General features: G+C 69.8%; 57 protein-coding genes, 1 pseudogene and 1 riboswitch (2 of these 59 cut by a window edge). Of the genes and pseudogenes, 34 read left to right on the forward strand and 24 right to left on the reverse strand.

The features are described from left to right. Window positions 1-286 carry the end of an MFS transporter gene (locus OHB23_RS20020; RefSeq protein ID WP_328810243.1) on the forward strand. 575 nt of this gene lie to the left of the window's left edge, so 286 of the gene's 861 nt are visible here — the last part of the coding sequence; its start codon lies beyond the left edge, outside the window; the stop codon is at window positions 284-286. Next, a complete protein-coding gene (locus OHB23_RS20025; RefSeq protein WP_328810244.1) occupies window positions 283-789 on the forward strand; it encodes an MFS transporter in 507 nt (168 codons plus the stop codon). Before OHB23_RS20020 ends, OHB23_RS20025 begins: the two co-directional genes overlap by 4 nt. On the opposite strand, the gene OHB23_RS20030 is transcribed toward OHB23_RS20025, so the two are convergent. Beyond that, on the reverse strand, window positions 786-1,427 hold the full coding sequence (locus OHB23_RS20030) for a GntR family transcriptional regulator (protein WP_027504209.1): 642 nt from the start codon (window positions 1,425-1,427) through the stop codon (window positions 786-788). The genes OHB23_RS20025 and OHB23_RS20030 overlap by 4 nt on opposite strands. A gap of 59 nt (window positions 1,428-1,486) precedes the next feature. Here OHB23_RS20030 and OHB23_RS20035 point away from each other — a divergent pair, with 59 nt between their 5' ends. Continuing rightward, window positions 1,487-2,284 (forward strand): carbon-nitrogen hydrolase family protein, encoded by a 798-nt coding sequence (locus OHB23_RS20035; protein ID WP_027504210.1) that lies wholly within the window; start codon window positions 1,487-1,489, stop codon window positions 2,282-2,284. Window positions 2,285-2,320: 36 nt separating this feature from the next. Here OHB23_RS20035 and OHB23_RS20040 read toward each other — a convergent pair whose 3' ends face one another. The 3 genes from OHB23_RS20040 to OHB23_RS20050 are packed head-to-tail and all read right to left on the reverse strand — an operon-like array spanning window position 2,321 to window position 5,578. Then, window positions 2,321-3,628, reverse strand: coding sequence for a citrate synthase (locus OHB23_RS20040; protein ID WP_037183979.1), 1,308 nt, complete (start codon window positions 3,626-3,628; stop codon window positions 2,321-2,323). 52 nt (window positions 3,629-3,680) lie between these two features. Then, on the reverse strand, window positions 3,681-4,607 hold the full coding sequence (locus OHB23_RS20045) for a carbohydrate kinase family protein (RefSeq protein WP_328810245.1): 927 nt from the start codon (window positions 4,605-4,607) through the stop codon (window positions 3,681-3,683). After that, on the reverse strand, window positions 4,604-5,578 hold the full coding sequence (locus OHB23_RS20050; RefSeq protein ID WP_056446870.1) for an aldose 1-epimerase family protein: 975 nt from the start codon (window positions 5,576-5,578) through the stop codon (window positions 4,604-4,606). Before OHB23_RS20050 ends, OHB23_RS20045 begins: the two co-directional genes overlap by 4 nt. Window positions 5,579-5,631: 53 nt before the next feature. Between OHB23_RS20050 and OHB23_RS20055 the strand changes: the two genes are divergently transcribed. Continuing rightward, window positions 5,632-6,378, forward strand: coding sequence for a CPBP family intramembrane glutamic endopeptidase (locus OHB23_RS20055; RefSeq protein WP_285187886.1), 747 nt, complete (start codon window positions 5,632-5,634; stop codon window positions 6,376-6,378). Here OHB23_RS20055 and OHB23_RS20060 read toward each other — a convergent pair. Then, window positions 6,365-7,063, reverse strand: coding sequence for a TetR/AcrR family transcriptional regulator (locus tag OHB23_RS20060; RefSeq protein WP_328810246.1), 699 nt, complete (start codon window positions 7,061-7,063; stop codon window positions 6,365-6,367). The genes OHB23_RS20055 and OHB23_RS20060 overlap by 14 nt on opposite strands. Before the next feature lie 98 nt (window positions 7,064-7,161). Between OHB23_RS20060 and OHB23_RS20065 the strand changes: the two genes are divergently transcribed. Beyond that, window positions 7,162-8,079, forward strand: a complete 918-nt coding sequence (locus OHB23_RS20065; protein WP_328810247.1) for an NAD-dependent epimerase/dehydratase family protein — start codon at window positions 7,162-7,164, stop codon at window positions 8,077-8,079. Here the strand turns inward: OHB23_RS20065 and OHB23_RS20070 are convergent. Beyond that, window positions 8,070-9,325, reverse strand: a pseudogene (locus OHB23_RS20070) (MFS transporter). The gene OHB23_RS20065 and the pseudogene OHB23_RS20070 sit on opposite strands and share 10 nt — an antisense overlap. Continuing rightward, window positions 9,322-9,933 carry a pyridoxamine 5'-phosphate oxidase gene (gene pdxH / locus OHB23_RS20075; RefSeq protein WP_328811679.1) on the reverse strand — a complete coding sequence of 204 codons (612 nt, stop codon included), beginning with the start codon at window positions 9,931-9,933 and terminating at the stop codon, window positions 9,322-9,324. Before pdxH ends, OHB23_RS20070 begins: the two are co-directional and overlap by 4 nt. Window positions 9,934-10,076: 143 nt before the next feature. Here pdxH and OHB23_RS20080 point away from each other — a divergent pair, with 143 nt between their 5' ends. The 5 genes from OHB23_RS20080 (at window position 10,077) to OHB23_RS20100 (ending at window position 15,450) form a co-directional block, all read left to right on the forward strand. Then, the gene (locus tag OHB23_RS20080) at window positions 10,077-11,198 is read left to right on the forward strand and encodes a citrate synthase 2 (protein WP_027504219.1); all 1,122 of its coding nucleotides are present in this window, start codon (window positions 10,077-10,079) and stop codon (window positions 11,196-11,198) included. A gap of 194 nt (window positions 11,199-11,392) precedes the next feature. Beyond that, on the forward strand, window positions 11,393-12,343 hold the full coding sequence (locus tag OHB23_RS20085) for a hypothetical protein (RefSeq protein ID WP_328810248.1): 951 nt from the start codon (window positions 11,393-11,395) through the stop codon (window positions 12,341-12,343). Window positions 12,344-12,541: 198 nt separating this feature from the next. Then, window positions 12,542-13,663, forward strand: coding sequence for a phosphoserine transaminase (gene serC, locus OHB23_RS20090; RefSeq protein ID WP_328810249.1), 1,122 nt, complete (start codon window positions 12,542-12,544; stop codon window positions 13,661-13,663). A gap of 127 nt (window positions 13,664-13,790) precedes the next feature. Beyond that, the gene (gene sepH, locus OHB23_RS20095; RefSeq protein ID WP_222640911.1) at window positions 13,791-14,651 is read left to right on the forward strand and encodes a septation protein SepH; all 861 of its coding nucleotides are present in this window, start codon (window positions 13,791-13,793) and stop codon (window positions 14,649-14,651) included. A gap of 82 nt (window positions 14,652-14,733) precedes the next feature. Next, window positions 14,734-15,450 (forward strand): DUF6928 family protein, encoded by a 717-nt coding sequence (locus OHB23_RS20100; RefSeq protein WP_056446855.1) that lies wholly within the window; start codon window positions 14,734-14,736, stop codon window positions 15,448-15,450. Here OHB23_RS20100 and OHB23_RS20105 read toward each other — a convergent pair. Together OHB23_RS20105 and OHB23_RS20110 are read right to left on the reverse strand one after the other, a co-directional pair. After that, entirely contained in the window at window positions 15,447-15,722 is a 276-nt protein-coding gene (locus OHB23_RS20105; protein ID WP_328810250.1) for a DUF2537 domain-containing protein, read from the reverse strand. The genes OHB23_RS20100 and OHB23_RS20105 overlap by 4 nt on opposite strands. Beyond that, window positions 15,719-16,522: a TrmH family RNA methyltransferase gene (locus OHB23_RS20110; RefSeq protein WP_027504223.1), complete on the reverse strand. Its 804-nt coding sequence runs from the start codon at window positions 16,520-16,522 to the stop codon at window positions 15,719-15,721. Before OHB23_RS20110 ends, OHB23_RS20105 begins: the two co-directional genes overlap by 4 nt. A gap of 62 nt (window positions 16,523-16,584) precedes the next feature. On the opposite strand from OHB23_RS20110, the gene OHB23_RS20115 reads away from it, so the two are divergent. Beyond that, window positions 16,585-17,799, forward strand: coding sequence for a GNAT family N-acetyltransferase (locus tag OHB23_RS20115; RefSeq protein WP_328810251.1), 1,215 nt, complete (start codon window positions 16,585-16,587; stop codon window positions 17,797-17,799). Here the strand turns inward: OHB23_RS20115 and OHB23_RS20120 are convergent. From OHB23_RS20120 to OHB23_RS20130, 3 genes are all read right to left on the reverse strand, one after another. Beyond that, window positions 17,796-19,037, reverse strand: a complete 1,242-nt coding sequence (locus OHB23_RS20120; RefSeq protein WP_222629158.1) for an MFS transporter — start codon at window positions 19,035-19,037, stop codon at window positions 17,796-17,798. The two genes, OHB23_RS20115 and OHB23_RS20120, sit on opposite strands and share 4 nt — an antisense overlap. 104 nt (window positions 19,038-19,141) lie before the next feature. Beyond that, window positions 19,142-19,570, reverse strand: a complete 429-nt coding sequence (locus OHB23_RS20125; RefSeq protein ID WP_056447507.1) for a MarR family winged helix-turn-helix transcriptional regulator — start codon at window positions 19,568-19,570, stop codon at window positions 19,142-19,144. A 62-nt stretch (window positions 19,571-19,632) separates the two neighbouring features. Further along, the gene (locus tag OHB23_RS20130) at window positions 19,633-21,087 is read right to left on the reverse strand and encodes an NCS2 family permease (RefSeq protein ID WP_027504226.1); all 1,455 of its coding nucleotides are present in this window, start codon (window positions 21,085-21,087) and stop codon (window positions 19,633-19,635) included. Window positions 21,088-21,139: 52 nt separating this feature from the next. On the opposite strand from OHB23_RS20130, the gene OHB23_RS20135 reads away from it, so the two are divergent. Both OHB23_RS20135 and OHB23_RS20140 read left to right on the forward strand, forming a co-directional pair. After that, entirely contained in the window at window positions 21,140-21,403 is a 264-nt protein-coding gene (locus OHB23_RS20135; protein ID WP_051612979.1) for a DUF2530 domain-containing protein, read from the forward strand. A 139-nt stretch (window positions 21,404-21,542) separates the two neighbouring features. Continuing rightward, window positions 21,543-21,677 carry a hypothetical protein gene (locus OHB23_RS20140; RefSeq protein WP_261769702.1) on the forward strand — a complete coding sequence of 45 codons (135 nt, stop codon included), beginning with the start codon at window positions 21,543-21,545 and terminating at the stop codon, window positions 21,675-21,677. Here the strand turns inward: OHB23_RS20140 and OHB23_RS20145 are convergent. The 3 genes from OHB23_RS20145 to OHB23_RS20155 all read right to left on the reverse strand — a co-directional run bounded on the left by OHB23_RS20145 (window position 21,655) and on the right by OHB23_RS20155 (window position 25,747). Then, entirely contained in the window at window positions 21,655-22,206 is a 552-nt protein-coding gene (locus OHB23_RS20145; protein WP_328810252.1) for a phosphatase PAP2 family protein, read from the reverse strand. The genes OHB23_RS20140 and OHB23_RS20145 overlap by 23 nt on opposite strands. Then, complete coding sequence (locus tag OHB23_RS20150) at window positions 22,203-24,794, reverse strand: sacsin N-terminal ATP-binding-like domain-containing protein (protein WP_328810253.1); 2,592 nt, start codon at window positions 24,792-24,794, stop codon at window positions 22,203-22,205. Before OHB23_RS20150 ends, OHB23_RS20145 begins: the two co-directional genes overlap by 4 nt. 125 nt (window positions 24,795-24,919) lie before the next feature. Continuing rightward, window positions 24,920-25,747: a DUF3027 domain-containing protein gene (locus tag OHB23_RS20155; protein ID WP_056447505.1), complete on the reverse strand. Its 828-nt coding sequence runs from the start codon at window positions 25,745-25,747 to the stop codon at window positions 24,920-24,922. Window positions 25,748-25,799: 52 nt separating this feature from the next. On the opposite strand from OHB23_RS20155, the gene OHB23_RS20160 reads away from it, so the two are divergent. From OHB23_RS20160 to OHB23_RS20170, 3 genes are all read left to right on the forward strand, one after another. Further along, complete coding sequence (locus tag OHB23_RS20160; protein ID WP_328810254.1) at window positions 25,800-26,633, forward strand: glutaminyl-peptide cyclotransferase; 834 nt, start codon at window positions 25,800-25,802, stop codon at window positions 26,631-26,633. 68 nt (window positions 26,634-26,701) lie between these two features. Continuing rightward, complete coding sequence (locus tag OHB23_RS20165) at window positions 26,702-28,381, forward strand: MFS transporter (RefSeq protein WP_285187861.1); 1,680 nt, start codon at window positions 26,702-26,704, stop codon at window positions 28,379-28,381. Beyond that, a complete protein-coding gene (locus tag OHB23_RS20170) occupies window positions 28,378-28,887 on the forward strand; it encodes a DUF2771 domain-containing protein (protein WP_027504232.1) in 510 nt (169 codons plus the stop codon). The genes OHB23_RS20165 and OHB23_RS20170 overlap by 4 nt, the downstream gene beginning before the upstream one ends. A 79-nt stretch (window positions 28,888-28,966) precedes the next feature. Here OHB23_RS20170 and OHB23_RS20175 read toward each other — a convergent pair whose 3' ends face one another. Then, a complete protein-coding gene (locus OHB23_RS20175; protein ID WP_027504234.1) occupies window positions 28,967-29,386 on the reverse strand; it encodes a cold-shock protein in 420 nt (139 codons plus the stop codon). Between the two features lie 248 nt (window positions 29,387-29,634). Between OHB23_RS20175 and OHB23_RS20180 the strand changes: the two genes are divergently transcribed. The 4 genes from OHB23_RS20180 to OHB23_RS20195 all read left to right on the forward strand — a co-directional run bounded on the left by OHB23_RS20180 (window position 29,635) and on the right by OHB23_RS20195 (window position 32,624). Next, window positions 29,635-29,853 carry a hypothetical protein gene (locus OHB23_RS20180; RefSeq protein WP_027504235.1) on the forward strand — a complete coding sequence of 73 codons (219 nt, stop codon included), beginning with the start codon at window positions 29,635-29,637 and terminating at the stop codon, window positions 29,851-29,853. A 27-nt stretch (window positions 29,854-29,880) separates the two neighbouring features. After that, window positions 29,881-30,279, forward strand: a complete 399-nt coding sequence (locus OHB23_RS20185) for a YccF domain-containing protein (protein WP_328810255.1) — start codon at window positions 29,881-29,883, stop codon at window positions 30,277-30,279. Window positions 30,280-30,368: 89 nt separating this feature from the next. After that, entirely contained in the window at window positions 30,369-31,655 is a 1,287-nt protein-coding gene (locus tag OHB23_RS20190) for a glycosyltransferase 87 family protein (protein WP_328810256.1), read from the forward strand. A 166-nt stretch (window positions 31,656-31,821) separates the two neighbouring features. After that, window positions 31,822-32,028, forward strand: a riboswitch (cyclic di-AMP (ydaO/yuaA leader). A gap of 8 nt (window positions 32,029-32,036) precedes the next feature. Next, entirely contained in the window at window positions 32,037-32,624 is a 588-nt protein-coding gene (locus tag OHB23_RS20195) for a transglycosylase family protein (protein WP_027504237.1), read from the forward strand. Window positions 32,625-32,682: 58 nt separating this feature from the next. On the opposite strand, the gene OHB23_RS20200 is transcribed toward OHB23_RS20195, so the two are convergent. After that, entirely contained in the window at window positions 32,683-32,874 is a 192-nt protein-coding gene (locus tag OHB23_RS20200) for a hypothetical protein (RefSeq protein WP_027504238.1), read from the reverse strand. A gap of 72 nt (window positions 32,875-32,946) precedes the next feature. Between OHB23_RS20200 and OHB23_RS20205 the strand changes: the two genes are divergently transcribed. The 5 genes from OHB23_RS20205 (at window position 32,947) to OHB23_RS20225 (ending at window position 39,987) form a co-directional block, all read left to right on the forward strand. After that, a complete protein-coding gene (locus OHB23_RS20205; protein ID WP_328810257.1) occupies window positions 32,947-35,232 on the forward strand; it encodes a helicase-associated domain-containing protein in 2,286 nt (761 codons plus the stop codon). A gap of 76 nt (window positions 35,233-35,308) precedes the next feature. After that, the gene (locus OHB23_RS20210; RefSeq protein ID WP_027504240.1) at window positions 35,309-36,964 is read left to right on the forward strand and encodes a DNA repair helicase XPB; all 1,656 of its coding nucleotides are present in this window, start codon (window positions 35,309-35,311) and stop codon (window positions 36,962-36,964) included. Between the two features lies 1 nt (window position 36,965). After that, a complete protein-coding gene (locus tag OHB23_RS20215; protein ID WP_222640926.1) occupies window positions 36,966-37,649 on the forward strand; it encodes a DUF3239 domain-containing protein in 684 nt (227 codons plus the stop codon). A 41-nt stretch (window positions 37,650-37,690) separates the two neighbouring features. After that, complete coding sequence (locus tag OHB23_RS20220; RefSeq protein WP_222650986.1) at window positions 37,691-38,941, forward strand: pyridoxal phosphate-dependent aminotransferase; 1,251 nt, start codon at window positions 37,691-37,693, stop codon at window positions 38,939-38,941. Continuing rightward, window positions 38,938-39,987, forward strand: coding sequence for an AraC family transcriptional regulator (locus tag OHB23_RS20225; RefSeq protein WP_056446817.1), 1,050 nt, complete (start codon window positions 38,938-38,940; stop codon window positions 39,985-39,987). Before OHB23_RS20220 ends, OHB23_RS20225 begins: the two co-directional genes overlap by 4 nt. Here OHB23_RS20225 and OHB23_RS20230 read toward each other — a convergent pair. Together OHB23_RS20230 and OHB23_RS20235 are read right to left on the reverse strand one after the other, a co-directional pair. Continuing rightward, a complete protein-coding gene (locus OHB23_RS20230; RefSeq protein ID WP_027504243.1) occupies window positions 39,976-41,565 on the reverse strand; it encodes a GMC family oxidoreductase in 1,590 nt (529 codons plus the stop codon). The two genes, OHB23_RS20225 and OHB23_RS20230, sit on opposite strands and share 12 nt — an antisense overlap. 1 nt (window position 41,566) lies before the next feature. Next, window positions 41,567-43,303: an aldehyde dehydrogenase family protein gene (locus tag OHB23_RS20235; RefSeq protein WP_328810258.1), complete on the reverse strand. Its 1,737-nt coding sequence runs from the start codon at window positions 43,301-43,303 to the stop codon at window positions 41,567-41,569. A gap of 126 nt (window positions 43,304-43,429) precedes the next feature. Here OHB23_RS20235 and OHB23_RS20240 point away from each other — a divergent pair, with 126 nt between their 5' ends. After that, window positions 43,430-44,647, forward strand: a complete 1,218-nt coding sequence (locus OHB23_RS20240; RefSeq protein ID WP_328810259.1) for a PucR family transcriptional regulator — start codon at window positions 43,430-43,432, stop codon at window positions 44,645-44,647. 50 nt (window positions 44,648-44,697) lie between these two features. Then, window positions 44,698-45,327, forward strand: a complete 630-nt coding sequence (locus OHB23_RS20245; RefSeq protein WP_222640933.1) for an alpha-ketoglutarate-dependent dioxygenase AlkB — start codon at window positions 44,698-44,700, stop codon at window positions 45,325-45,327. Here OHB23_RS20245 and OHB23_RS20250 read toward each other — a convergent pair. Continuing rightward, window positions 45,293-46,369 (reverse strand): 3-deoxy-7-phosphoheptulonate synthase, encoded by a 1,077-nt coding sequence (locus tag OHB23_RS20250; protein ID WP_328810260.1) that lies wholly within the window; start codon window positions 46,367-46,369, stop codon window positions 45,293-45,295. The genes OHB23_RS20245 and OHB23_RS20250 overlap by 35 nt on opposite strands. Window positions 46,370-46,613: 244 nt before the next feature. On the opposite strand from OHB23_RS20250, the gene OHB23_RS20255 reads away from it, so the two are divergent. The 3 genes from OHB23_RS20255 (at window position 46,614) to OHB23_RS20265 (ending at window position 48,513) form a co-directional block, all read left to right on the forward strand. Continuing rightward, entirely contained in the window at window positions 46,614-47,408 is a 795-nt protein-coding gene (locus OHB23_RS20255) for a DUF1206 domain-containing protein (protein WP_056446809.1), read from the forward strand. Window positions 47,409-47,627: 219 nt separating this feature from the next. After that, window positions 47,628-48,059, forward strand: coding sequence for a MarR family winged helix-turn-helix transcriptional regulator (locus tag OHB23_RS20260; RefSeq protein ID WP_056446805.1), 432 nt, complete (start codon window positions 47,628-47,630; stop codon window positions 48,057-48,059). 31 nt (window positions 48,060-48,090) lie between these two features. Continuing rightward, window positions 48,091-48,513, forward strand: a complete 423-nt coding sequence (locus OHB23_RS20265) for an organic hydroperoxide resistance protein (protein ID WP_027504250.1) — start codon at window positions 48,091-48,093, stop codon at window positions 48,511-48,513. A 4-nt stretch (window positions 48,514-48,517) separates the two neighbouring features. On the opposite strand, the gene OHB23_RS20270 is transcribed toward OHB23_RS20265, so the two are convergent. Further along, window positions 48,518-49,405 (reverse strand): oxidoreductase, encoded by an 888-nt coding sequence (locus OHB23_RS20270; protein ID WP_056446802.1) that lies wholly within the window; start codon window positions 49,403-49,405, stop codon window positions 48,518-48,520. 132 nt (window positions 49,406-49,537) lie between these two features. Here OHB23_RS20270 and OHB23_RS20275 point away from each other — a divergent pair, with 132 nt between their 5' ends. Further along, on the forward strand, window positions 49,538-50,386 hold the full coding sequence (locus OHB23_RS20275) for a pseudouridine synthase (protein ID WP_442973050.1): 849 nt from the start codon (window positions 49,538-49,540) through the stop codon (window positions 50,384-50,386). Here the strand turns inward: OHB23_RS20275 and OHB23_RS20280 are convergent. Next, the gene (locus OHB23_RS20280) at window positions 50,328-51,413 is read right to left on the reverse strand and encodes a hypothetical protein (protein WP_222640937.1); all 1,086 of its coding nucleotides are present in this window, start codon (window positions 51,411-51,413) and stop codon (window positions 50,328-50,330) included. The genes OHB23_RS20275 and OHB23_RS20280 overlap by 59 nt on opposite strands. A 79-nt stretch (window positions 51,414-51,492) precedes the next feature. Here OHB23_RS20280 and OHB23_RS20285 point away from each other — a divergent pair, with 79 nt between their 5' ends. The 3 genes from OHB23_RS20285 to OHB23_RS20295 all read left to right on the forward strand — a co-directional run bounded on the left by OHB23_RS20285 (window position 51,493) and on the right by OHB23_RS20295 (window position 53,461). Beyond that, entirely contained in the window at window positions 51,493-51,954 is a 462-nt protein-coding gene (locus OHB23_RS20285; RefSeq protein ID WP_222627818.1) for a hypothetical protein, read from the forward strand. 81 nt (window positions 51,955-52,035) lie between these two features. Then, entirely contained in the window at window positions 52,036-53,175 is a 1,140-nt protein-coding gene (locus tag OHB23_RS20290; RefSeq protein WP_307109246.1) for a M4 family metallopeptidase, read from the forward strand. Between the two features lies 1 nt (window position 53,176). Further along, window positions 53,177-53,461 (forward strand): protealysin inhibitor emfourin, encoded by a 285-nt coding sequence (locus OHB23_RS20295; protein WP_027504254.1) that lies wholly within the window; start codon window positions 53,177-53,179, stop codon window positions 53,459-53,461. On the opposite strand, the gene OHB23_RS20300 is transcribed toward OHB23_RS20295, so the two are convergent. Then, window positions 53,400-54,848, reverse strand: coding sequence for a DUF4153 domain-containing protein (locus tag OHB23_RS20300; protein WP_328810262.1), 1,449 nt, complete (start codon window positions 54,846-54,848; stop codon window positions 53,400-53,402). The two genes, OHB23_RS20295 and OHB23_RS20300, sit on opposite strands and share 62 nt — an antisense overlap. A gap of 77 nt (window positions 54,849-54,925) precedes the next feature. Then, window positions 54,926-55,562, reverse strand: the 3' portion of a protein-coding gene (locus OHB23_RS20305; RefSeq protein WP_328810263.1) for a HAMP domain-containing sensor histidine kinase. The gene runs 326 nt beyond the window's last position; 637 of the gene's 963 nt are visible here — the last part of the coding sequence; its start codon lies off the right edge, out of view — the gene reads right to left on this strand; its stop codon occupies window positions 54,926-54,928.

The raw sequence follows: 55,562 nt of genomic DNA on the forward strand, positions 1-55,562 counted from the left end.
CGAGTCGTGGGGCTGGCGCGTGGCGTTCCTGCTGTCGGCCGTGCTGGTCGGCTTCGGGCTGTGGATCCGCCTCGAGCTGGAGGACACCCCGGTGTTCAAGGCGCTGCAGGAGAGCGGCGACCGACCCGAGGCACCGATCGCCGAGGTCTTCCGCGAGCAGAGCCGCCCCCTGATCGCCGCGATCCTCTCGCGCATCGCACCCGACGTCATCTACGCCCTCTTCACCGTCTTCTCCATCACCTACGGCGTGCAGAAGCTCGGCTTCGTGCGCAGCGAGGTGCTGTGACGGCCATCCTCATCGGCTCGGCGTTCCAGCTGGCCACCATTCCACTGGCGGGCGCACTGTCCGACATCGTGAACCGGCGACTGCTCTACGCCGTCGCCGCCGTGGGCGGCGTCGTGTGGGTGGCCGTCTTCTTCCTCCTCATCGGCGGCAGCTCGTTCGGCATGCTCGTCCTGGGCGCCGTCGTCGGACTGACGTTCCACTCGTTCATGTACGGGCCGCAGGCCGCGTTCGTGACGGAGCAGTTCTCGCTGCGCCTGCGCTCCACCGGTGCCTCGCTGGCGTACACGATCGCCGGCGTCTTCGGCGGCGCGATCGCTCCGCTCATGTTCACGTTCCTGCTCGACCGCACCGACAGCTGGGTGCCCGTCTTCGTCTACATCATGGCGATGGGTGTGCTCACCGTCCTCGGCCTGGCACTCGGCCGTGGTCCCGATCCTGCGGAGGAGGAGAGCTACGTCGCGCAGAACCTCGGCGCCGAGCAGCTCTCGGCGCGGGAGAGCTAGCCGCGCAGCAGGATTCGCATGGTGACGTCCAGGTGTGCATCGATCTGCGCGGACGCCGCGGCCAGATCCCCCGAGGCCAACGCGTCGACGATCGCGCGATGCTCGGTGCACACCTGGCGCTTGCGGTCGGGAGCGCCGAACAGCGCGGACAACCCGGCACGCAACTGCCGCGCCCGCAGCCCGGCGTACGTCCGGGACAGCAACTCGCTGCCTGCGGAGTCGATCAGTTCCTGGTGGAACGTCCCGTCGAGGTCGATGAAGGTTCGAGCGTGATCCTCGGCGGCACCGGCAGCCAGTGCCTCCTGCGACTCCAGAGTGGCCGTCATCGCCGCGATGGGTACGTTCCCAGCGTCGATCGCCTTCTCCGCGGCGTGCCGTTCGAGCACGCCGCGCAGGTCCATCAGTTCACCGATCTGGCGCCCGGACATCGGCGGCACGTACGCGCCCCGGCCGCGCACCATCTCAATGAGACCCTCGGACACCAACAGCAGCAACGCTTCTCGGACCGGGGTGCGCGACACCCCGATCTGCGACGCCAGCTCGCCCTCGTTCAGGAACGTGCCCGTGAACGCCGGTTCGGACAGCACGCGGTCGCGGAGATAGACATAGGCACGCTCGCGACCGGACTGTTCTTGCATACTGTGTGTATACCAGTCACGACCCTCGACACCCCGCACGCCGACGTCAGGAGCACCGCATGAGAATCAGCCTCGCCCAGATCACCGCGTCCCGCGATCCGAACGAGAACCTCGACCTGGTGCGCTCGTCGGTCCGTGACGCCGTGGACGCGGGCGCCCGGCTGTGCGTCCTTCCCGAGGCAACGATGCGCCGATTCGGCGGATCGATCGCCGACGTCGCCGAGCCGCTCGACGGCCCCTGGGCCACCGCGGTGCGCGAGATCGCCGACGACGCGGGCATCACCGTCGCGGCCGGCATGTTCACCCCGGCCGTCGGCGGTGACGAGCGGGTGCGCAACACCCTGCTGATCACCGGCGGGGGCGTCGAGGCGTCGTACGACAAGATCCACCTGTTCGACGCGTTCGGTTTCGCCGAGTCCGACACCGTCGCACCGGGAACCGAGCCGGTGGTCGTCGACATCGACGGCGTGGGTGTCGGCTTCGCGACGTGCTACGACATTCGCTTCCCCGGCCTCTTCCAGACCCTCGCGGACCGCGGCGCCCTGCTCACCGTCGTCGCCGCGTCGTGGGGCCGCGGCCCCGGCAAGGTGGATCAGTGGACACTGCTCGCCCGCGCCCGCGCACTGGACTCGACGACGTTCCTCGCGGCCTGCGGGCAGGCGGACCCCGCCGAGTCGGGTATCGAGATCTCCGGCTCGGCACCCGTGGGCGTCGGCAACTCGATGGTGGTGTCCCCCACCGGCCACGTGCTCGACCAGCTCGGCGCGGCGCCCGGTCTGCTCACGCTCGACATCGACCCGAACGAGATCGACGCGGTGCGCCAGAACTTGCCGGTGTTGGCCAACCGGAAGTTCTGACGCACCGCGTCGGGGGTGTCGCGAGGGGCGGGCCGATCAGCGGCCGTCGATGCCCTCGTAGCCGCGCTCGGTGTAGCCCGTGTAGATCTGACGGGGGCGGCCGATCTTGGCGTTCGGGTCCTGGTGCATCTCCTGCCAGTGCGCGATCCACCCGGGCAGGCGGCCGAGCGCGAACAGCACCGTGAACATGCGCTCGGGGAAGCCCATGGCGCGGTAGATGAGACCCGTGTAGAAGTCGACGTTCGGGTACAGCTTGCGCTCGACGAAGTAGTCGTCGGACAGGGCGACCTCTTCGAGTTTCATCGCGATGTCGAGCAGCTCGTCGTTGGTGCCGAGCTTCTCGAGGATCGAGTGCGCCGTCTTGCGCACGATGGCCGCGCGCGGGTCGTAGTTCTTGTAGACACGGTGTCCGAAGCCCATGAGCTTGACACCGTCCTCCTTGTTCTTGACCCGCTTCAGGAAGTCGGCGCTGTCGCCGCCCTCGCTCTGGATGCGGTAGAGCATCTCGAGGACGGCCTGGTTGGCGCCGCCGTGCAGCGGACCCCACAGTGCGTTGATGCCGCCGGAGATGGACGTGAAGAGGTTGGCGTCGGACGAGCCGACCAGGCGCACCGTCGACGTCGAGCAGTTCTGCTCGTGATCGGCATGCAGGATGAGCAGCATGTCGAGCGCCTTGACCATCTCGGGATCGGCCTCGTAGGGCTCGGCCGGGAAACCGAAGGTCATGCGCAGGAAGTTCTCGACGTAGCTCTTCGAGTTGTCCGGGTACAGGAACGGCTGGCCCACCGACTTCTTGTACGCGTACGCGGCGATGGTCGGCAGCTTGGCCAGCAGACGGATCGTCGAGAGCTCGACCTGCTCGGGATCGTTCGGGTCGAGCGAGTCCTGGTAGTACGCGGACAGCGCGTTGACCGCGGACGAGACGACGGGCATCGGGTGCGCATTGCGCGGGAAGCCGTCGAAGAAGCGCTTGAGGTCCTCGTGCAGCAGGGTGTGCCGACGGATGCGGTCGGTGAAGTTCTCCAACTCGACGGTGGTGGGCAGCTCCCCGTAGATCAGCAGGTAGCTGACCTCGAGGAACGACGACTTCTCGGCGAGCTGGTCGATCGGGTATCCGCGGTAGCGCAGGATGCCCTCGGCACCGTCGATGTACGTGATGGCGGACTTGGTGGAGGCCGTGTTGACGAACCCACCGTCCAGCGTCGTGTACCCGGTGTTCGCGAGCAGTTTGCCCAGCTCGATACCGTCGTTGCCTTCGGTCGCTCTCGCAATGGTCATCTCGTGTTCGCCGCCGGGATAGATCAGCTTGGCGGTGGCGGCGTTGTCGGCATTCTCAGCGGGCACGAAGGGTCCCTCTCGAGCTCGGTGTAACGGAACTTGTGGTGTCTCGATAAAACTAGTCGTCGCCGACCTCGTCCGCCCAGGGAGGGTCCGCCCCCGGTCGTGACACGGTGATGGCGGCTGCCTTCGCGGCGAACGTGAGAGCCGCCGTCCAGGCGTGTGAATCGAGTCGCAGAAGGTCCGCCGACGAGCGCACGCCGTGCTCCGTCAGGTGGTGGAGCATCGCTCCGTGGACGGTGTCGCCCGCACCGATGGTGTCCGCGACCTGCACCGACACACCGGGAACGGCTGTCTCGCCGGCCGTGGTGACCACCGACAGTCCGTCCCCGCCGCGCGTGACGACGACGGCCGTCACGCCCGCGTCCAACCAGTCTCGGACGGTGGTGCCCTGCGGCCCCTCCCCCAGCCATCCCGCGTCCTCGACCGACACCTTGAGGATGTCGATCGACGGAAGCCAGGTACGGAACCGGGCGCGGTAACCGTCGCCGTCCGTCATCGCGGCCGGGCGGATGTTCGGATCGAGCATCGTCAGGACCCCGGCGTCGTGCACCCTCGCGAGCAGCGCCGCGTACACGCTCGCGCCCGGCTCGTAGAGCAGCGACAACGTGCCGAACGACGCCGCGGTCACCGACTCGGGGATGGTCGCGGGCGCCTCGACGAGTCGGTCCGCGGTGCCGTCGGCATAGAACGAGTACTCGGCGGCGCCGTGCGCGTCGAGCACGGTCAGGGCGAGCGTGGTCAGCTCCGGCCCACGCTGCAGCAGGTCGAGTCCCACCTTCGACGCCTCCAGCCACGCCACCAGGTCGCGGCCGAACGGGTCGCGGGAGATGCGGGAGAGGAACTGCACGTCCGCACCGAGGCGGCCGAGCGCGACGGCGACGTTGAACGGGCCGCCGCCCAGCTTCGGCGTCAACGCGGGACCACCGCCCCGGCGATCCGGCACCAGATCGACCAGCGCCTCGCCGCACACGAGGATCGTCACGAGGCGCTCCCGTCGTCCGCCCGGATGCCCCAGCTCCCGGTCCAGGTCTCCCCCGGCTCCAGCACGATCAGCCCCACCCCTGAGTTCAGCGCGTCCGGTGGGCACGTCATCGGTTCGATCGCCAGGGCGCGGCCGCGGTCCGGGTAGGCCTGATCGTGCGCCGGATCCGCCGTGAACACCTGCACCCACGGGAAGTTCGCGTCGGTCCACAGCACGGTGGCTGCGCTGTCCGGCGGCGTCAGGTACTGCCGTGCGATGCCGTCCGCGTCCGGGACGAGGGCACTGAACGGGGTGTCGAGCCAGACTCCGGCGAGGCTCCGCGCCGCAGCGAAGTCGAGGTCCGTGTCCTGCACGGGCACGGGGCCGCCGCTGGGCAGGTTGCGCTCGCCGTCGAGCGGGAGACGCACACCCGCCGAGAGTCGGAGCGTGCACTCGTCCAGGGGCGCATCGCCTGCGCGGACGAACGAGTGGACGCCCATGCCGAACGGCGCCGTGCGATCCCCGACGTTCGTCGCCGTGTGGGTCACGGTCAGACCGTCGTCACCGAGGCTGTGCCGAGCTGTCAGCCGCAGCGCGAAGGGCCATCCCTGCTCGCCACCGATGTCGATGGTGTGGGTGATCGACGAGTCGGACCGCTCCGCGACGTCCCATTCCCGTCGACGGACGAGTCCGTGACTCGCGTTGTTCCGGGCCGGTTCGGTGATCTCGAGCTGATGTGTCTCACCGTCGAACGTGAATCGGCCGTCGCGCGTGCGGTTGGGCCACGGTGCCAACACCAGCCCCGCCGACAACGGCGGCTTGACGGCGACCCGATCCCGACCGGCCTCCGGCCTGCCCGCGTCCCACGTCTCGGTCAACCGGCGGCCGGAGTGCTCGAGGGCACGTAGTCCCGCACCGGTGGCGGCGACGTCGGCTCTGTACGCACCGTGGCGCAGCGAATGGGACAGGGCGGATGGCGCGTCGTCGACCATGGCAGCACGCTACCGCCCTGATGTGACGCGCCGTTCTCTGTACGGTGGATCGGGTGTCCACAGTCGTCGTCGCCACCGAACCGGTGACATCCCGCCGTTGGTTCGACAGGACCCTCGTCGACATCGTCGTGGTCGTCGCCGCCCTCGTGGTCTTCAACCTGACCGCACACTTCGCGCCCACTCCCATCGCGGTCGCCGCCGTGCCGGTCGGCGCCCTGATCCTGCTCGCCTTCGCTCGTGCGCGCGGCGTCCAGTGGAGCGACCTCGGGCTGAGCAACATCGGGCGCGGAGCCCGTCACGGCGCCGCTGCGGCCGGACTCACGCTGGTGGTGGTGGCCATCGCTGCCTCGATCCCCCTCACCCAGAGCGCCTTCCTCAACGAGCGGTACGGCGTCAACGTCGGCGCCACGCTGTTCGCGGCCCTCGTCATCATCCCGCTCCAGACCGTCATTCCCGAGGAGCTCGCGTTCCGCGGCGTCCTGCACGCGAAGTTGTCGCGGCGCTTCGGCATTCGCGCGGTCGCCGTCATCGGCTCGCTGTTGTTCGGACTGTGGCACGTGGCGTCGTCACTCGGCCTGACAGTGGGCAACGACGGGTTCTCCGCCGTGCTGGGAACCGGACTGTTCGGCCAGATCATCGGGGTGTGCGGCGCGGTCGCCGGGACCACCGTCGCCGGCTTCGTCTTCACCTGGCTGCGCCATCGCGGCGGGAGCATCCTCGCTCCCATCGGTCTGCACTGGGCACTCAACGGCGCCGGCGCGTTGGCCGCACTGGCGGTGTGGCACGTCACCTTCCACTGAGGTCGAGCGTCGCGGCGAGATTCCGCACGATGTCGGCGTAGAACGCGCCGGTGTCCTCGGTGACGCCGACCAGATGGCCGAAACGCTCGAACGACACCGCGCCGAAGACCGTGATCCACGCCGACAACGTGCGGGCCACCAGGTCGGTCGTCATCACGCCGCCGACGTCCTCACCGGTGGCCTGGCGATAGTGCTCCACGACGAAGTCGCGCGCCGGTGAATAGATGTCGTGCTCGATACGGACCGGCGGTGCGGACCGATGCGCATCGACGACGATGCTCACCACCACGAGAGTCGGGCGCGTGGCCGGACCGACGGTCGTCTGCGGCGCTCGATAGCCGGGCACGGGCGAGCCGTACAGCAGCGCGTACTCGTGCGGGTGCGCCGCGGCCCACGATCGCAGTGCGTCACACACCGCGACCCAGCGGTCGACAGGCTTCCCACCCTGCGGATCCGCATCCTCGAGGGCCGCACCCAGCTCGTCGTAGCACTGCACGATCAACGCGGTGAGCAGGTCGTCCCGGCTCGCCACGTAGCGGTAGACGGCCGAGGACACCATGCCGATCTCCCGCGCCACCGCCCGCAGCGACAGCGACGCGGGACCGACCTCGGCGAGCTGCGTCCGTGCGGCGCTCAGGATCGCTGCCATCGTCTCCGTGCGTGCGGCTTCGCGGGGCGTGGGCATGCGCCCACAGTAACCGAGAGCACCGCTCTTGACTTTCGAGAGCGGTGCTCTCATAGTTGTGTCGAGAGCGGTGCTCTCCACTACGGAAGGTGTTTCCCATGTCCGATCGTCACGTCGTCGTCGGGGCCGGCCCCGTCGGTTCCCATGTCGCCCGCCTTCTCGCCGACCGCGGCTCCGAGGTCATCCTCGTCTCCCGCCGCGGCACCGCCGTCCCGGGTGTCACGGCCGCCGCCGCGGATGCCTCCGACGCCGACGCTCTCAGCGCGCTCACCGAAGGCGCCCGTGCGCTGTACAACTGCGCCAACCCCGGCGATTACACGCAGTGGCAGCAAATGTGGCCGCCGCTGGCGCGGTCGCTGCGCAGCGCCGCCGAACGGACAGGTGCCGTCCTGGCCGTCACGGGCAACCTCTACCCGTACGGGCCCGTCGCCGACGGTGTCATGCGCGAAGGAATGCCCGACGCGGCTACCGACCACAAGGGTGTGCTGCGGGCCCAGATGTGGGCGGATCTCGCCGACGCTCACCGCGCCGGTTCTCTGCGCGCCGTCGAGGTACGCGGATCCGACTACGTGGGAACGGGAGTGGGCGCGAACGGCCACGTCACGCGCCTCCTCCCCGCTGCGCTCGACGGCAAGGCAGTGTGGGCGATCGATGCGGCCGACGTGCCGCACTCGTTCACCGACGTCCTCGACGAGGCGCGGGCACTGATCGCCGCCGTCGACACTCCCGAATCATGGGGTCAGGTGTGGCATGCGCCGACCAATCCCGCTGTGACACTGCGGCAGGCGATCACCGACACACTCGCGGCCGTGGGCAGACCCCCGGTGCCCGTACGCGTCGTACCCCGCGTGATCACGCGGGCTGCGGGTCTCGCCGTACCGATGCTGCGGGAGCTGAACCAGCTGTCCTACCAGCGCACCGCGCCCTACGTCCTCGACTCGACGCGGTCACAGCAGATGCTGGGCATCGAGCCCACTCCCTGGGCGGAGGTGTGCCGCCGCACCGCTCAGGTGTGAGCCGTGACGCGGTACTTGACGAAGGCCGGGATGGCGAGGGCCGCGATCATCACGCCGACGATGACCAGCACCCCGCCGCCGCGGCCGCGGTACCCACCATGAAGGCGGCCGCGCCGTGCAGGACGTCGCCCACCCGCGGGCCGCCCGCGACCACCACGATGAAGACTCCCTGCAACCTGCCACGCATGTCGTCGGTGGCCACGGACTGCAGCATCGAACTCCGGAACGCGGCGGAGATCATGTCGGCGCCGCCGCCGATCGCCAGGAAGCCCAGCGCCAGGTACAGCGCCCACCCGCGCTCCCCGACCGTCGCGAGCGCCACGGAGACGCCGAACCCGATCATCGCGCCGCCCCACACCACGATGCACGCGATCACCGCGACACCCTGACGCTGCACGCGCGGCAACCACCCCGAGAAGATTCCGCCCAGCACCGCGCCCGCCGACAGGGACGCGAACAGCAGACCGAGGACGAGTCCACCCTCGGCCGGGTCACCGAACGTCTCGGTGGCCACCTCGGGGAACAGGGCGCGCGGCATCCCGAACACCATCGCGATGATGTCGACGACGAACGAGGCGAGCAGCACCTTCTGCGTCGCCAGGTAGGCGAACCCCTGGAACACCTCGCGCAGACCCGCGCGTCGCGACTCCCCCGTCGGCGGAATCTTCGGCAGTCGCGCGACTGCCCACAGGGTCACCGACAGCGCAATGGTGTCGAGCAGGTACAGCGTCGGCAGCCCGAACGCCGGAATCAACGCACCGGCCAGCATCGGGCCCGCGATGGCACCGAAGTTGAACACCGTCATGTTGAGTGAGTTGGCAGCGGGCAACTGCCGCACCGGAATCAGGCGCGGGATGATGGCGCTGCGCGTGGGTTGGTTCACCGCGAAGAAGCCCTGCTGCACGCCGAGCAACACCAGCACGATCCACACGTTGTTCAGCCCCAGGTGCGCCTGCAGCCACAGCATGAACGACGTCGCGCCGATCCCCACCGTGGTGATCATCAGCAGGGTGCGCCGGTCCATCACGTCGGCCAACGCCCCGCCCCACAGCCCGAACACGACCAGCGGAACCAACGCGAACGCACCCGCGAGCCCCACGTACGCCGAGCTCGACGTGATCTGGAAGATCTGTTGCGGCACAGCGACGACCGAGAGCTGGGCACCGATGACCGTGACGACGCCCGACGCCCACAGTCGTCGATAGTCGGGGTTCTGGAGAGGAGTGGTGTCGGCGAGAAGTCTCACGGTTGCAGACGCTCGACGCCGGACGCCGTGACCACCAGCCTGTTGTGCAGACGGTTGTTCCGGCCCTGCCAGAACTCCACGGACTCGGGCGCGATGCGGAGGCCGCCCCAGTTCGGGGGCACCGGCACATCCTGGTTCTCGAACCTGTCGGTCACGTCGGCGAGGTGCCGTTCCAGGTCCTGACGCGATCCGATGGGGCTCGACTGCTGCGACGCCCACGCACCGAGCTGCGACCCCCGCGGCCGGGTGGCCCAGTAGGCAGCCGTCTCGTCGGCGCTCACCCGCGTGACCGGTCCGCGCACCGTGAGCTGGCGCTGGATGCCGATCCACGGGAACGTCGCGGACGCGAAGGGCGTCGACTCGAGATGGCGGGCCTTCGCGGATCCGTAGTTGGTGTAGAAGACGACGCCCGACTCCGACAACTCCTTGCACAGCACCGTGCGCGTCGCCGGTCGGCCGTCCGCGTCCACCGTCGCGAGTGTGATGGCATTCGGCTCAGGCAGACGCGCGTCGATCGCCTGCTGCAACCACACACGGGCGAGCGCGAGCCAGCCGCCGGCGAGGTCGCTCTCCTCGAGATCGTCGTCCCCGCCATACGCCACCCGCATATCCGCCAGGTCGATGTTCTCGCTCACCGCGCAGACGCTACTCCCGGAGTACGGTGCGGCCCGCGCTACCCACTAGGGTGCGGTGAGGTGCAGGTCCACGCACGAAAGCGGGGTCCGCGGACACAGGAGAACGAGGGATCTTCATGGCCCAGGAAACAGTGGTACCGGAGGGCTTCGTCGCCGGACTCGAGGGCGTCGTCGCCTTCACCACCGACATCGCCGAACCCGACAAGGACGGCGGCGCACTGCGCTACCGCGGCGTCGACATCGAGGACCTCGTCGGCAAGGGCGTCACCTTCGGCAACGTGTGGGCACTGCTCGTCGACGGACGCTTCGGCCCCGGACTGCCGCCCGCCGAACCCTTCCCCCTCCCCATCCACACCGGCGACGTCCGCGTCGACGTCCAAGCCGGACTCGCGATGCTCGCACCGATCTGGGGGTACGAGCCGCTCCTCGACATCGACGACGACACCGCCCGCGAACACCTCGCCCGCGCCTCCGTCATGGCGCTGTCCTACGTCGCCCAGTCCGCGCGGGGCATCTACCAGCCGGCCGTGCCGCAGACGCGAATCGACCAGTGCTCCACCGTCACAGAACGATTCATGACTCGGTGGAAGGGCGACCCCGATCCCGCCCACACCGAGGCCATCGACGCCTACTGGGTCTCCGCCGCCGAGCACGGCATGAACGCCTCCACCTTCACCGCCCGCGTCATCGCCTCCACCGGAGCCGACGTCGCCGCCGCCCTCTCCGGAGCCATCGGCGCCATGTCCGGACCGCTCCACGGCGGCGCCCCCGCCCGCGTGCTCCCCATGATCGAGGAGGTCGAGAAGTCCGACGACGCACGGGCACTGGTCAAGGGCATCCTCGACCGGAAAGAGAAGCTCATGGGCTTCGGGCACCGCGTCTACCGCGCCGAGGACCCCCGCGCCCGCGTCCTCCGCGCCACCGCGCAGCGCCTGAACGCACCCCGCTTCGAGGTCGCCGCCGCCCTCGAACAGGCCGCACTCGCTGAACTGCGCGAACGCCGCCCCGACCGCGCCATCGAGACCAACGTCGAATTCTGGGCCGCCGTCATCCTCGACTTCGCCGAAGTACCCGCGCACATGATGCCCGCCATGTTCACCTGCGGCCGCACCGCCGGCTGGTGCGCCCACATCCTCGAACAGAAACGCCTCGGCAAGCTCGTGCGTCCCGCCGCCATCTACACCGGCCCCGCACCGCGCTCCCCCGAGAGCGTCGAGGGGTGGGGCACCATCGCGTGAGGTAGGTGGGGTGCCCAGTTGCTGGGTGCCCGGGTTTCCGCCGCGCGCACCGCACGGTGTTTCGCGCATTTCTCGTCCTGCGCGCGTAGCCGAGCGGTGCGCGCGGGGCAAGGGGCGGGCGCTCGAACCCGGGGATGACGCCCGACTGTGGACGGCCGCAGCGCGGGCGACCGACTCGTGCGCACACTGCGGCCGTGAACTTCTACGGGGAACACCTGCTCAGCCGTCGTGACGCACTGGCACGCGGCGCCACCGACGCCGAGATCAAGGCTGCACTGGCGCGTCGCGAGATCGCCGTCGTCCGGCGCGGCATCTACGTTCCGGCTGCGGTCCTCGAATCGCTCGACGCCACCGGCCGGCACCTGCTCGAGGTGCGCGCGACGCTGCTGGCGAGCGCCCCCGCGGCGGCCGCCGCACACGGTTCCGCAGCCTTGGTGCACGGGATGTCGTTGTGGCGAGTCCCGGAACGGGTGCATCTCGGGATTCCGCGATCGTCGGGTGGCCACGTCGGTCGGCATCGCCACGTGCATGCCGACGGTCTGACCGAGCGGGACGTCGACGTCATCGACGGCCTGCGCTGCACGTCCGCTGCGCGCACCGTCGCCGACCTCGCGCGGACCCTCCCGTTCGAGGATGCGGTCTGCGCCGGTGACTCCGCACTGAACCGACATCTCGTGACGCCGGAGTCGGTGCGCGAGTCGCTGAGCCGTACGCCGTCCCATCGCAGACGCACCGCCGCCGAGTGTGTACTCGGCTTCCTGGACGGGCGAAGCGAGAGCGTCGGGGAGTCGCGGAGCCGCGTGTATCTGCACCATCTCGGCGTTCCGTGCCCGGAACTGCAGGTCACGCTGATGCTCTCGGACCGCCGCACCACCTTCCGCCCCGATTTCTTGTGGGAGGACGAGGGTGTGATCGGCGAGTTCGACGGTGTCTCGAAGTACTCGGCTCTCGCACGCCCCGGCGAGTCACCCGCCGACGTCCTGGTGCGGGAGAAGCGTCGCGAGGACCTGCTCCGCGCACACGGATGGACGGTGGTGCGCTGGACGTGGGCTGATCTGACGTCGCCGCAACTCGGCCGCGAACTGTGTCGGGTGTTGGCCGCAGGGTCCGGGGGCGCACGGCCGCGCACCACTCGGGTGGGGTGACCGCGCCCTCCACGCGCAGCGCCCGTCGACGAGCGCACGCCGCATCCTGCGCAGGGCACCGCGCGGTGCGCCCGCCGGCCCACCAGCACCGGGCAACCAGCACCGAGACGCCCAGCGGGGTGCACGACCCCTGTCACGGCTGCACTACCCTGATCTCGCCGGTACCGCCCACACCGAAACTAAGGACGCGAACCCCGTATGGCCGAGAACCTGACCATTCCTTCCGACCTCAAGCCCGGCGACGGACGCTTCGGGTGCGGTCCGTCGAAGGTCCGGCCCGAGCAGCTCCAGTCCCTGGTGGACGTGGGCGCGTCGGTGTTCGGCACCAGCCACCGCCAGAAGCCGGTGAAGGACGTGGTGGGTCGGGTGCGCGACGGTCTGCGCGAGCTGTTCTCGATCCCCGAGGGCTACGAGGTCGTGCTGGGCAACGGCGGCACCACCGCGTTCTGGGACGCCGCGGCGTTCGGCCTGATCAAGGAGAAGTCGCTGCACCTCACCAACGGTGAGTTCAGCTCGAAGTTCGCCTCGGTGGCCAAGGCCAACCCGTTCATCGGTGACCCGATCGTCGTCTCCGCGGAGCCGGGCAGTGCTCCGGAGCCCACGTCGGACCCGTCGGTCGACCTGATCGGGTGGGCGCACAACGAGACCTCGACCGGTGTGGCCATTCCCGTGTCGCGCCCGGCGGGCTCCACGAGCGCCCTCATCGCGATCGATGCGACCTCCGGCGCCGGCGGCCTGCCCGTGAACGTGGCCGATTCGGATGTCTACTACTTCGCTCCCCAGAAGAACTTCGCTGCGGACGGTGGCCTCTGGGTCGCGCTGATGAGCCCCGCGGCACTGGCCCGCGTCGACGAGATCGCGGCGAGCAAGCGCTGGGTCCCCGACTTCCTGTCGCTGCCCATCGCCATCGACAACAGCACCAAGAACCAGACGTACAACACCCCCGCGGTGGCGACGCTGCTCCTGTTCGCAGACCAGATCGAGTGGTTGAACGGCAAGGGCGGCCTGGACTGGGCGACGTCACGGACCGCCGACTCCTCGTCGCGGCTGTACGACTGGGCCGAGAAGTCGGAGTTTGCGACGCCGTTCGTCGTCGACCCGAAGCATCGCTCGCAGGTGGTCGGCACCATCGACTTCGACGAGAAGGTCGACGCTGCAGCCGTCGCGAAGACGTTGCGCGCCAACGGTATCGTCGACACGGAGCCCTACCGCAAGCTCGGCCGCAACCAGCTGCGCGTCGGCATGTTCCCGGCCGTCGAGCCCGACGACGTCACCGCCCTGACCGCCTGCATCGATCACGTGGTCGAACACCTGGCGTGAGAGCGTGCGTGTCCCCCCGACTGCTGCACTGTGGTGCATTACAGTCGGGGGTGGCACCGAACCCGGCCCCGTGCTCGGACAGCGAGCAGCCGAGGGGCAGGGGCCGTCGCGACGCAAAGGAGTGATCGTGCGAGAGATCCACGTGATCGGCCTGGCGTCGGACGGCAAGCACATCGTCTGTGCCGATTCCTCCGGTGAGAAGTTCCGTCTGCCGGCCGACGAGAAGTTGCGTGCCGCCGCCCGTGGTGACGCCGCGCGACTCGGACAGATCGAGATCGAGATGGATTCTCTGATGCGACCGCGCGAGATCCAGGCGCGCATCCGGTCCGGCGCCTCCATCGAGCAGGTGGCCAAGGAGTCGGGTATGCCGGCGAGCAAGGTGGAGCGCTACGCGCACCCCGTTCTGCTGGAACGCTCCCGCGCTGCCGAACTCGCCCAGCTGGGCCACCCCCTGCGTGCCGACGGGCCCGCCGTGCTCACCCTCGTGGAGATCGTGGGACTCGCGTTCCGCGGCCGCGGGCATTCGATGGACCAGGCCGAGTGGGACGCGTGGCGCGACGAGGACAATCACTGGATCGCTCAGCTGACGTGGCCCGCGGGACGCACCACCAACACCGCGCACTGGCGTTTCCAGCCGGATGCCCACGGCGGCAGTGTCACGCCCCTCGACGACGCGGCGTCCGAGCTGATCGACCCCGACTTCGGCCGCCAGCTCCGAGGGCTGGCCCCCGTCGTCGCCGCCGAGGAGGACTCGCCGTCGCAGCAGACCCTCGACGACTACTACGGGGTCGACGCGGACTCGGACACGGAGACCACGGCGGAGCAGCCCGAACCCGCGGAGACACCCGCAGTGCAGGCCGAGCCCGAGCCCGAACCGACGCAACCCAAGCCGGCGCCGGGCCATGCGAACGCGAAGGACAAACGGGGAAAGCCCGCCATGCCGTCGTGGGAGGATGTCTTGCTGGGAGTGCGCAGCAACGGCCGCTGAGCCGAGCAGTGTTCACGGCAGAGCGATCTTCACGGCCGAAAAAGTGACCGTCTGAGACCGGACGACGACAAGGGGGCGCCCGGTGGGGCTGGGAACAGCAGCGTTGTGGTTCGTCGACGCACCTGATCCGATCGCGGTACTGCGGTCCGGAGTGCAGTCCGACACCGATGCGGCCGCGGCCGTCGCACGGAAGCTCCACCCCGGTCTCGAGCCCACCCTCGTCGGCATGGCTCCCCTGACGGCGTTCGCCGTGGCGTCGGAGCCGAACCGCGTGCTGGTCGGCTGCTACCCGGGCATCACCGTCGTCTGCGCGTCCGAGCCCGCCGCGGTGCGCCCGTCGACTCTCGAGGAGTCGTGGACGTCGTTGCTGCCGTCCACGCACACCTTTCTCGTCGCCTCCGAACGCGAGCACGCGTGGGGCGCCTTCGCGCAATGGGACTCCGGCACCCTGAAGCGCTCGTTCAGCGCCGGCCCCACCTACATCCACGAAGACGAGGGTCTTCCCTTCCCGTGGGAACGGCCCTTCTGGTCGGGCGACCATCCGCTGCAGTTCGACGGCGAGAAGTTTCCCGATCCCCAGGCGCTGCCGTTCCACCCCCAGGAGTTCGCCGACGCGGCGAGCGCCCACTGGCTCGGCGTCCGCATGATCGGCGGTGCCCGCGACGGGGACACCGACCCCGGGTCGGTGCTGTTGTGCGACTTCGCGATGCGCGATCCGGCGGCGACCCCTCCGCCCGAACCGCCGCGACCGGAGACTCCGGAGCCGCAGCGCAAGCGCGGCCTGTTCCGGCGCCGCTAGACCGACGCGTCGACGGCGAACGCCAGCACACCCACGGCCGCGCCGGCGGCGATGCCCGGAACGATGAAGCGCCACACCGGATCTGCACGCCGGCGGGCGACCGACGGCGCAGCGCCGCCCACCATCACGGCCATCACCAGGACAGCGAAGAGGCTGCTGACCCGGAGCAGGGTGAGGCCCAGCGTGATCACCGCGGCGGCGGTGACGAGTGCCACGGCGACGGCACACGCGATTCCCGGGCCCCACGGTGTCGGTTCGTCCGGATCCCTCATCCCGTGCGCACCCGCTCGTAGAACGCCATGGCGGCCGCGGTGGCGACGTTGAGCGAGTCGGTGCCCGGTGCCATCGGGATCCGCGCCCGGACGTCGGTGGCGCGCATCGCGTGTTCGGTGAGTCCGGGCCCCTCGGCGCCGAGCAGGAGCGCGACCTTCTCCCCCGTCATCGCCTCGGCCAGCGGAACGGCGGTGGGATTCGGAGTCAGCGAGACGAGCTGGAACCCGTTGTCGCGCAGCACGGACAGCCCGCGCGGCCAGTCGGGGACCGTGGCGAACGGCACGCGCAGCACGTGGCCCATCGAGACACGCACCGACCGTCGGTACAGCGGGTCGGCGCAGGCGCCGCCGAAGAGGACGGCGTCGGCACCGAGGCCGGCGGCATTGCGGAACATCGAGCCGAGGTTCTCGTGGTCGTTGACGCCTTCGAGAATCGCCACCGTCCGCGCGTCGGCGACGACGTCCGCGAGGTCCAGCGGTGCGGGGCGCCGGGCGGCCGCGAGCACCCCGCGGTTGAGGTGGAACCCGACGGCCTCCGCCATGACGTCCGCCGTGGTGCGGTAGAACGGCACGTCGACGTCCACGAGATCGTCCGCGAGCTCACCGAGCCGCCGCTCGACGCCCAGCAGCGAGAGGGGCTCGAAACGTGACGCGACGAGGCGCTGGACCACCAGAACACCCTCCGCGATCACCAGCCCCTTGCCCTCGGGCAGGTCGGGACGACGGTCCGAGGAGTTGAGGTCCCGGAAGTCGTCGAGGCGAGGATCGGCTGGGTCGGTGATGTCGACGACGTGTACCACGGACCCATCTTCTCAGGACGTGTTCCGGCGGTGCATCGGCGCGGCCGATAAGGTCGTCTGCGATGACTACCGACGACACGATCACCATCCGTACCGCCACCGAGGACGACTGGGACGCCATCGCGCTCCTCGACGCCCACGCTTTCGGTGAGCACCAGAACAGCGAGGACATGGAGGAGACCAAGATCCTCACGGCCTCGTCCGAGATCTTCCTGGCGTGCGACGGTGACCTGCCGGTCGGTGTCACGATGCACTTCCCGATGGACGTCACCGTCCCCGGTGGCCGCACCCTGCCCGCGACGGGGGTGTCGTGGGTGTCGGTCGCTCCCACGCATCGCCGACGCGGCATCCTGCGCCGGATGTTCACCGCGCAGCACGAGCGCTTCGAGGAGGCGGGGAAGCCCCTGTCGGTGCTCACGGCGAGCGAGGCGACCATCTACGAACGGTTCGGGTACGGCGCCGCCACGCAGGGTGTCAACTACACCATCGACCGGCGCTTCACCGCGTTCCGCAAGGATCTGCCGCCGCCGCGGGGCGCCCGTCTGGTGACGTCCGCGGAGGCTCGTGAACTGCTGCCGGAGATCTACGGACGGTGGCAGCGACAGACCGCCGGCGCCCAGCCGATGCCCCAGACCCGGTGGCATCGCTTCTTCGCCGATCGCAAGAACTCCCGCGGTGGTTTCTCCAAGCTCTTCTTCATCGTCCACCCCGACGGATACATCGCGTTCCGCCGCGGCTACCGCGTCGGGACAGCGGGGGCGCAGGAGGCGCGCATCGTCGACATCATCGCCGCGACGGACGAGGCACGCTCCGATCTCTGGCAGGTGATGTGCGGCATCGATCTCGTGGAGACGATCGAGGTGACGCTTCCCGTCGGGGATCCGCTGCTGACACTGCTGACCGATCGTCGTGTTCCGCAGGTCACCGGCGTCAAGGACGGCCTGTGGGTGCGGTTGATGGACGTCCCGGCCGCGCTGTCGGCGCGGACGTACGCCATCGACACCGAACTCGTGATCGGCGTGGAGGATCCGTTCCTGCATGCCGGCGGCGCCTATCGCTTCGTCACCCGCGACGGGCACGCCGAGGTCACCCGCAGTGACGACGACCCCGACGTGACGGTGTCCTCGTCCGTCCTCGGCAGCCTCTACCTCGGCGCGCACCGCGCTCGCCAGTTCGCGGCCGCCGGCCGAGTGGCGTCGACGTCGCAGAAGGCGTTGCACGAGTTCGATCTGGCTTTCGGCACCCCGAGCCAGCCCCAGATCGGCTGGTTCTTCTAGGCGGGTCGGGGTTCGTCGACCCCGACGTCGGGCATCGCGATGTCGGCGACATGGGTGCGGCGCACGACCAGCGCCGCGCCCAGGCCCGCGATCAGGGAGACGATCCCGCCGAGCACCAGCGGTGCGCGAGGATCGACGACGTCGGCCACCCAGCCGAGCAACGGGCTGCCCAGCGGGGTTCCGCCGAGGAAGAACAGCATGTAGATGCCCATGACCCGGCCGCGCATGTCCGACGGGACCGACGCCTGCAGGATGTTCATCGCGATGGTGCTGAACGTGAGCTGGACTGCGCCGGCCGGGATCAGCATGACTGCGACGGCCCAGAACGCGGGCATCACTCCGGCCAGAGTCTCGAAGATGCCGAACACCACCGCGGACAGCACGAAGAGACGGATCCCGGGGGTGCCGCGTCTCCGGGCGGCGAGAGTCGCGCCGATCAAGGTGCCCACCGCGAGCACCGTGGACAGGAATCCGTACGCGTCCGCACCCTTGTCGAAGGTGTTGCGCGCGATCACCGACAGGCTCAGCGGGAAGTTGATGCCGAACGTCGACACGACGAACACGGTCGCCAGGAGCACGCAGAGATCCGGCCGCCCCGCGACGTAGCGGAATCCCTCCCGCACCTGCCCTTTCCGACGCGGTGCACGCTCGACGGTGAACAGTTCGGCGGGCCGCATGGCGGCGAGGGCGCCGAACACCGCGGCGAACGAGGCTGCGTTGACGAGAAAGACCCAGCCGGTGCCGACCAGCGTGATGCCCACGCCGGCGATCGCGGGGCCGACGATGCGGGCGAGGTTGAACGTCATCGAGTTGAGGCCGATGGCGTTGGGAAGCCGTGCGGGACCGACCATCTCGATGGTGAACGACTGCCGGACGGGCGCGTCGATCGCCGACGAACAGCCGAGGAGCAGCGCCAGGACGTAGACGTGCCACAGCGCCACGACACCGCCGACGTCGAGCAGCCCGAGAACGAGCCCGAACACGGCGGCAGCGGCCTGAGTGGCCATGAGGAGACGTCTCTTGTCGTACCGATCCGCGAGCACCCCGCCCCACACGGACAGCACCAGCGTGGGACCGAACTGCAGTGCCATGACGATGCCGACGGCGAGCCCGTTGCCCCCGGACAGTTCGAGAACCAGCCAGTCCTGGGCGATGCGCTGCATCCAGGTGCCGATGAGCGAGACGATCTGACCCGACGCCCACAGTCTGTAGTTGCGCGAGTGCAACGCGTCGAACAGAGAGGGCCGGGCCGCGGACCCGTCCGTCCGCCGATGAAGTAGTTGCACGAAGTACCAATCTACTCCGGTGGCGGAGACCTCGGCCCGAGGTCAGGCGGGGAGCGTCACTCCGACTCGTTGACGATGGCCGACATGATGTCGACCGCGGTACGCATCGCCACGAGCTGGTCCGCGTCGAGCCCGCGCAACTGTTCGGTCAACCACGCCTCGCGGGCGTTGACCTCGTCCTCGATGACCTGACGGCCCGCGTCGGACAGCGACACGATGATCTGACGGCCGTCGGTGGGGTGGGGCATCCGGTCCACGTACCCGAGATCGCCCAGGGACGCGACGACGCGCGTCATGGACGGCGGCTGTACGCGCTCGCGCGCTGCCAGGGTGCCCGGAGTCATCGCGCCTTCGCGTGCGAGGGTCGCGAGAGCGGAGAGCTGCGTGAGCGTCACCTGGCTGGTGCGGCGGCCTCGCAGGTGCCGCGTCATACGGACGACAGCGAGGGAGAGGTCGCCGGCCAACGCACGCAGTTCCTGAGGCATCGCCACAGGATACGGCACGTGCGGGTGCTGAACGACCCGCGCGAGCAGCGGATCTGCGCCGACTACGTGAGCGCGTCCGTGATGGGCCCGAGGGCGAAGTACGCGACGAAGAGCAGGGCCACGATGCCGAGAAGTGGGTGGACGCTGCGGATCTTGCCGCGACCGACGGCGAGGACGACCCAGGTGATGAATCCGACGCCGATGCCGTTCGCGATGGAGTAGGTGAACGGCATGACCACGATGGTGAGGAACGCGGGCAGCGCCACATGGAATTTGGTGAAGTCGATGTCGGCGACCTGCCCGATCATCAACGCCCCCACCACGACGAGGGCCGGTGCGGCCGCCTCGATGGGGACCACCGAGTACAGCGGTGTCAGGAACATCGCGGCGAGGAACAGCACGCCCGTCACCACGTTGGCGAGGCCGGTGCGCGCACCCTCGGCGATTCCCGACGCCGACTCGACGAAGACCGTGTTCGACGACGCCGAACCTGCGCCGCCCGCGACCGCGCCGACACCCTCGACGACGAGCGCCTTGCCGACGCCCGGCAGCGTGCCGTCCTTGCTCGCGAGCCCGGCCTCCTTGCCGAGCCCGGTCATGGTGCCCATGGCGTCGAAGAAGTTGGCCAGCACCAGCGTGAACACCAGCAGGCTGGCCGCCAGGACGCCGATGCGGGTGAAGGCGCCGAACAGATCGACGTTTCCCACGAGTGACAGGTCGGGGAGGTCGACGACGACGTCGGGCAGCGCCGGCACGCTGAGGTTCCAGCCCTTCGGGTTCACTCCCGCGGAGGCACCGGTGTCGGTGATCGCCTCGATGATCGCGGCCACCACGGTGGTGACGACGATGCCGATCAGCAACCCGCCCCGCACCTTTCGCGCCACGAGGATGCCCATGAGAAGCAGACCGAAGACGAAGGTCACCGTCGGCCACGACGCGATGGACCCGTCGATGCCCAGGCCGACCGGAACGGTGGTGCCGGCGATGTCCGGCACACGACGCACGAAGCCTGCGTCGACGAGACCGATGAGCGCGATGAAGGCGCCGATGCCCGCCGCGATGGCGGCCTTGAGTTCGCTCGGGATGGCCTCGAACACGGCGGTGCGGAATCCGGTGAGCGCCAACACCACGATGATGATGCCGTCGATGACGACCAGCCCCATGGCCTCGGCCCAGGTGACCTGCGGGGCGATGGTGACGGCGAGCAGCGTGTTGATGCCGAGTCCCGCCGCGATGGCGAACGGGTAATTGGCGATGACACCGAAGAGGATGCTCATGACGCCGGCCACGAGCGCCGTGACGGCGGCGACCTGGGGCACCGGGAGGATGTCGCCCAGCACGTCGGTCTTGGCCGCCGCGTCGTCGGGCGAGAAGCTGCCGAGGATCAGCGGATTCAGCACCACGATGTAGGCCATGGCGACGAACGTGACGACGCCTCCCCGCACCTCGGCGGACATGGTCGATCCGCGATCGGTGATCTTGAAGTACGAGTCGAGGAGAGACGTCGCGCGAGACATGAAGTGGAGACTAGGCCATGACCCGGTGAGGGGCGCGGGTAGCGTCGGCGCCGTGCGCCCCACCCCCGCCACCCCGCCCGGACTGCCACCGCGCGTGACCGATCCCGCTCCGGTGCTCGCTGCCGGTACGCTGCTGTTCCTCGTCGCCGCCGTCCTGTGCTCGGTGGTCGACTCCTTCTCGGGCGCAGTCGCGGTCTGCTGGACGGGAACCGCTCTGGGCGCGTTGGGGTTCGGACTGTTCGCACTGCAACGCCGAGCTGCTCGCCGCGGCCGACGCACGGCTCAGAAGGGGCTCGTGCACCCGCCCGAGGTGTGACCCGGGCGACAGGTTCCGGGCGCGAAAACCCCCTCTGACGTGCTGGAACTCACCCTCCTAGAGGTTGAGTAACACGGACGTAACGTGGAGAATCAGTTATGTCAGTTCAGCTACTCGAGCAACGTCCGGAGAGATAGAAGTGAAGTACGTCGAAAGTTTCCTCAACCGCCGCCGCCACGTTCGGGCGCTGCGTGATCTCTACGCACGCGCGAACAACGTGGGCAGCCCCGCGATGCGTGACGAGCTTCTCGTCATCGCCCAGCGCGACCGCTGAGTCGCGACACCACCGCGATACCCGCGACACCGACCAGGGCCCCCAGGAGCCAGCCGACGACGACGTCGCTGAGCCAGTGCGCCCCGAGGTAGACGCGGGAGAACCCGATGAGCAGCGTTGCCGCCGTGACCACGGCGGCCGCTGCTCTCGTTCGTTTCCGGGCACTGTCGAACGCGCCGAGCGCGACCAGCAGCGTGATCACCGCCGCCGCGAAGGTCGCCGACACCATGGCGTGACCGGACGGGAACGAGTAGGTCGAGATGTCGACGAGGCGCTCGGGCACCGGCGGCCGGGTCCGGCGGATCGCGTACTTGAGAGCGTTCATGACGAGCCATCCGGTGAACACCGTGGCCACGAGGCCCGGCCCGAAATGGCGGTGCCCCCGGCGCACCAGGATCAGCGCGACCACCACCGTCACGAGTGCGACGCCCGCGGTGTTGCCCACCGTGGTGATCACGGTCATGGCGTCCGTCAGGGCCGCGCTCCGGTGATCCACCATCCAGTCGAGGACATCACGGTCCGCGCTCACGGCAGCACCGTCCGTGACACGTGCGTCTCGCCGTCGTCGGTGACCCAGAAGGGCACCGCTCGCTCCACTCGCACGGTGCCGCGACACCGCACCACCAGGTCGTCGTGCAGGACGACGACGTCCGGGACCGGCCACGACGAGATCGCGCGTGCGGCCGCGAGGGCGGGATGGGTGTCCACCGTCGCCCGCTCCCCCACCGACACGATCTCGACGCTCAGCGCCGTCGACGCCGTCTCCACGTCGAGGAGATCCGCGAGGGTGTCGGCGGACGCCGTCGACCCGAGCACGACTCGGTCGGCGGGTAGCAGGGCGATCCACCGCGGGTGATCGAGGACGACCACCGCGGCGGGATCGGCCACGCTGCCGGCGAGAGTGCGTACCGCCACGGGCGGATCGATGTCGCGTAGATCCACCCGCCCGGCGTCCACCGCCTCGGCGAGGAGCGTGTGGACCCGGATCGCCACCGCGGGAGACACCACACGATCGGGATCGGCCGCCGCGGCGAGCAGATCGGCCGCCGTGTCGGCGTCGTCGATCGCGGGACCCGCCAGCGCCGCGGCGAACTCGGCGGCGCGGGGATGGTCGACGGGGTCCAGCAGTCCACGCAGGGAGTCGTCGCCGGGCAGACGGAGCAACCCCAGCGGTGTCTCGTTCACCCGCGCGTGACGACGCAGCCACCAGGCGGTGTATCCGGTCCGGTCCCGCACCGCCGCGGCCGTCACCGGATCGTCGACGATCTGGGTGAGCGCGTCCGCCCAGCGCGCCTCGTCCACCAGATCGAGATCACGCACGGCGACCAGGGTGCCGGGCTCACCGGCGAGACTGTCCCACCACGCCTCCTCGTCGTCGAGATCGTGATCGGGACCCGCGGGGGTCTCGTCCACCACGACGCCGAAGCCGTGACCCACGCCCACCACCCGCAGGGCGTCCGCGCCGTACCGATCGACGACGGACCGATCCACCACGCCGAACGGGCTGTCCCGCTGCAACACTCGCCGTAACGGCGAGTCCGGCAACAGCAGTTCGTCCGCCGCCCGCATCTCGCCGTCCGACGAGAGCAACGGCAACGACCCGACGGAGCCGATCCTCGTCCCGCCGCCGACAGCTGCCGCGAGGGTCAGCACGTCGTGCACCAGTTCCTCCGGCACGTCGTCCGGATCCTCGAGCATCGCTGCCAACGCGGGGTCGGCGAGCAGGTCGGCCGGGCGAGCGGTCCGCGCTCCCGCGCGGCGGAGCAACGGATGGGCGGCGTCCGGGTGCACCACACGAGCCCACCCGACCGAGCCGAGACGGTCGCCGTCCACCAGCACCACCGTGCGGGGACCCGTGACGGTGCGGCCGTCCGTCAGCGGAACCGGCAGCGCCGCACACTCGTCGACGTCCGCCGAGTCGTGCACGATGTCGGTCAGTGCGTCGTACAGGCGGTGCCACCAGATCGGCGGCCGCGACACCCCCGACAGGCTCTCGACGATGCCCGCGAGCCCGAGCCGACGCACACCGACCGCCGCCAGAGCCGTCGCCGACGCGCGATCCGATGCCTCGGGTGCCACCAGACCCGGCACGACGTCCACGAGGAGTTCGGCCAATTCGGCTGAGATCGAGTCCACCACCGCGGCATTCGCGGGACGTACCGCCCGGCCCGCCGCCGTCGGGACCCACGCGGTCGACTCCAGGTCGCGGACGAGCGCCGCGCGGACCGCCTCGTCGACCTCGGACGCCGGCAGTCCCGGACGCGGTACCGCGGCGGCCCGATGAGACGCCGGCAGGTCGGCGACCAGTGCCGCGTATCCGGTCGCCACGACCGAGAGGTCGGCGCCCGGAAGGACCCGTCGACGGTCGGGCTGGAGGGGGACGTCCGCGATCAGGAGCAGCGGAATCGTCAGCACCTCATCGGATCTGGTGGGCGCACGCAGCACGTCCCGCGTCAGTGGCGCGGGCGAGTCCGGCGTGAGACCGTCGTCCTCGAGCGGCAGAAACCAGCGTGCGGCCGCCGCGTCGCCGCGCCACCATCGTCGGCCGCCGACCCGCACGTCCGTCCACGCTCCCGGGCCCGACGACACCTCACGCACGAGTTCGGTCCCGTCGACGGAGATCGACTGCAGCGCATCGAGTTCGAGCATCAGATCGATCGACTCACGGGCGGCCGCGGTCAGCACTTCGGCGACGTCCACGACGCCGTGCAGCACGACCTCGGTGTCCCAACCCGGGGTCGGCACGTCGTCCGACGCCCACGGCAACCGGAGGACGGGAACGCCCTGCTCCGGCTCACTGAGCCCACGCGCGGCGATCGCTCGGCGCGTCCTCGATCCGTCGAACACGATCGAGCCCGACGTGGATCGGATCTCGATACGCTCGGACACCGCACGGACGGCGGTGAACCCGACTCCGTATCGCCCGACGGACGTGGCGTGCTCGGAAGTCTTGTCGGACGCTCGCAGCGCGGACAGCGCCTGCACCCCGGTGATCGACAGCGGCACACCGACATTCGCGACGTGCAGCGCGTCGCCGACGGACCACACCGCCAGGCGACCGGGAACGTCGGCGCGGGAGGCGGCGTCGGCGGCGTTCTGCGCCAGCTCCGTGATCACGCGATCGCGGTAGCCCCCCACCACCAGATCGGCCTCCGTGGCCGCATCCTCCCGCAGTCGGGTGGGCGACGACGACCAGGCCGCGAGAACGGACTCGCGCAGTGCCTCCGTCCCGAAGGGGTCGGTCAGAGGGTCGACGACGACTCCGTGATGTCGGTGACCGCCTCGGTGTCCCGGGGCTCGGTGTTCTGGGGCTCGGTGTTCTCGGTCGGCGTGGTCTCCAGGGCACCGTCGTCGTAGGCCGCGTACGCGGGCGATCCGGCGCCGGTCGGTCCCTCGGTGTCCGAGTGCGCACCGCAGCCGTACGCCGCGTGCACCACGTGTCCGTCCGCGGCCAACTCGTTTCCGCACACGCCGAACGCAGCGCTCAGCGAACCCTGCAGAGCGAGATAGAAACCACACGTGACGCACGTGCCCGGCGCCGCCTTGGCCATCGGGGAATCGGGACCGAAGTCGCTCTCGGCCCACCGCTCGGCGGCCTCGAGCCGACCCTCGCGGCTCATGACCTGCTTGCGACCGAGACCGAGTTCGAGGGCGACGTCGTCGACGGCGGGATCGCCGGTGGCCAGGTACCCCGGCACCAGTCGGACGTCCTCGTGGCGTGGCGGCAGCAGGTCACCCGGAGCCAGATCGCCGGGACGGATGCGCTCGTCCCACGGAACCCACGTCGGCGCCACCAGGGCGTCCGGACCGGGAAGCAGGGCGAGTTCGCTGACGGTGACGGTCTCGGAGCCGGGGGGCGCTGCGACGACGACCGCCCACTGCCAGCCGCCGTATCCGGGCAGGTCGGCCGCGAAGCGGTGGATCGCAGAGGCCTCGTCGACGGCCTCGACCCCGAGGTGGGCTCCGACCGGGCCTTCGCCCGACTCCACGACGGCGGCCTGCGCCACGGACACGGCGTCGGCGAGGAGCGGGGGGATCTCGGTCACGACAGGGGCACTCACACCCCCTATTTTGCAGCATCGGCTCGCGTCGTGCGCCCACCGGGCCTGACAGGATGGCCGTATGCGTTCGGGTCTCTTGCGTTCAGGTTCGGGAGTCGGCCGCGCGATCGGGTCCGGAACCGTCGCCGCCGCGGTGGTGCTCGGTGGATGCGCGCCGGATCCCGCACCGCCGGCCGCGGACGTGCCCCGCTTCGGCGTCGAGATCGTCGGCACGTCGCCGCACGACACCGACGCCTTCACCCAGGGTCTCGAGATCGACGGTGACCGATTGCTCGAGGGGACGGGCCGCGAGGGCCGCTCCCGCGTCACGGCGTCCGATCGGGAGACGGGCGACGTGCTCGCGGAGGTGGACCTTCCCGCACCGCTGTTCGGCGAGGGCCTCACCGTCGCCGGCGACGCGGTGTGGCAGCTGACCTGGCAGGACGGGATCGCGGTGGCCCGAGATCGTGAGACTCTGCTGGAGCGGCGACGCGTCGACTACGACGGCGAGGGCTGGGGTCTGTGCCTCGACGAGTCGAGTGCGGGATCGAGCGGCCGCCTCGTGATGAGCGACGGCACCGACACCCTCACCTTCCGAGATCCGGTCACCTTCGAGCCCACCGGCAGCGTGCGCGTGACTCGGGGCGAGCGGCCGGTGACGTCGATCAACGAGCTGGAGTGCACCGCGGACGGGATCTACGCCAACATCTGGAAGACCGACGACATCGTGCGGATCGATCCGTCGACCGGCGCCGTGACGGCGATCGTCGACGCCTCGCCGTTGCGTGCCGCACTCGAGGACACGTCCGGAATCGACGTCCTCAACGGCATCGCGGCCGTCCCCGGCACGTCCCGCTTCCTCGTGACCGGCAAATTGTGGCCCACTCTGTTCGAGGTCGAGTTCCGACCACGGTGAGCGAGGGACGCCGCCCCGCCGAGCGAGTCGCCCACACTCCCCGACCCGAGGTGGGGGACAATGACGGGGTGACAGGTCCCGACGATCCGCGCCCCGGTTCGCGACATCCGGGATGGGACAACTACTCGCCGTCCGAGCGACTCCCACCCCGTCGATCGCCGCTGCCTCCGCTGCATCCACCGACGGCCGGACCGGGCGAGACGATCCCGGGCGACCCGACCACGGCGCCCGACCCGACGACACGCATGCCGAACCAGGACACCGGTCCCCGCCGTCCCCGCGTACCGCGCAAACTGACGGTCACCCGCGTCGCGGCGATGCGTGGTCGTGAGATCACGGGCAAGGGCATCGCGACGTTCCGACGCGCCGCCACCGCCGACGGAGCCGACAAGTCCGGTCTCACGGCGCTCACCTACGCGACGATGGCCAACTTCGCCTCGGACGCGGCGATGGCGGTGGCGCTGGCCAACACGCTGTTCTTCTCCGCCGCGACGGGCGAGGACAAGACCAAGGTCGCCCTGTATCTGCTCATCACCATCGCCCCGTTCGCGATCATCGCGCCCCTGATCGGCCCCATGCTCGACCGCCTGCAGCAGGGTCGCCGCATCGCGCTGGCCACCTCGTTCGTCCTGCGCGCCGTCCTCGCCGTGGTGCTGGTCTTCAATTTCGACACCTGGCTCCTCTATCCCGCCGCGCTCGGGATGATGGTGCTGAGCAAGTCGTTCTCGGTGCTCAAGTCAGCCGTCACCCCTCGGGTGCTGCCACCGGACATCGACCTCGTCCGGGTGAACTCCCGCCTGACCGTGTTCGGGTTGCTGGGCGGCACCATCTCGGCGGGAGCGGTCGCGGGTGCCATCGCGTTCGCACTGGGTTCCGCCGGGGCACTGTGGTTCACGTTCGCCGTGACGGTGTTCGGCGCGTATCTCTCCATGCGCATCCCGTCCTGGGTGGAGGTCACCGAAGGTGAGGTGCCCGCGACGCTCGGATACCACGCCGAGGCGACCACCGGCGCGATCGGCATCGTCCCGGCGCCCAGCAAACGGCGGCAGCCCCTCGGCCGCGACGTCCTCACCGGACTGTGGGGCAACGGCACCATTCGTGTGCTCACCGGCTTCCTCACGCTGTACGTCGCGTTCGTGGCGAAGTCCCGCACCGAGCACGAGCCACTCCAGCAGGCACTCATGTTGGCGTTGGTGGGCGCGGCGGCCGGACTCGGCAACTTCGGCGGCAACGCCGCCGGCGCCCGGGTGAAGCTCGGTCGCCCGTCGGTGCTGGTGGTGCGCTGCACCGCGGCCGTCACTGCGGTCGCGATCGTCGCGGCTCTGACGAACAGCCTGCTGACTGCCGCGCTCGCGGCTCTCGTCGCCTCGGGCGCGAGCGCGCTGGCGAAGGTGTCGCTCGACGCGTCGTTGCAGAACGACCTGCCTCCCGAGTCGATCGCGTCCGGCTTCGGGCGCAGCGAGACGGTGCTGCAGCTGAGCTGGGTCATCGGCGGCACGTTCGGCGTGCTGCTCCCCACCGAGTACTGGCTGGGTTTCACCGTGGTGTCGGTGGTCCTTACGATCGGCCTGGTGCAGACATTCGTGACCCACCGGGGCGGCTCGCTGCTTCCCGGCTTCGGCGGCAAGAGACCGGTACGAGCGGACCAGGAGGTGGCGGGCAGCGAACTGCGCCACGCCACCGGCCGAATTCCCCGAGTGGATCAGGACGCGGGCCGCGCACCCGCGGGCGAGGACGCTCCCCGATGACGACACGCAAGATCCTGTACGGACTGTCCGCACTGGTCGCCGTCGTCGGCGTCGCCTTCGTGCTGGTGGTCGGCAAGGCGATCCTCGACGCCCCCGAGGAGTCCCCGCGGGTGTCCGCGTACGCCGACGGCCGGTACGAGGAAGTGGAACCGTTCCGGTACTGCCCGGTGCAGGAGCCGCTCTGCGACTACGAGGGCACGACCGCGACGATGCCCGTGCGCGAGGGCCATCCGCTGCAGTTGTCCCTGCCGGGCGCCATCTCGGAGAACCCGTGGGGCTTCGCCAGCGTCTACGGAGACCCGGACTCCGGCGACGTCGTGGAAGCAGACGAGTACTTCGCCCCCGGGACTCGGAACACGCTCACCGTGCCGCCGGTGAACGAGGACGGACTCGTGCTCATCGGCGTCGAGGTGCGCCTGCCGTCCGGTGTCATCGACGTCGACACCGACCAGGAGGAGATCGTCAGCCACGCCATCTGGTCGATCGCCACCACGACGGCCCTCTAGGACTCGGGGCTCGCGTGACGGATTCACCACCCAGTTCGAGCACTGGCGCACGCACGGCCGCTGGGAGTGACCGCCCGGGTCAGCTGTCCAGTTCGCGGGCGACGGCCCGGACCACCTCGGATATCTTCTGGGCGGTCTTGCGGTCGGGGTACTTGCCCTTGCGCAACTCTGGCTGCACGGTGGCCTCCAGAAGCGTGATCATGTCCTCGACCATGCCGTGCAACTCGTCGGGCGTGTGCTTGCGAGCGGTCGGCTGATCGCGGCGGGCGGCGGCACCCGCCTGACGCAGTGAGGGCGCCGGGTCGAGAACCTTTAGCGACAACGCCTGGGGTCCGCGGCGCCCGGCGGCCATGCCGAACTCGACGCGCTGGCCGGCCTTCAGGCCCTCGACTCCCTGCGGGAGCGCGGACGACCGGACGTACACGTCCTCACCCTCGTCCTGCGAGAGGAAGCCGAAACCCTTGTCGACGTCGTACCACTTCACCTTGCCGGTCGGCACCGATCTCACCCATTCGTCTCGTTGATCGCGTCACATGAATAATCGCGCCCGTTGCCGCCGCCCATGACGGGCCCTGGCGCTCGGGACGCGATGAGTCGATGGTACTCCGCTGCGCGAACGACGAGCACCTCGATATCGCGGGGGTAGGCGGCGGGAAGGCCGGAGGCCGGTCGGGTCGTCAGGCCGGGAAGGCCGGAGGCCGGTCGGGGCATCAGGGCGGGAAGGCCGGAGAGATAGTGTGCTCTCTCGTGACCGACTCCCCCCGTACCGGAACCCCGGCGCTCCTGGTCGCCGCCCTCGTCTGTTTCGGGCTGGGCCTGCTGGCGATCGTCGTCATGTTCGTGACGCTGCTCGTCTGGGACGATCCGCCCGGACTGTGGATCTATCTCTCGGCGATGCTGTGCCCGCTGGGGTTCCTGCTCGGTCTTATCCACGCGCTGCGGTCGGGCCGCCGAGCCCGGCGCTGACACGGCGGAACCGGGCATACTGGTCGCATGCGCCTGCTGCTGAACGTCATCTGGTTGATCTTCGGCGGCCTGTGGCTCGCTCTCGGCTACTTCGTGGCCGGCATCGTCTGCTGCATTCTCATCGTCACCATCCCGTTCGGTGTCGCGGCCTTCCGCATCGGGGTGTACGCCCTGTGGCCCTTCGGCCGGACCGTGGTGGACAAGCCCACGGCGGGCGTCGCCTCGGTGATCGGCAACGTGATCTGGATCGTCGTGGCAGGGATCTGGCTGGCCATCGGGCACATCCTCACCGCGATCGCCATGGCGATCACCATCATCGGGATCCCGCTGGCGTTGGCGAACCTCAAGCTGATCCCGGTGTCGCTCATGCCGCTGGGCAAGGACATCGTCGACTCGGACGCACCGTTCGTGGCCACGCGCTACTGACGTCGGGGCGCGCACTCAACAGAACGAACGGTTCCTTCTCGGCGTGGCCCGAGGGGTGATACACGTCGGATCGGTCTACCATCCTGTGCGTGATACTGAAGAAATCCGATGACCGCACCTTCGGATCACACAGGATCTTCGTCGCCCTCACCGTGATCGGTGCCGCCGTGGCGCTCGTCGCGCACGATCGGCTCATCCCGTTCGACGTCCCCAAGTTCGGGTTGTTCCGGTTCGGCATCGACGCTCTCGTGTACCGCGCCGGCGGAGCGACGGTGCTCGACTCGTCCCCGCTGTACGCCCACGATCTGGTCGGCGAACTCCCCTTCACGTATCCCCCGTTCGCCGCGCTGGTGTTCGCACCTCTCGGGGCGATGTCCACTGCGACGACCAACATCGTCTTCTGGCTCGGGAACATCGCGCTGCTCTATCTGATCGTCCGGTCCTGCTGGATGGTCCTCGGCTTCCGCGACGACCGCAGTCTCCGCATCGTCAGCGCCGCACTGTCCATCGTCTTCACGTGGCTCGAACCGGTGCGCATGACCATCTGGCTCGGTCAGATCAATCTCGTGCTCCTGGCGCTGGTGCTGTGGGACCTGTCGCGGCCCGAGGGCAGCCGGCTCCGCGGCATCGGGGTCGGCATCGCCACCGGCATCAAGATGACTCCCGGACTGTTCCTCGTCCACCTAGCGCTGACACGGCAGTGGCGGGCACTGGTCGTCGGCGTCGTCACCGCCGCGGCGACCGTGGTGCTCGGCTTCGTCGTGCTCTTCTCCGACGCGGTCACCTACTGGTTCGGCGCCATCTCCGACTCGTCCCGCATCGGCGACATCTCGTCCGGCGCGAACCAGTCGCTACGCGCGTCGATACCGAGGTGGTTCGGCATGACCGAGGCGCCGACGCTGCTCTGGATCGTCATCGCCGGAGCCGTCTGCGTGGCCGGCCTTCTCGTGGGCACGGCGGCGCACCGCCGGGGGTTGCCGCTCCTCGGCCTGATCGTCATCGGCCTGACAGCGCCTCTGGTGTCCCCGTTCTCCTGGGGTCACCACTGGGTATGGCTCCTGCCGCTGGTCATCGTCTGCATGGACGTCGCACTGCGTGCCTCGAACCCGCTCGCCTGGATCCTGCCGCTCGTCGCGAGCCTGCCGCAGATCGCCTGGTTCTGGGTGGCGCCCGGTGACGTCTACGCGATCGGCACCTTCATGCTCCCGCCGTCGAACCGACTCGAGGGTGTGGTGCTGCAGACCGTCTACCCGACCACGGGTGTTCTGGCGCTCGTCGTCGTGGCTGTGATCCTGCGCACATGTGACGTCGGACACATAACGAAGCGGTCACGAACGGGTGACGAGACGGTGGTCAGCACGCCTTCGCCGTCCTAGCTGCGACGACCCGTTCGAACACCTCACAACGGCGGCGCGACGCGCGCACCAGGGGAAGTTATCGAACAGTGACATGTGTGCCCGTTTCGTAATACTGTCCATCACGGCCGGAAGTTCGGCCGACGTCCGGCCCGCCGCGCCAAACCTCGTCCCGCGGGTACCGGACATCCCTCACAGACATGATCAGGGACGAGGGCGGGGGACCCACACGTCCTTCGTAGATATCCGGCCGGCTCTCGCGGCGCCCCACCGGGCACCGAGCAGTCGACCTAGGGGTGAAGCCTCTCCGCTCCAGCCAGGAGCGCACCGAGGCCGGGCTACCTCTCAGCCCGAATCCGACAGCTGACCTCGCAGGCGCGTGTGGAGAGGATTTCTACCCTTATGAGCGGACGTCATCGCAAGCCGAGCACCACGGGCAAGACCGTCGCCAAGGTCGCCGTCACCGGCGCACTGGTCGGCACCGCAGGTCTCGCATTCAGCGGCACGGCCAACGCAGCCCCCGATTCCGACTGGGACCGTCTCTCGCAGTGCGAGGCCGGCGGCAACTGGGGCATCAACACCGGTAACGGTTTCCAGGGCGGCCTGCAGTTCTCGCCGAGCACCTGGACCGGACACGGCGGCGGAGAGTTCGCGGCCACCGCGAACCAGGCCAGCCGTGAAGAGCAGATCGTCGTCGCCGAGCGCGTGCTCGAGTCGCAGGGCTGGGGCGCCTGGCCGTCCTGCTCCTCGCAGCTCGGACTGAGCAGCGGTCCGACGCAGCGCGACGCACCGGCGACCACGGCGCCCACCGCACCGGCACTCCCCGATCTGACGAGCATCCCGTCGACCGAGCAGGCCGTGCAGGGACTCACCCAGGTCGTCCAGAACTTCACCAACGATCCGGCGATCCTGGGCTTCGTCCAGGCCGCCACCGCGGATCCGCAGGTGGCGAGCTTCATCGCAGCGAACCAGGATCTCCTGCCCCGCTGACCCACTCCACGAGAAAGGCCCCCACCGACTGGTGGGGGCCTTTCTCGTGTCTCGCGCGTCAGCGGTTGATGACCGTGTGGGGATGCGCGTAGGGCAGCGAGTCCACCGGCAGCGGGAACTCCGTCTCCTCACCGAACGGGGACAGGTTTCCGGCGCGCGCCGACATCAGTTCGGTGACGGGATGATCGTCGTCGTCCGCACTGTGCGGCCAGCCCGGGTCGACATATCGCTTCTTCTCTGAGTTCGCCATGGTTCATTTCACCATTCGGAGTAGCGCCTCTGCCAGTCCAGGTCCCTGGACCGGTCTCTACGCTTGACCTCGATGACCGACAACGAGGGCACGCCGGCGGACACACTCACCGAGTGGTTGTCCGCGCGCAGCGACGACGAACTGGCCGAACTGCTGCGGCTCCGCCCCGATCTGACCATCCCGCCGCCGCCCACACTCGAGGTTCTGGCGGGCCGGTCCGAGCAACGTGCCTCGGTACTGCGCGCGGCCGAGGACCTGGACACCACGTGCCTGACCGTCGTGGAGCTGCTCGCGCACGAGGGCGCCGACACCGCCCCGGTCGCCCGCGCCCGACTCGACGAGATCGTCGGCCGCCGAGCGACGAAGAAGGCGGTCGACGCGGCTCTGTCGGTGTTGCGTGCGCGTGCGCTGGTGCGCGGCACGACGTCGCTCACCCTGGTCGCGGCCGCACGCGACGCCGTGCCGTGGCGGGTCGGACGGTTCTTCGACGTCGACGCCTCGCTCACCGCCGAGGTGGTCGGTGCGAAGCTCGCGGAGATCGACGACCGCAGCCGTGAGCTGCTCACCACGCTGACCCGCTCGTCGTCGATCGGCCGGACGCGCGACGCTGCACCCGGTACGCCCGCGGATCGGCCCGTCCAGCGCCTGCTCGCCGCCGGGCTGCTCACCTGGCTCGACGACAACACAGTCGAACTGCCGCCGCAGGTCTCGCAGGTACTCCGCGGCGAGCCCGTCACCGATCCGGTGTCGCTGGCCCCACCGGCGGCGTCGACCACCGCTGTCGGGGTGGCGGACGTCGACGCGGCCGCCGCCGGGGAGGCCCTCGAGCTGCTGCGGCACTGCGAGGACATCGTCGACTCGCTCTCCCGCACGCCCGCGCCCGCACTCAAGGCGGGGGGACTCGGCGTCCGGGAGATCCGACGCATCGCGAAGGCAGCCGATCTCGACGAGGCGCGAGTCGGCCTGCTGGTCGAGGTCCTGGCGGGCGCCGGACTCATCGCGGTGGGGCTGCCCGATCCGGGACCGCTCACCGACATCGACGACATGTGGACGCCCACCCCCGCGGTCGACGCATGGGTCACCGCATCGCCGGCACAGCGCTGGGCCACCCTGGCAGGTGCCTGGCTGGATCTGCCCAGGGTGCCGTGGTTGATCGGCATGCGCGACGCCAACGACAAGCCGATCGCCGCACTGTCCGACGAGGCCCGCTCGGCCGCCGCGCCCCGAGACCGGCGGATCGTGCTGGGCGTGATCGCCGATCTCGCCTCGGGAAAGGCCCTCGCCACCGAGGACGTCGTCCGCATCGCCACCTGGCGCAGGCCTCGCCTCGCCGCTCGCCTGGGCGTCGGCCCGGTCTCCCGCTACCTGGCCGAGGCCGGCGCTCTCGGGGTCGTCGGCCGCGGAGCACTGTCCACCCCCGGACGCGCACTGATCGGTGATCCCTCCTCGGCCGCGGCGGCGATGCACCGCGTCCTGCCCGAACCCATCGACCACGTTCTGGTCCAGGCCGACCTGACCGTCGTCGCCCCCGGGCCGTTGACTCCCGAGCTCGCGCAGCGGATGGCGACGGTCGCGGACATCGAGTCGGCGGGCGCCGCGACGATGTACCGCATCGACGAGCGGACGCTGCGACGTGCTCTGGACGGCGGCACCACCGCCGCGGAGCTCCATGCCCTCTTCGCCACCCATTCGCGGACGCCTGTCCCGCAGTCGCTGACCTACCTCATCGACGACGTCGCCCGCCGCCACGGACGCCTGCGTGCCGGGGTGGCGTCGTCCTTCGTCCGCTGCGAGGACCCCGCACTGCTCGCGGAGGTGCTCTCCTCTCCCGCCGCCGAGGCCCTCGCGTTGCGGGCACTGGCCCCGACCGTCGCGATCTCGCAGGCGCCGCTGGCCGACGTGCTGGCCGGGCTGCGCGCCGCCGGGTTCGCACCCGCGGGCGAGGACTCCTCCGGCACCATCGTCGACGTCCGCGATCGCGGTGCGCGCGTCGTCCCCCGTCGCGGTCGCTCGCCCTACCGCACGCCCGCCGTCCCCACGGACGAGCAACTGGGGCGCCTCGTCTCGGAGATGCGGGCCGGCACCCGAGCCGGAGAGGTGCGCCGGACCGAGCGTGAACGGGTGCGGTCCGACGGCACCCGTGCGTCCGGCGCCGCGACGATCGCGCTTCTCCAGCGCGCCGCGTTGTCCCGCTCACCGATCAGCATCGGTTACGTGGACGCTGCCGGTGTCTCGAGCAACCGTGTCGTCGAACCGGTGACCGTCGGCGGCGGCCAACTCGACGCGTGGGACCCCGACGCCGGTGTCATGCGTCACTTCACGTTGCACCGCATCACGTCGGTGGCCCTGCTCGCCTGAACCGCCGCGCCGGTGCAAGGCACAATGGACTGGTTGCGCCCCGGTTCGTCCATGCGGGGCGCGTGAAGGAGAGACCGTGACCGACGGACCGTTGATCGTCCAGTCCGACAAGACCCTGTTGCTCGAGGTCGACCACGAGCTCGCCGGGCAGGCCCGCGCGGCCATCGCTCCGTTCGCCGAGCTGGAACGCGCACCCGAGCACGTCCACACCTACCGCATCACCCCGCTCGCGCTGTGGAACGCGCGCGCCGCGGGCCACGATGCCGAGCAGGTGGTCGACGCTCTCGTGACCTTCTCCCGCTACGCGGTTCCGCAGCCCCTGCTCGTCGACATCGTCGACACGATGGCCCGCTACGGCCGGCTCCAGCTGGTCAAGTCGCCCGTGCACGGGCTGTCCCTGGTGAGCCTCGACCGCGCCGTGCTCACCGAGATCATGCGGCACAAGAAGATCGCCCCGATGCTCGGCGCACAGGTCGACGACGACACCGTGCTCGTCCACCCCAGTGAGCGCGGGCGCCTCAAGCAGATGCTCCTCAAGGTCGGCTGGCCGGCCGAGGATCTGGCCGGATACGTCGACGGCGAGGCGCACCCCATCGATCTCGACTTCTCCGGTGGCCACTGGGAGCTACGCGACTACCAGCAGATGGCGACCGACTCGTTCTGGGCCGGCGGATCCGGTGTGGTCGTCCTCCCCTGTGGTGCCGGCAAGACGATGGTGGGCGCCGCGGCCATGGCCAAGGCCCGCGCGACCACATTGATCCTCGTCACCAACACCGTCGCCGGTCGGCAGTGGAAGCGCGAGCTCATCGCCCGCACCTCCCTGACCGAGGAGGAGATCGGCGAGTACTCCGGCGAGCGCAAGGAGATCCGCCCGGTCACCATCGCGACCTACCAGGTGATCACGCGCCGCACCAAGGGTGAGTACAAGCACCTCGAGCTCTTCGACTCCCGCGACTGGGGCCTGGTGATCTACGACGAGGTGCACCTCCTCCCCGCTCCCGTGTTCCGCATGACAGCCGACCTGCAGTCGCGACGCCGACTCGGACTCACCGCGACGCTGGTGCGCGAGGACGGCCGCGAGGGCGACGTGTTCTCGCTCATCGGCCCCAAGCGTTACGACGCACCGTGGAAGGACATCGAGGCACAGGGCTGGATCGCGCCGGCCGAGTGCATCGAGGTGCGCGTCACTCTGACCGACGCGGAACGCATGTCGTACGCCGTGGCGGAGCCGGAGGAGCGTTACAAGCTGTGCTCCACGGCGCACACGAAGATCGCCGTGGTGAAGTCGATCCTGGCGCGGCACGAGGACTCACCGACGCTCGTCATCGGCGCGTACCTCGACCAGCTCGACGAGCTGGGTGCGGCCCTGGACGCCCCCGTGATCCAGGGCTCGACCAAGAACAAGGAGCGCGAACTGCTCTTCGATGCGTTCCGCCGCGGCGAGATCAAGACCCTCGTGGTGAGCAAGGTCGCCAACTTCTCCATCGACCTCCCCGAAGCCTCGGTGGCCGTGCAGGTCTCGGGCACCTTCGGATCCCGGCAGGAGGAGGCCCAGCGACTGGGCCGACTGCTGCGCCCCAAGCACGACGGTGGGCAGGCGCACTTCTACTCGGTCGTCTCGCGCGACACCCTCGACGCGGAGTACGCGGCTCACCGCCAGCGCTTCCTCGCCGAGCAGGGCTACGCGTATCGCATCACCGACGCCGACGACCTCCTGGGACCGGCGATCTGACGTGCGCACCTTCGACTTCCCCGTGGACCGCGCGCACGCCCGGTCGGTGAACGAGACCCTCGGCGACGTGCGGCGGTTGCGCATCTCGTCCGTCGTCTTCGCCGTGCTCCTCGCGGGCGGCGCGGCCTGGCTGTACGTCCTCGACCACGCGTGGTCCTACATCCTGTGTGCGGTGCTGGCCGTGGCCGCCCTGATGTCGCTGTGGGTGTCCGTGTGGGCGCCCCGCAAGGTCGGGTCCATCGACGAGCTGTACGCCTCGAGCGCGTTGGTGCCGGCCATGGTGTCGGAGACGCGACCGCGTGGAGCCACGATCCTCGCGCTGATCGACATCGCCAAGCCGGAGACCACCGTCCCGCACTACGCACTCGTCGTCCGGAACGTGCGGGCGCTGCCGGGACACACGATGACCGAGGGCGAGCGCGTCCCCTCCGTGGCCGTGCTGTCCGACCGGAGCGCCAAATCCATCTCGGAGACGTGGCAGATGGTCAGCCCCATGCCCGTCGCTTGGGGTACGCGGGACCGGACCGTGCTGCGGACGGCCATCGAGGCCATCGATCCGGTCGAGTGGAAGCTGCTGCGTAAGAACCTGTCCGTGTCGGAGACCGTGCGGCAGGCCGAGAACGATCAGCTCCTCATCGACCCCCACGACCTGCCCGAGGAACTGCTGCAGAAGCGCGCGGACTGACGCGTCGAGGGACTCGTGACTCGAACGCTAGGCTCCCCCTCATGGCTGTGACGTCGAACGACCGCGCATCGAGTCCGGCCGGCCTCCGGCCTTCCCGCGAATCGAATCCGGCCGGCCTCCGGCCTTCCCGCACCGTCGCCCGGCTGCGCCCCTTCGCGTCCACCATCTTCGCGGAGATGACCGCGCTGGCGGCCACGCACGACGCCGTCAACCTCGGTCAGGGTTTCCCGGACACCGACGGCCCCGCGCGCATGCTCGAGGTGGCGCGCGAGGCCATCGCGTCCGGCCTCAACCAGTACCCGCCCGGACCGGGCATGGCGGTGTTGCGCGACGCCGTCGCTCGGGACCGGGCCGGCCGCTACGGCACCGAGTACGACCCGGACTCGGAGATCCTGGTCACCGTCGGGGCCACCGAGGCGATCAGCGCCGCGATGCTCGGCCTCGTCGAGAGCGGTGACGAGGTGCTGCTCGTCGAGCCGTACTACGACTCCTACGCGGCCGCCGTCGCGCTCGCGGGTGCGCAGCGGCGCACCGTCCCCCTCGTCGTCGACGGCGATCGGTTCGCCCTCGACGTCGATGCCCTGCGCTCCGCCGTCGGCCCGCGTACCCGCATGATCGTCGTCAACTCCCCGCACAATCCCACCGGAACCGTGTTCACCGCATCGGAGCTGGCCGCGATCGCCGAGGTCGCGTGCGAGCACGACCTCCTGGTCCTCACCGACGAGGTCTACGAGCGACTGGTGTTCGACGACGCCGTCCACACCCCCATCGCCACGCTCCCCGGCATGGCCGAGCGCACCATCACGGTGTCGAGCGCGGCGAAGACGTTCAACGCCACCGGGTGGAAGACGGGGTGGGCCTGCGGACCCGCCGACCTCATCGCCGCGGTGAAGGCGGCCAAGCAGTTCATGACCTTCGTCGGCGGCGCCCCCTTCCAGCCGGCGGTGGCCCACGCCCTCGACCACGAGAGCGCCTGGGTGGACGCCCTGCGAACGGGACTGCAGGCCAAGCGGGACACGCTGTCCGCCGCGCTGTCGCATGCCGGGCTGGACGTCAAGCGCAGTGAGGGCACGTACTTCGTCTGCGCCGACATCGCTCCACTGGGCGAGTCCGACGCCGACAGTTTCTGCCGTGCGTTGCCCGAACGCATCGGCGTCGTCGGCGTACCGGTGGACGCGTTCGTCGATCACCGCGAGGGCTGGGACACCCTGGTGCGCTTCGCCTTCTGCAAACAGGATCACGTGCTCGCCGACGCGGCGTCGCGCTTGGCCCGATTGTCCGCCACCCCATGACGATCGACACTGCGGCGCCGCCGACCATCTCGGTGGAGTTCGTCCGCACGGCGGTGACCCTCGCGCGGGAGACGGGTGTGGACCTGTCCGCCTGCCTGCGCGAGGCCGACATCGACCCGCACGTCCTCACTCGTCCCGGCGCCCGCCTCACCACCGACCAGGTCACGCGCCTCACTCGCGCGCTGTGGCAGATGACGGGCGACGAGCTGATGGGTCTCGGATCGGCTCCGGTGCGCCGCGGCACCTTTCGGGCACTCAGTCTGACGATGATCCACCGCCCCGATCTGGGGAGCGCGCTCGAACGGATGGTGGACGTCGGTCGCGCCTTTCCCGGCGTCCCGCGCGGTGTGCTGATGCGCGGCGGGGGACGCGCCCGGCTCGAACTCGTCGACTCCCCGACGATGATCGCCGATCAGCTCTCCCCGGAGGCGGCCGAGGCGGCGCAGCGCATCCGCATCGAGTTCCTGCTCATCCTCTGGCACCGCTTCTCGGCATGGCTCATCGGGCGGCGCGTGAAACTGCTGTCCGTCCAGGTGCCCTTCCCCGAACCGCAGCATCCGTCGCCGCGGGTGTACGACGACATTTTCGGGGTGCACGTGACGTTCGGATCCGACGTCGCGGCACTGGAATTCGACGACGCGATCATGGCGTCACCGCTCGTGCAGACGGAGGAGAGCCTCGAGGAGTACCTCCGCGAGTCGCCCAATCGCCTGTTCTCGGAGCGGGACTACGGCTCCAGCGCGGCGAGTGTGGTGCGGCGCGCCCTCGCACTGGGCGCGATGGGCCGCGCCTCGACCACCACCGACATCGCGACGATGTTGTCCATCAGCGTGCCGCACCTGCGCCGGTTGCTGCGCCAGGAGGGCACGTCACTGGGTCAGCTGCGCGACGAGGTGCTGCGCGACGCGGCGGTCGCCGGGCTCGAACGAGGCGAGACGGCCGAAGAGATCTCCTCGCGTCTCGGCTTCTCCGAACCCAGCGCCTTCCGCCGCGCCTTCAAACGGTGGACCGGGATGACGCCGGGGTCGTACCGCTCACACGCGTGAGGCGAGCACGAACTCCGACAGCTTCTCCCCGATGAGCACCGACGGTGCGTGAGTGTGGCCGCGGATGATCGTCGGCATCACGGACGCGTCGGCCACGCGCAGCCCCTCCACCCCGCGCACCCGCAGCTCCGGATCCACCACCGATGCCGCGTCCGAGCCCATCCGGGCGGTGCCCACCGGGTGGTAGAGGGTGTGGGACATGGTCTCCAGCGACTCGCTCAGCGCTTCGTCGAGTGCCTCGCTGTTGCGCAGTACCGGGCGCACCATCTCCCCCAGTCGCGATTTCAGCGGCTCCGTCTGCGCGATGTCGGCGCAGTAGCGCAGCCCGCTGAGCATCGCCGCACGGTCCACACCGCCCGGGTCGGACAGGTAGCGCGGATCCACGATCGCCTTGTCCAACGGTGCGGACGACCGCAACGAGATGCGTCCGCGGCTCTCCGGCTTGAGCAGGATCGACGCCAGGATGGCCGCATGCGAGTCCGCAGGGATGAGACCCTCGTCGAAGAAGGGCGCCGGCGCGAAGAGCAGTTCGATGTCCGGGAGGTCGAGCGAGTCGCGGCTGCGGACGAAGCCGTACGCCTCCGCGACGTTGGAGGTCAGCATGCCGCGTCGACGCGCGAGGTAGTTGATCAGCTCCGGAATCTTCTCCGCGGTGAACAGCGTGTCGGACTGCACCCCGTATCCGAGGGCGGACACCAGGTGGTCCATGAGGTTCTCGCCCACCTCGGGGGCGGCATGCACCACGTCGATGCCGTGCTCGGCGAGATGCTCCGGCGCACCGATCCCCGACAGCATCAACAACTGCGGGGTGTTGATGGCACCGCCGGACAGGATGACCTCCTTCGAGGCCCGAACCGTGTGCAGCGCACCGTCCTTCGAGTACTCGACACCCACTGCGCGGGTTCCCTCGAAGAGCACGCGCGTGGCCTGCGCCTCCGTCACCACGGTGAGGTTGGGCCGTGACATGGCCGGCCGCAGGTACGCGTCGGCGCAGCTCCACCGGGCGCCGCGCTTCTGGTTGACCATCGTCTCGGTCATGCCCTTGGGCGTGGGGAGATTGGCGCGCTCCGTCGACAAGCCCAGTGCCGCGGCCGAATCGAGGTACGCGCCGGTGATCGACCGGGGACTGCGCTGCTTCGACACGTGCAGCGGTCCGCCGCTGCCCTCGTCGGACTCGGTGGCACCCTCGATGTTCTCGATACGGCGGAAGGTGTCCACCACGCTGTCGAACGACCACCCGGGTCCCGCTGCCTCCGCCCAGTCGTCGTAGTCGGCTGCGAACCCGCGCACCCACATCATGGCGTTCATCGACGAGGAGCCGCCGAGCATGCGCCCACGGGGCCAGAAGATCCGTCGGCCGGCGAGTTCGGCCTGCGGCTCGGTGTCGTAGTCCCAGTCCAGTTCCGAACGGAAGAGCTTCGAGAACCCGGCGGGAATGTGGACGAACTTGTCCTTGTCCTCCGGGCCCGCCTCGAGGACGACGACGTCGGTGTTCGACGCGGCACTGAGCCGATTCGCGACGACGCATCCTGCGGATCCTGCGCCGACGACGACGTAGTCGGTGGAAGTCTCGGTCATGTCAACCTCTCAGAGCGGACGCGAAGATGGCGGGCAGGGCTTTCCAGGACGGAGCCGCGGCGAACGCGGTGAACCGCTTCGCGGTGGTGGCCGCGGTGCGGTTGGTGACGAACCACGGCGGCTTCGGCGACAGGGTGAACTCGCCCTTCAGGATCGAGCGCGGCGCGGGTCGGAAGGGCCCGCGGACGATGGTGCGCTCGGGTCGGTCGATCAGCAGTGCGTTGTGCACGACGCCGATTCCGCTCTGGACGTCGTCGAGCGTGTGGCCCGGGAACGCACCCCAGGTCGCCGCCGCCGTGAGGAAGCCGACGCCGGTCCACGCGTTGAGCGCGATGGTGCCGTAGCGCAGGTCCTCGAGCATCTCGTCGACGGCGGTGCCGAGCGACGACAGCGTGTCGGGATGCGCGATCACGTTGACGCCGAGCGTGCCGACGAACTCCTCGTTCGACATGCGGACGGCCTCGTCCACGAAACGTTGCCCGGTGTACGGGATCTCGATGACACCGAGCACCGGTGCGAAGTACTCGGTGGTGAGCAGAGCGCGGTAGCTGTCCGGATCGAGGTCGCTCACGAGGGTGCGGCCGCCGGACGGGCCGAGCGACTCCGCGCCCGGGTAGTCCGCACGGGCACCGGCGACGCGGCTGGCGCTGCCGGGGTAGTACGGCTCGCGGTCCGGTGCCTCGTGCAGTGCCGTGCGCAGTGCCGCCAGGAACGCGTCGCGCTGCGGCCACTCGGAGGAGATCACCACGACCTGCGCCGCGACGCAGTTGTAGCCGCCGTTGTGCAGCCGCTGGGTCACCACGTGCTCGGCCTGGAACCGGATGTCCGCGTCGGACCACTGGCCCGGGATCACGATGACCGGCGAGACGCCGCCGAGTTCGCTCGAGATGGGCACGTCGAGCAACGGGGTGTTCGCCTTCTTCCGCTCGGCACCCTCCTCGCCGGTGCCGAAGACGATGGCGTCGTGCGTGATCGAGCTGCCCGTCATGTGCACGTGCGCCACGGCGTCGTGGTGCACGAGGTACGAGCCGACGTCCGGGCCACCGGTGAGGATGCGCACCGCGCCCAGCTCGACCAAGGGAGCGAAGACGGCGCGGAGCACCGGTTCCATCGGATCCGTCACCGGGTTGAGCTTCAGCGCGACGACGCGGTTGTGCGCGACCAGTTCGTAGAGCGTGTCGAGCGGGGCGATGGACGTGATGTTGCCGGCGCCGAGCACCGCACCGATGCCCCCGGTCTCGGTCGGGTTCCGTTGCGCGAGTCCGGCGTCACGGCGCGCGGTGTCCGCGTCGACACCCGGTTCGAGCCACACCTCGGCGGAGAACCCGTTGAGCAGCAGCGTGTCGAAGATGTTCGACGGCAGGACCTGCACGGTGGTGCGCCCGCCCGGACCCGAGCCGATCCGGGCGTCCGCGAGCGGGCTCTTCCCCACGGCGAGCTGCCGCAGACTCTGCGCGAGCACGTGGCACGCGGTGACGACGGAGTACGGCCCGGAGAGCCATTCCTCGCCGAGGAGTGCGGAGGCCGCGGGCAGCTTCTTGAATCGAGCGGCCGCGTCGACCCACTCCTGCGCCTTCGACGCCGTGAGGCCCGCGACCCGGTCGAGAAGGTCCGCACGGTCGCCGAGCGAGGCACGTGCCCATGCGGCCTCGCCCTGCGCGAGGTCGCGGAGAGCCGCGTCGACCTCGGGAAAGGCGGATGCGCCGGTGGTACTCGGGGTGAGTTCGCCTGTGGTCATACCGTTGATTGTGACCTGTACTACATCGGGTGGCCATAGGCGGACGTCGGCCGCTCACGCGCCCGGCTTGTGCCGAGGCACAGCAGCCCTGTGGTGTCCGTCACCGGACAGCCGTACGGTGGAGTGATGTCGACGCCTGTGGCCGTCCGCCGCTCCGTACCGGAACCGCTCACCTCGCAGGGTCTCGCCGCGCTGCTGGGAGAGCACGTCGGCGAGCTCAGCGAGCGACTCGTCCTCGACATCCTGGTCGCCGAACAGTCGTACCTCGAGGCCACGTCGCTCACGCGGGACGAGCTCGCCACGGTGTGCACCGGCAATCTTCGGTCCATGCTCGACGCTCTGACCACGGGCGCGAGCGGCGACCTGGAACCCGCACGCGCGGCCGGCCGGATCAAGGCCGAGAACGCGGTGCCGCTGGCGGCGTTGCTGCACGCGTTCCGCCTCGGTGGTCGTCTGATCTGGGCCGAGCTCACCGCGGCGGCCGCGGGCCGGGCTCCGGAGGTGCTGCTCGCGATGGCCACCGAGGTGTGGGCACTGGTGGACACCTATTCCGACGCGGCCGCGGAGGCGTATCGCGACGCCGCGGACCGGCTCGCCCTCGACGACGCGGATGCGCGCCGCATGGTGCTCCGCGCTCTGTTCGACGAGACCGCCTCGGACCCCGCTGCCGTGCAGGACGCCCTGCGGGCCTTCCGCATCCCGGACGCGGGCCACTTCGCCGTCGTGTCCGCCGAGACCACCGTCGACCGGGGTGCCACTCCGGGCAGCGCGCGCGAGAGCATCCTGCCGCTCGGTGTCGAGTCGGTGTGGGACACCGATGCGGACGGTCACCTGGGACTGCTGGTCGCCTCGGCGCCGGCGGTGCTCGACGACGCGGTGGACACCCTGGGCCGGCTCTACGGCACCCGACTGGGTGTCGGCACGTACTACGAGCGGTCGCTGTCCACCCCGACGGCGGTGGCGCAGGCCCGGACGGCTCGTCGCTGCGCACCGCCGGGGAGCGCGCGCATCAGTCGCTACGACGCGTGTCCGGTTCCGCTGCTGCTGGTCTCGACTCCCGACGCCGCCGCGCGGGCCGCCCGGCAGATCCTGGGTCCGCTCGCCGTGGCCGAGGGCCCGCACCGCCTCGCGGACCGGGACAGCCTGCTCGAGACGCTCGACGCGTGGTTCGCGGCCGCCGGTTCCACCACCGCGGCGGCCGACCGCTTGCACTACCACCGCAACACCGTGCTCTACCGGCTCCGCCGTATCCACGACCTCACGGGCCGTGATCACACGAACCCGGTGGACGCCGCCGAACTGTACGTCGGTCTGCGCGCAGCGGAGCTGGCCCGCGTTCGGTGACGACGGCCGTGTAGGAACATACGTTCGAACGACCGCGCTACGATGGCCCCGTGACCTACGCACTCCAGGCGTCCCTGTTCGACGACGGCGCGGACGGACCGTCGCTCGGCTCCCTCACGTCCGTCCGCCGGACGGTGTTGACCGACGGCGCGTGGATCGACGTGCTGCCGAACTGGGTGAGCGGCTCGGACTCCGTCTTCGACCGGCTGGTGGAGGAGGTTCCGTGGCGGTCGGAACGCCGACCGATGTACGACCGCGTCGTCGACGTCCCGCGCCTGGTCTCCTTCTTCCCCGACCCCCAGCGGCTGCCCGCCCCCGTCCTGGTCGATGCCGGTCGACAGCTGAGCGAGCACTACCGGGCCGAACTGGGCGAGGACTTCGCCACGGCCGGACTCTGCTTCTACCGCGACGGCAAGGACAGCGTCGCCTGGCACGGCGACGACCTCGGACGCGGAGCGCGCGAGGACACCATGGTCGCCATCGTGTCCCTCGGCGCCGCACGGCCGCTGTTGCTGCGACCGCGCGGCGGCGGTCCCTCGGTGAGACACACTCTGGGACACGGTGATCTGATCGTCATGGGCGGGTCCTGTCAGCGGACCTGGGAGCACTGCGTGCCCAAGAGCACGCGCGCCACGGGGCCCCGGATCAGCGTCCAGTTCCGACCGCACGGCGTGCGCTGACGGCGTCGGCCAGCGCACGCACGGCGCGTTCGGTGTCCGCCCACCCGAGGCAGGCATCGGTGATCGACTGGCCGTAGGTGAGCGGCTCCCCCAACGTGCCGAGGTCCTGACGGCCCTCGACAAGGAAGCTCTCCACCATCACCCCCACGACGCCGCGGTCGCCGCCGGCGATCCGGTCGGCGAGGTCGCCCATCACGTCGAGTTGGCGTCGGTGGTTCTTGGCACTGTTGCCGTGGCTGACGTCCACCACCACCCGCGGGTCCGCGCCCGAGCGCCGGAGCCGCTCCCCAGCGTCGGTCACCGAAGCCGCGTCGTAGTTCGGGCCGGAGGACCCACCCCGGAGGATGACGTGGGCGTCCTCGTTGCCCGCCGTGCGCACGGCGGCCAGTCGGCCGTCGTCGTCGACCCCGGCGTACACGTGCGGCGACCTCGCCGAGCGCACCCCGTCGACGGCCACCTGCACGTCGCCGTCCGTCCCGTTCTTGATGCCCACCGGCATCGGCAGACCGCTGACCATCTGGCGGTGAACCTGCGACGACGCGGTGCGGGCACCGATCGCCCCGTACGTCACCAGGTCCGAGAGATGGCCGGACAGAGCAGGATCGAGGAACTCCGTCGCCGTGGGCAGGCCGCCGTCGACGATGGCGGCCAGAATGCGCCGCGCCGCCCGGAGCCCGGCGTCGAGATCGTCCGAGCCGTCGAGGCCGGGGTCGCTGAGCAGACCCTTCCAGCCCACCGATGTCCGCGGCTTCTCGAAGTAGACCCGCATGATCACCTGGAGTCGATCCCCCACCTCGTCGGCCAGGACGGCCAGCCGGCGGGCGTAGTCCAGTGCCGCGATCGGGTCGTGCACGGAGCACGGGCCCACCACGACGGCCACGCGGTCGTCGGCTCCGGTCAGGATGGCGCGCAGGGCGTCACGGCTGTCGGCGACGCGGAGAGCCGCGTCGGCGGATGCGGGTTCCGCGTCCCGCAGCGCACGCGGCGAGACGAGCGGACCTGTCCGCGACAGGTCGGGAAGAGTGTCGAGTGCGAGAGTCACGATGAGTCCTCGGGGCGGTCGGGTGAGACGTCACGACCGGGACACGCATTCCACGCGAGCCGGTCCTGCCGGCTCGTCGGGTGGAGTGGGTCAGCGCATGGTTCCGCTGACCGGACCACCGAGGGCCGGCCTGCTGAACCAAAAATATGCTCGCTGCACACAGGCACTGTAGCGCACGGCCGTACCGACGCACCCGGGCGGCGGAAGCGGACATTCTTCTCCCTTGACGTGGGACCATGGTCCGATGGCGATCGACACCTCTCGCGGGGACCGCATCCAGAACAGCACGGCGTTCGAGAGAGCCGCCCGCGCAGGGCATCTCGTGAGCGGAGTGCTGCACCTCCTGATCGGATACATCGCGGTGCGGCTCGCCTTCGGACAGGGCGGCAACGCCGACCAGTCCGGCGCGCTGGGCGAGCTGGCCTCCAAGCCCGGCGGTGCCGTCATGCTGTGGATCGCCGTCGTCGCCTTCCTGGCCCTCGCCGCGTGGCGCATTCTCGAGGCGGTGGTGGGCAAGAAGACCGAGGCCGATTCCGGCAGTGCGACCGATCGACTCAAGGCCGGTGCACTCGCCGTCGTGTACCTCGCATTCGCCTGGTCCGCGCTGAACTTCGCTCGCGGTGCCGGGCAGTCGACGGGTCAGCAGAACGCCGGGCTCACCGCCCGCCTCATGGAGTCGACGATCGGCAAGGTCGTTCTCGTCGTGGCCGCGGCCGTCATCATCGGCGTCGGCGCTTATCACGTGTACAAGGGCATCTCCACGAAGTTCGAGAAGGACCTCGAGGGTCACGTCGGGCGTCCGGTCCGGGTCATCGGCGTGGTCGGATACACCGCCAAGGGCCTCGCCCTCGTCGGTGTCGGTGTCCTGGTGGCCGCCGCCGTGCTGACCGCGGATCCCGGCAAGGCGACGGGTCTCGACGGAGCCGTCAAGACCCTGGGGGCGCAGCCGTTCGGACAGATCCTGCTCGTCCTCGCCGGAGTCGGCATCGCCCTCTACGGCGTCTACGCCGTCGTGATGGCCCGGCACGCCCGGATGTGAGGCGTCGATGTCGTGACACCGACAAACCCATCGGTGCCCATGACGCCGCTCCGACCCGCGCCCGCCGCCTCGCAGCCGCGTGACGACGCCTACCCCGGCGTTCTCCGCACCCTCGCGATGTTCCTGTTCGCACGCTGACGTCCGCCTCGATCGCTGCGATGGACTTTTGTCTGGAGCAAAAGGTTGTGCACAATTCAATTGTGCGCTACGTTCGGTCTTGTGAACGACGCGCCGACACTGGACAAGCAACTCTGCTTCGCCCTGTACTCGGCGTCGCGGGCCACCACCGCGGTCTACCGGCCCCTGCTGGACGACCTGGGCATCACCTACCCGCAGTACCTGGTGATGCTCGTGCTGTGGGAGCGGGACGGACTCAGCGTCTCGGAACTGGGCGATCGACTCGGCCTGGATTCCGGAACACTGTCCCCCCTGCTCAAGCGCATCGAGACACTGTCGCTCGTCACCCGCGAACGCTCAGCGGAGGACGAACGACGCGTCGAGATCCGGCTGACGGACACGGGCCGCGCCCTGCGTTCCGCGGCCGCGCACGTTCCCGAGTGCATCTTCACCGCGACCGGCCTCACCGAAGACGAGGCGACCACGCTGATCGCGCTCGTCCGCAAGACCACCGCGTCGCTTCGTTCCGCCTGACCCGTCCATCCCCACCACGAGAGGTTCACCCATGAAGACGCTGTACACCGCAGAGGCACTGGCCACCGGCGACGGACGCAACGGCCACGGCCGCACCACCGACGGCAAGGTCGACGTCGACCTCGCCGCCCCCACCGAGATGGGCGGCAGCGGCAACGGAACCAACCCGGAGCAGCTCTTCGCCGTCGGCTACGCCGCGTGCTACCACTCCGCTCTGCGCCTCGTCGCCGGCCAGCAGAAGGCCGACGTCACCGACTCCTCCGTCGGCGCGAAGGTCAGCATCGGCCCGAACGACGCCGGCGGCTTCGAGCTCGCCGTGGTCCTCGAGGTGACCCTCCCCAACCTCGATCACGACACGGCGCAGGCCCTCGCGGACAAGGCCCACGAGGTCTGCCCCTACAGCAACGCGACCCGCGGCAACATCGACGTGCAGATCACCGTCAGCGACGACTGACCGTTCAGATCGGGTAGGTGACGCCCGTGAGCTCGACCGACCTGGTCCAGAGCTCACGGGCTTTCGCCTCGTCACGCGAGGCCTTGTTCGATCCGACCTTCTTCGGGTGCCCGCTCAGCTCCTGGAACCCGTCCGGTCCGAAGTAGCCGCCGGACTGCAGCCCCGGCGCCGTCGCGGCGTAGAGCTCCGGCAGGCTTCCCATGTAGGCCGACTGGGCGAAGACCCGGCCGAGTGACATGAACGCGTCCTGCACACTCTCCGTCCGACCCATCAACTCGGTACTCGAGTAACCGGGATGCGCCGCCAGCGAGAGCACGGGTGACCCCGCCGCACGCAGTCGGCGATCCAGCTCGTACGCGAACAGCAGGTTCGACAGCTTCGACTGCCCGTAGGCACCCCACCGGCTGTAGCGACGCTTCTCGTAGTTGAGATCCGACAGCTTCAGTCCCGGTACCTGGTGCATGAAACTCGACATGGTGACCACGCGGTCGGTGATCCTGTCCAGCAGGAGGCCGGTCAGCGCGAAATGCCCGAGATGGTTCGTGCCGAACTGCATCTCGAAACCGTCGGCGGTCCGCTTCAGCGGCAGTGCCATGACGCCGGCGTTGTTGATCAGTACGTCCACGGTGGGCGTGTCGTCGGCGAACTCCCGCACCGAGCTCAGATCCGCGAGGTCGAGTCGACGCACCTCGGCGCGCTCACCGATCTCGTCCGCGATCGGCTTCGCCTTCTCCACGGTCCGGCAGGCCAGCACCACCGTCGCGCCCGCGCGACCGAGTGCCTTCGCGGCCTCGGCGCCGAGCCCGCTGTTGGCTCCCGTGACCACGAAGGTCCGGCCGGACTGATCCGGTACGTCGGTCTCGACCCACTTGTGTGCAGACTTCTGTGCCATGCGCTTCCCCCCTGAGACTTCTCTCGGCCGCTCGCCGCGGCCGACCGCGTTCGAGGGTACCGGCGCACTACGCTCGATCCGGTGCCCGCACCGCTGCCGATCCGAGACGGTCTCAATCCGACGCGGATCCGCATGCCGGACGCGCCGGCAGAGCACAGGACCATAGTCGAGTACCTCGTCGCACGCTTTCCGCGCGATGCGGAGGCCCTGCGCGCGAAGGTGACGGACGGCGAGGTCGTCGATGCCGCAGGACGGCCCGTGCTGGTCGACACTCCCCTGGTCCCCCGCGCCGACGTCTACCTGTACCGGGATCCGCCCGTGGAACCCGAGGTGCCGTTCACCGCCCCGATCCTGTACCGAGACGATGCGATCGTGGTGGTGGACAAGCCGCACTTCCTGGCTACGACACCACGGGGGCGCTTCGTCGTGCAGACCGCCCTGACCCGGCTGCGACGCGAACTGGGAAACGACGCACTGGCCCCGGCGCACCGCCTCGATCGCCTCACCGCGGGCGTGCTCGTCTTCACCGCACGACAGGACGTCCGCCGCGCATATCAGGAGATGTTCCGGGAGCGCAGCATGGTCAAGGTCTACGAAGCGGTGGCCCCCGACTCGCCGATCTCGTTCCCGCACACCGTGATCAGCCGCATCGTCAAGGACCGTGGATCACTGCAGGCGACCGAGGTGCCGGGTGAGCCGAACAGCGAGACCGTGATCGAGAAGGTGCGCACGGTGGGCGACCTGGCGCTCTACCGCCTGCATCCGCGCACGGGCAAGACCCATCAACTACGCGTGCACATGGCCTCTCTCGGCCTGCCCATAGTCGGCGACTCGCTGTATCCCGTGCCGCGCGAGGTCGCCGTCGACGACTACCGGGATCCACTGCGACTGCTGGCGCGGAGCATCGAGTTCACCGACCCGCTCACAGGCGCACCGCGGCACTTCGCGTCGCAGCGGACCCTCGCGCTGTCTCCACCGTGATCCGGTGCGAGATCGCGGCGAGCGTCAGCAGTCCGATCGCGAGGTTGGTCAGGGCGGCGAAGCCCGTCTCGGCGAAGTCGACGAGCGCACCGAGCAACGCGTAGATCAGGGCCGCCGACCGGAGTCGGTGCAGAGGCCAGAGGGACGCGGTGCGCCGCCGCGCGATCAGCGACGGGAGGCCGAGGGCGACCGTGACGCACGCCGTCACCCACAGGATGCCGCCCGAGATGGTCATCCGGTCGAGGGTGACATCGAGGTCGTCGCGTTCGATGACCAGACCGCCCGTGGCCAGTTGTGCGATGCCCGCCACGACCGTCGCGGACGCGGTGACCACCATGAGCCAGGACAACGCGATCGCCCAGCGCGTACTGGTCACGAACGACGGAACGGTGCGCGAGAACCACACCAGCCGACGCGTAGGCCGGGACGGTGCCGGAACGCACCGACTCAGCAGGGTGTCGATGCTCGCGACGAGCTCGGGGTCGGCTCCCGTCGTCCGCGCTCGGTCGAGCAGTTCGCGGGCCAGCTCCCGGCGCGATCCCGGTACCCCACCGACGAGTCCTTCCGACGCGATGGCGGCAGCGTTCGCGAGGCATTCCCGTGGCGTCGGTTCGCGGACGTCGCGGACGGTTCGTCCGAGCACCAGGACCAGAACCACCGTCACGTACATGATCTCGGCGGACGGGCCGTAGAAGTAGTCGTTGTCCTTCGTCACGAACTTCCCGACCTCGTCCAGGAACAGACCGAAGCCGACGCCGCCCAGCAGCACGGCCGACGAGCGCGCTCCGAAGCCGAGGAACAGCCATCCGACGACGAGCGCCGTCATCATCAGCGCACCGCCCCACAGTGCGTGGGCGATGTGCAGGCTTCCGCCGCCCACCTGCGGATAGTCGGTGAGTTCGAGGTAGGCGCGGGTGAGCAGGATGGTCGCGACCGCGGCGATGACGAACGACTCCACGGACGATGTCCCGTCGGCACTGCGCACGATCGGCGTCCGCACCCGCCGCGCACCCTCATCCCGCTGCATGATGGCCATCGTCGATCATGGTCATTCACAGGCCACTTTCGCGGTGGAATGCGACGGTACGCCCGGTAAAGTTCGTCCGATGAGACTCCTTCCCGCCACGCTCGCCGCTGCCGCCACCCTCGCCCTGATCCTGGGTGGATGCAGCTCCGAGGATCAGCAGTCCGCACAGGACACCGCGAACAACGCCGCGGAATCGGTGGGCGACGCAGCTCAGGGCGCACTCAGCTCTGCACAGTCGGCCGCACCCGGCATCCAGTCGAGCGCCGGCAGCCTGGCCGACGATGCCGGCAACGTGTTCGACGACGCCAAGCGCGCGACCTTCGTCGCCGCCTACAAGGCGCAGTTCTCCGCGCTCTCCGAGGGAAAGTCCGACGAGGACATCGAATCGCTGCTCGGCAGCATCTGCCAGCAGATCACCGACGGCAAGGAAAAGGACGCCGTGGTCACCGACATCCGGTCGCAGGCCACCAACAACGGCAACGAGCCCGGTGTCGACGAGGCCGGTCGCATCTACGACCAGGCGAAGGTCGCCTGCCCCTGACCGCACGAGCTCCGCGAGGTGCGCGGGCTGTCGGTGATCGGGGTTAGCGTGGCGATCGTTCCCCTTCGGAAGGATCTCATCGTGGCCACCCCCGACCTCTCGCGCACCACGCCCTGCTGCCAGGGCGTCGTTCCTCCCTACCTTCTGCAGCGCCTCGCGTCGGCCCCCGCGGAACGCAGTGCCCGCCTGGACACCGCCCCGTCCGTCGCGAGCCGCACGCTGGAACTCGACGACGAGATGCGGCGCCGACGCGACTCGACGCGGTCCACCGTGTCGCCCACCGCTCCCCGCGGCGCCGTCGCGGATCGGCTGCAGCGCACCATTGCCGACGCGAGGAACACGCAGACTCTGCCCGGCGACGTCGTGCGTACCGAGGGCGGCGAACCTGTCGGCGATCCGGCGGCGGACGAGAGCTACGACGGCCTCGGCGTCACCCACGCCCTGTTCGCCGAGGTCTACGGATGGTCCAGCCTCGATGGGCAGGGGCTGCCGCTCGACGCCACGGTGCACTACGGCGAGCAGTACGACAACGCGTTCTGGGACGGCACCCGCATGGTGTTCGGCGACGGTGACGGCGAGGTGTTCACCCGCTTCACCGTGTCGCTGTCCGTCATCGCGCACGAGTTGGCTCACGGTTTCACGCAGTACACCTCACAGCTCGAGTACGCCGGACAGTCCGGCGCCCTCAACGAGTCGGTGTCCGACGTGTTCGGCGTCCTCGCAGAACAGCGCTCGCGTGGGCAGAACGCCGAGGACGCGTCCTGGCTCGTCGGCGAGGGGCTCTTCCTCCCCGACGTGCAGGGCAGCGCCCTCCGCTCGATGCTGGCACCCGGTACCGCGTACGACGACGACGTCCTCGGCAAGGACCCCCAGCCCGCGGACATGGCGGGATACGTCGAGACCACCGAGGACAACGGCGGGGTGCACATCAACTCCGGCATCCCCAACCGCGCGTTCGCCGAGGCCGCCGTCGCGCTCGGCGGGCCGGCCTGGGATCGTCTCGGACAGGTCTGGTTCGACGCCCTCACGTCCGGCAGCCTGACGCCGACCGCCGATTTCGCCGCCTTCTCCGCCGCGACGGTCGCGGCGGCATCGGCGCGCTACGGAACCGGGTCCGACGTTCACCGCGCCGTGGTCGGCGGGTGGACTACCGTGGGCCTCGAGCCGGCCGGGACGGGATCCGCGTCCGATGCGGCGGACGAGGCGAGCAAGAGGACGTGACATGGTCATCGTGGTGGTACGCAGCGGCGGCGTGGCCGGGATGACCCGCCGCGGCAGCGTCGACACCACGGCCCTCGGCGACACGGCACCCGAGTGGGAGCAGCTGGTCACCCGCGCGCTCCCCCTGTTGAACGGCCTGCCCGAGTCGTCGTCCCTCGCCCGCGACACCTTCCGGTGGCGACTCGAGATCGGCGAGCACTCGTGCGAGACCGGCGATTCGGCACTCACCGGCCCGCTTCGCGAGCTGGCAGAGCGCACTCTGCGAGAGGGTCGCTCGCCGCGATGACGGCGGCCTCACGGCGTGCGAGGTTCGCGTTCCACCACGGGTCGCTCCCGGGCTCGTCGACGATGCAGTCGCGCAGCGTGGGCGGCAGGGTCGACACGGCGGGCACCGCGTCCGCCGACAGCGTGCCGAGATAGTCGACGTCGATCAGTCCGGTCCGCTCGTAGCGCTCGACTGCACGGTCCGCGACCAGCGCATCGACGTTCACCACCGCCATCACCAGCACGCCCAGCGCCGCCGTGCCGACGATCACCGCGGGCAGTAGGCGCGCGGACCAGCGCGCACCGGCGACGATGACGGCGAGCACGACGACGCCCAACCACACCTCGACGGCCATGACCCCGACTCGCAGCCGAGTGAGACCGAACTGCTGCTCGTACAACGACATTCGGTACACCGCCGACCAGACGACCACCAGCGTCAGCACACACAGCGACCCGAAGGCGATGCGCGCGAGCACCCGGTCGCGCCGCACCTCGGCGTCGACCTTGCGTACCTGCACGGCGACCACGACGAGCACGCCGACTGTCACCGTGATCAGCTGCCAGAATCCCGATCGGGCGTGGTCCGCGAACGTCAGGTCGTCCGTCGTCATCACGTGGTCGTGTCCGCCGAACAACGTGGCTGCCTGCACCACCACGAACGCAGCGAACACGACGACGAGCGCGCAGACCGGCACCGCCCACTCCCACACCGGTCGTCGTCGACCGGCGCCAGGAGCGAGCGCATCGAGTGCCATCGCGTGACGCTTCGCGTGGGCGACACCCAGAATCCACAGCGCGACGCACAGAGCCACGACCGGCCCCAGCGGGTCGACGTCGACGGACACGGTCGGGATCACCGCGTCGACGAGCGAGGCGAAGCGATCGTCGGCGCCCGCGAACAGCAGCGTGAACACGGTGACCAGCAGGGCCGTGCTCACCACGACGCGCAGCGTGCGTACCGCGGACCCCCGAGACGGGAGCGTCACCTGTGCGGCACCGGTTCCGAGCGAGCGGAGCACGGCTCCCTGCACCACGACGGGCACGATCGGCGCGAGCACCGTGGCGGTGAACGTCGTCGATCTCGTGGTCGACAGAGCCACACACCACACGGCCAGTCCGACGGACGACGCTGCGAGCCATCCCGAATCGCGGACGAACGGGACCAGCAGCAGCGCGAACGCGGCGCCGATCCATGCCACGGACCAGCGCGACCGGTCCGGCAGTCGAGCGGCGAGGACGGCAGCGACGCCGACGGCGAGATAGGCCACCGACGGCCGGTCGGTCAGTATCGCGCCGGCGACCACCCCGACCGCTGCGGCGGAACCCACGGCCCAGCGACGCGGAGACTCGCTGACGGTGCGGACCGGCGACTGCGCCGCCGGATCGGGAAGAAGGTCGGTGGTCATCGTGCACCTCTTTCGGGCAGGGGTGATCGCGCGAGCACCGGATGCGGTGTCACGTGCCGAGTGCGGACGGTGGGGGGTCAGACGGGAAGGGTGAGCCGGAAGCAACACCCGGCGCCGACGTCGACCACATCGAGTGTGCCGCCGTGCAACTCGGCGGCCCATCGAGCGATGGCGAGCCCGATGCCGGTGCCGCCGTCGGTCGACCCGCCGCGGACGAACCGGTCGAACACCCGAGCGCGATCGGCCGGCGCGATCCCGTCGCCCTCGTCGACCACGTCGATGCGCACCGTGTCGTCACCCACCACGGCCGACACGGCCACTGCACCGTCGGGCGGACCATGGCGCACGGCGTTCTCGACCAGATTGGCCATCACCTGCCGTACCCGTTCCTCGTCGGCGGTCACCGTCGCACCGAGAGGCTCGACCGACACCGAGAACCGGGTCGCCGTGCTCTGGGTGACCACGCTGGTCAGGAACTGACGGAGGTCGAACGTGCTGCGCGACAGACCGAGTGCGCCACCCTCGAGCTTCGAGAGATCCAGGAGGTCGTCGACGAGCCGAGCCAGACGTTCGGTCTGCTCGAGGGCGACTCCCACCGTCGCCGGGGTCGCCTCCTGCACCCCGTCGGCGATGTTCTCGAGCACGGCCTGCAGCGACGCGATCGGTGTCCGGAGTTCGTGCGAGACGTTGCCGATCAGCTCCCGACGGTAGCGG

The organism is Rhodococcus sp. NBC_00294, from assembly GCF_036163995.1.
Classification (GTDB): Bacteria; Actinomycetota; Actinomycetes; order Mycobacteriales; family Mycobacteriaceae; genus Rhodococcoides.

What these genes read in the sequence shown, in the direction of transcription:
- OHB23_RS20280 (WP_222640937.1), bottom strand. Translation starts at nt 51,413, where the DNA reads ATGCAGCGGGATGAGGGTGCGCGGCGGGTGCGGACGCCGATCGTGCGC.
- OHB23_RS20200 (WP_027504238.1), bottom strand. Translation starts at nt 32,874, where the DNA reads ATGGCGAACTCAGAGAAGAAGCGATATGTCGACCCGGGCTGGCCGCAC.
- OHB23_RS20205 (WP_328810257.1), top strand. Translation starts at nt 32,947, where the DNA reads ATGACCGACAACGAGGGCACGCCGGCGGACACACTCACCGAGTGGTTG.
- OHB23_RS20220 (WP_222650986.1), top strand. Translation starts at nt 37,691, where the DNA reads ATGGCTGTGACGTCGAACGACCGCGCATCGAGTCCGGCCGGCCTCCGG.
- OHB23_RS20080 (WP_027504219.1), top strand. Translation starts at nt 10,077, where the DNA reads ATGGCCCAGGAAACAGTGGTACCGGAGGGCTTCGTCGCCGGACTCGAG.
- OHB23_RS20030 (WP_027504209.1), bottom strand. Translation starts at nt 1,427, where the DNA reads ATGCAAGAACAGTCCGGTCGCGAGCGTGCCTATGTCTATCTCCGCGAC.
- OHB23_RS20115 (WP_328810251.1), top strand. Translation starts at nt 16,585, where the DNA reads ATGACTACCGACGACACGATCACCATCCGTACCGCCACCGAGGACGAC.
- OHB23_RS20255 (WP_056446809.1), top strand. Translation starts at nt 46,614, where the DNA reads ATGGCGATCGACACCTCTCGCGGGGACCGCATCCAGAACAGCACGGCG.
- OHB23_RS20050 (WP_056446870.1), bottom strand. Translation starts at nt 5,578, where the DNA reads ATGGTCGACGACGCGCCATCCGCCCTGTCCCATTCGCTGCGCCACGGT.
- OHB23_RS20270 (WP_056446802.1), bottom strand. Translation starts at nt 49,405, where the DNA reads ATGGCACAGAAGTCTGCACACAAGTGGGTCGAGACCGACGTACCGGAT.
- OHB23_RS20225 (WP_056446817.1), top strand. Translation starts at nt 38,938, where the DNA reads ATGACGATCGACACTGCGGCGCCGCCGACCATCTCGGTGGAGTTCGTC.
- pdxH (WP_328811679.1), bottom strand. Translation starts at nt 9,933, where the DNA reads ATGCGGGTGGCGTATGGCGGGGACGACGATCTCGAGGAGAGCGACCTC.
- OHB23_RS20125 (WP_056447507.1), bottom strand. Translation starts at nt 19,570, where the DNA reads ATGCCTCAGGAACTGCGTGCGTTGGCCGGCGACCTCTCCCTCGCTGTC.
- OHB23_RS20295 (WP_027504254.1), top strand. Translation starts at nt 53,177, where the DNA reads ATGGTCATCGTGGTGGTACGCAGCGGCGGCGTGGCCGGGATGACCCGC.
- OHB23_RS20275 (WP_442973050.1), top strand. Translation starts at nt 49,538, where the DNA reads ATGCCGGACGCGCCGGCAGAGCACAGGACCATAGTCGAGTACCTCGTC.
- OHB23_RS20285 (WP_222627818.1), top strand. Translation starts at nt 51,493, where the DNA reads ATGAGACTCCTTCCCGCCACGCTCGCCGCTGCCGCCACCCTCGCCCTG.
- serC (WP_328810249.1), top strand. Translation starts at nt 12,542, where the DNA reads ATGGCCGAGAACCTGACCATTCCTTCCGACCTCAAGCCCGGCGACGGA.
- OHB23_RS20240 (WP_328810259.1), top strand. Translation starts at nt 43,430, where the DNA reads ATGTCGACGCCTGTGGCCGTCCGCCGCTCCGTACCGGAACCGCTCACC.
- OHB23_RS20170 (WP_027504232.1), top strand. Translation starts at nt 28,378, where the DNA reads ATGACGACACGCAAGATCCTGTACGGACTGTCCGCACTGGTCGCCGTC.
- OHB23_RS20065 (WP_328810247.1), top strand. Translation starts at nt 7,162, where the DNA reads ATGTCCGATCGTCACGTCGTCGTCGGGGCCGGCCCCGTCGGTTCCCAT.
- OHB23_RS20300 (WP_328810262.1), bottom strand. Translation starts at nt 54,848, where the DNA reads ATGACCACCGACCTTCTTCCCGATCCGGCGGCGCAGTCGCCGGTCCGC.
- OHB23_RS20130 (WP_027504226.1), bottom strand. Translation starts at nt 21,087, where the DNA reads ATGTCTCGCGCGACGTCTCTCCTCGACTCGTACTTCAAGATCACCGAT.
- OHB23_RS20160 (WP_328810254.1), top strand. Translation starts at nt 25,800, where the DNA reads ATGCGTTCGGGTCTCTTGCGTTCAGGTTCGGGAGTCGGCCGCGCGATC.
- OHB23_RS20195 (WP_027504237.1), top strand. Translation starts at nt 32,037, where the DNA reads ATGAGCGGACGTCATCGCAAGCCGAGCACCACGGGCAAGACCGTCGCC.
- OHB23_RS20230 (WP_027504243.1), bottom strand. Translation starts at nt 41,565, where the DNA reads ATGACCGAGACTTCCACCGACTACGTCGTCGTCGGCGCAGGATCCGCA.
- OHB23_RS20035 (WP_027504210.1), top strand. Translation starts at nt 1,487, where the DNA reads ATGAGAATCAGCCTCGCCCAGATCACCGCGTCCCGCGATCCGAACGAG.
- OHB23_RS20265 (WP_027504250.1), top strand. Translation starts at nt 48,091, where the DNA reads ATGAAGACGCTGTACACCGCAGAGGCACTGGCCACCGGCGACGGACGC.
- OHB23_RS20235 (WP_328810258.1), bottom strand. Translation starts at nt 43,303, where the DNA reads ATGACCACAGGCGAACTCACCCCGAGTACCACCGGCGCATCCGCCTTT.
- OHB23_RS20105 (WP_328810250.1), bottom strand. Translation starts at nt 15,722, where the DNA reads ATGAGGGATCCGGACGAACCGACACCGTGGGGCCCGGGAATCGCGTGT.
- OHB23_RS20185 (WP_328810255.1), top strand. Translation starts at nt 29,881, where the DNA reads ATGCGCCTGCTGCTGAACGTCATCTGGTTGATCTTCGGCGGCCTGTGG.
- OHB23_RS20060 (WP_328810246.1), bottom strand. Translation starts at nt 7,063, where the DNA reads ATGCCCACGCCCCGCGAAGCCGCACGCACGGAGACGATGGCAGCGATC.